Raw genomic sequence first — 57,671 nt, forward strand, 5'->3', positions numbered from 1 at the left:
GTTATTGTGAATGTTATATTGCTTCCAACATTTGGATTTGAGTTGTTTACACTCTTTGTAAGTGATAGATCAATAACTGCACCTGGGGTTGTTGATTCACAATCATAATCATCTCCTTGACCATCTCCTGGTGTTGAATCTGAATCACTCTCATTTGCTGCTGTTACTTCAGCACAGTTGTTATAGTTTCCAGATGAATTTACAGTTACTGTTATTTGAAGTGTTGCTGAAGAGCCACTATTTATTGTTCCAACACTCCACAATCCATTTGTTGGATTGTATGTTCCTTGAGATGCAATATGTGAAACATATGTATATCCAGAAGGTAATAGATCTGTTACTTGAACACCAGTTGCTTGAGATGGTCCAGAGTTATTTAAAGTTATTGTGAATGTTATATTGCTTCCAACATTTGGATTTGAGTTGTTTACACTCTTTGTAAGTGATAGATCAATAACTGGTTGTTTAATTTCAACTCTATAATCTTCCACTTCACCATTATTTTCTAAACCAGTATATGATGGAGAAGACACTGAATAGGTTGTAAATCTAAAACGCGCATATGTAAAACCAAGTGATGCATAAGAAGGAACAGCAAAAGACAAATTATTGGTACCAGCAGTAAGAGGTTGATTTGTAAAAATTCTTTCACCAGCATCTGCCCAATCTCCATCAATATTAAAATCTAACCATGCATTTAAATATCCATTTGTTGAGGCGATAACTCTTATATTTGCATTTTGGCTTGGTGTTATATAAGATAAAAAAGTAACACCATCTTCATCATCTAAATTATTATTATCATCACCTAAAGCATTAAAGTCAGGCTGACCATTATTTTCTCCATCTATTAAAGTACCAAGATATATACCTGTAAAAATTTTGTGTCTAGCACCATTATTTGATTGTAAAGTAGGATAAGTTGGGTCTGGAGAGTCTCCATAATCATATTCGTGAACAGTAACAATTGCTCTATCTTCTCCATAGTCACCATTATAATGAAAACTACTTCCACTTTTATCATAGATAAATGGACCAACATAAGTTATACCTTTACCTTTTGCAAGTAAATTCCATGTTGAGGTCATTACATAACCGCCTGTATTTGTCATCATCAAATCTGGTGTTGGTGGCACAGGAGGAGTTGTACTAACACTTATAGGCTCAACAATTGCTGGATCGTATCCAACAATGGGTATTGTAACTATATCATAAGTTGTAGATGTGTATGCTTGAACTTGCAATTGAAATATCTCTCCTATTCCTGGGTCAGAAGATGATGGTGTTATTGATATAATCTCATTTCTACTCTGAGATACTAATTTTTCAACATATAATGAACCTATAATTGGATTTGGAGTAATTGATGAGACATTATTACCAGAAACAATTATTGCATAATTTCTACTTGTCAAATGAGCACTTTTCGTTCTCTGAACTACTACAAGAAAAAATACATCTTTGGTTTGTCCTGGACTTATATCTCCTAAATTTTTTATACTTAATTCATTTGGATGAAGATTTATATATGAGTTAGATGAAGTCCATGAAAAAGTTGCTTGTACATTAGTAGCATTTTCTGAACCAGTATTTTTAATATGAATTTGGATTAAAAATTCTGCCGGACCTTCTATTTCGGGTTTGTTACTATCTAAACCAATAATATCCCAAGATCCCTTTGTTAATGTTAAGGTAGTTGCTGCTTTAACAATTTTTATATTTGAAAATGGAAAGTTTATAAAAAGGGTCAGTGAAATAATTAGCATTATAAATATGGCAAACCTTTTTTTCATAATTTTTAACCTCCAAAATTTATTTATGGGACCGGGTTTGCCATTGGCTCCATTCTGTTCAAGGCAACCATCTCATGAAAAGAATTTCATCGCCTTCCCATTCTAAAAACTATATGATTAAATATTAATAAACAATACTAATTTTGTCAATAGTTTAAAAAACTCATTGAATGAAAATTTTTACTAATTTAAAAAATAAATTTATAGTATAATATAAAAGGCCAGGGGTGCTGCCTTGTTTGGGCGGCTGAGAGGGAAAGAGTAAATCTTTCCCAACCCTTTGAACCTGAACTGGGTAATGCCAGCGGAGGAAGTGCTAAACATTTCCCCCGCTTCCCTTGGCTAAAATTTTATGAAGGGAGGCGTTATTATGCAAAACTTTTTTGAAAGATTCAATGAATTTTTTTCAAACCCCACTGTTCACACTATTATTATGATTGTAATGATTATTTTATCTGCACTTTTTTTGGGAATTGTTTTAAGAAGAAAAGAAAGATTAACATCAAGACAAATCGCTGAAATAGGCCTTGCACTTGCATTATCAACAATATTGTCTGAAATAAAAATTTCAGGATTTTGGGCTCAAGGAGGTTCTGTAACTGCTGCATCTCTTGTTCCAATTATGATTATTGCTTTTAGATATGGTGGAAAAGTTGGTTTAACAGTTGGAATTATCCATGGTTTAATTCAGTTAATAATTGGTCCTTATGTAGTTCATCCAATTCAACTTCTACTTGATTATCCTATTGCTTTTGGAATGATAGGTTTATGTGGATTTTTTAACAAAAATAAAGTTTTGGGAATTATAATTGGTCTTGTTGGTAGATTTTTTATGCATTTCATCTCAGGAATAATTTATTTCTCTCAATATGCACCAGAAGGATGGAATCCAATATATTATTCATTTGTTTATAACATTTCTTATATTGTTCCAGAAATAATAATTTCTGTAATTGTCTTTAAACTCGCTGGTGAAAGATTAGTCGAGATTTTAAAACAAACTACATAAAGATTTTCTTAATTAAATTTAAAACCTAGATTAATATATGCAATTCTTATATTATTTATATAAGGAGAAGAAAAAATTTGATCAATTTAAAAAGAGCAATAATTGTATTAAATGGAAATCTTTCAAAAGATTTAGAAGCTTACAAAAAAAGATTAAATGATAACACATTGATAATATCATGTAATGGTGGATATTTTAATTCTGTTAAATTAAATATTAAACCAGATTTAATTATAGGTGATCTTGATTCTATAAATCACATTAAATTTGAAAATAAAATAACTTTTCCAAAAGAAAAAGATAAAAGTGATTCTGAACTTGCAGTTGATTATTTAATCGAAAGAGGTTTTAAAGAAATTGAATTTTGGGGTGCAATTGGAGATAGAATTGACCACACTCTTTTCAATATCTCACTACTTGTGAAAATTTATAAGGAGGGTTGCAGAGGATTGATTTTTCACCCTCCTTTTTATATTTTCTTAATTGATAAAAGTTATAAGTTTCAGAAAAAAGAAAAGGGGATTATATCTTTTTATCCTATAACTTTTGAAATTAAAAATTTAAAGATAAAAAACTTTAAATATGAGTTAAATGGTAAAAATATAAATTTAGGAAGCTCAGAAACATTAAGTAATGAATTTATAGGAAAAGAGGGAGAAGTTTATTTTGATTATGGTCTTATTCTTGTTATAAGCGAGTCTCTATAAGTTCATCAAGTTTTTTATAACACTTAGAACAGACATTTAATTTCAATAATTTTCCATTAACAACTCTTTGAACTTTATGCAAATTAGGTTTCCAAACTCTTTTTGTTTTTCTATTTGAGTGTGAAACATTGTGTCCACTAATTGGTCCTTTTCCACAAATATCACATCTTCTTGCCATATCTATCTCCTCCTAAATAAAATTCACAGATTTCAATTATACTATAATTTTTTAAATTAGCAAAATTTTAATAAAGTTCAAGCACTTTTTTACACACTGAAAAATTTGTTTGATAGATATAAAACATATGGAAAAAATACTGGAATAAAGTAGTGACTCGATGGAATCCAAATTATTTTTGGCTTTCCTAAATTTTTCCATAGTTCTATAACAGAGTTTCTAACAATTACAAAATCAAAAATGCCATTTATAAATAGAATATCCCTTGGATTATTAAATGAAGAATATGTTAAGGGGTCAACAAGATACCATAATTTATCTGTTTTAATTAACTTTTTCTCTTTCTTTACCTGTTTAACATAGTCTAAAAATTGCTTTAGCTCTTCTTTATAACTTTTAAAATTATAACCTTTACTTTTATAATATTTTCTTGAAGAAATTCCATATAAACCTTCCCAGGTTAATCTCAATATATTTCCACCTCCCATTATTGAAACGCCCTTTTTTATTTCATCACTTATTCCCATTAATAAGTTCAATAAAATAGCACCAAGGGAAAGCCCAATTCCATAGAATTTTGAATCATTTTCAAATAATTTTAAAAAATAAATAAAATGTCTTAAATCAACAACGCTCTGCCTCATTGAAAAAAAATATTCTTCATCATCATTGCTTAAAAAAAGTTCACCACATTTTTTACCTTTAGGTGTTCTCTCTCTGTGAAAAGGTAGAGATATAAAAGATACTTTAAAACCTTGTTTTATAAAAAAATAAACACATGCATATTCAAATGCAGGATATGTTTCATGAACTGGATGAATGGCAATAATATTTATTCCATTAAAATTATTTTTAGGGTAGTAAATATAGCCATAAATAAAATTATTTTCTTCATATTTTGATTGAAGAGTACTTCTAAATTTAACTATTTTATATTTATAATTATTAAAAATTTCTTCTTTAATTTGTAAATCTTTAAAATCTTTATCAAATGAAAATAACTCATCTATATTTAAATATTCCATACTATTTTTAAATTCTATCACAAGTAAAAATTTGAGTCAGAATTTAAATATATGTAAAAAATTTTATAATAAAATAAATAGTTATTCATTTATTTCTATAATAACTGGGACATGGTCAGAGGGTTTCTCTAATTCTCTATATTCTTTTAATATATATAAATTTTTTAAATTTTTAATTATTGGTTTAGTTATTAAAATATAGTCCAATCTCATACCTTTGTTTTTTTCATAAGAATTCCATCTGTAATCCCACCATGAAAATTCTTTTTTACCTGGAAAAAGAACTCTAAAGGAATCATAAAATCCCCATGATAAAAATTCTTTAAATTTTTCTCTTTCTTCCTTTAAAAAACCAATTTCATTCTCAAGTTCTTGGGGATCATAAACATCTATATCTTCTAAAGCAACATTAAAATCACCACATAAAAATATTTTTTCATTATTTTTATGAAATCTATTAAAATATTTTTTTAATCTATCAAAAAACCTTAATTTATAAAGAAATCTTTCACTATTTTTAACACCTCCAAGTGGAACATAAGTGCTTATAAAATATTTTTCATCTATTTTTATAGCAATCAATCTTCTTTCTGTATCCTCTTCACCATCAAGAAAACCAATTCTCTCAAATTTTGGCTTTTCTCTTGAAATTATGGCAACTCCATTTTTTCCACCTTCACCAGAGAAAGAGACAAAAAGATTCTCTTTTTTAAAAATTTCAATAGGAAAATTTTCATCACTTATTTTTGTCTCTTGAAGGCAAATAATTTCAATTTGATAATTTTTAATTAAACTCAACAAATAGTTAATTCTTAATTTAATAGAATTTATATTCCATGTTGCAATTTTCATTTTAATACTCCTATATCATCTACTTCAATATCTTCAATTTTATCCTTATATTTTTTCAAAATATATGGAAGTCCTTTTTCTTTTCTTAAATTAAATAAAATTTTTTTCATACTAATTTTAAAAATTATTGGATGTCCTCTTTTATTATTAAAAGTAGGAATAAAAATTTCTTTATCAGTTTTAATTATTTTTTCAATTAAATATTTAACTGTTTCACTTTTAATATTTGAAAGGGTTGAAAAATGAAAACATATATACTGAACCTTTTCGCTTATACCTCTCATAGCAAGTTTAATTGAAGTGTATAATACATCTTGAGGATTTGGATTTACAATAACCTTTCCATTTAAAATATTCAAATTATTCATTAACCAATTTTTATCTTCTTCTTTTCCAACAATAAAAATATATTCATATATTTCTTTTTGATTAAATGAGTTTAATATTTTTAAAATTTTTTCCTTGTCAAATTTTCTTGCTGATAGAATTATAAAAGAAAACCTGGGATAATTAAAATCAAATTTCCTTGAAAAAATAACTTTTCCATTTTTGTAGATTTCTTCATTTAACAGATAAAAGTTGTCCAAAAGAAGTTTAATCTTCTTCAATTTTTAGATAGTTCTTTAAAAATTCTTTATTTTTTAGAATATTTACTGTTTCAACTAAACTTTCATAAAAATCTACATTAAGAAGAACACCAGATGGTTTACCTTTTTTAATAATAAGATATGATTTTCCTTTTTCGACTTCTTCAAGTATATCAAGAAGTTTTTCTTTTAAATTTGTTGCTAAAATAATTTCGAGCATTTTAATTTAAAAACTTTACATTAACCTCCTTCACATCCCATCTATATTTTAATTTTTCTTGTATTTCTTCTTTTATCGAATTAGCAAATTGATTTAACTCGCTCATATTTAATTCAATGGTAATTATTCCGTCTTTAATTTCAATAGATTTAACTAATCCTGAACCAATTATTTCTTTTCCTGTATTAGGATCTATAACATGTCTTAATCTCTTTCTGATTAAATTTTCATCAGTAGGTAATTTTTCTTTTTGAATTCCCATTTTCTCCTCATAATTTGTAATTGCTGCTTGAAGTGCATCAACTGCTAAAATAGAACAATGCAGTTTAACAGGTGGAAGCCCTCCTAATTCTTCTACAACTTCTTTCCAGGTTATCTTTTTTGCTTCTTCAAGTGTTTTACCTTTAACCATCTCAGTTACAATTGATGCTGTTGCTATGTTAGATGCACATCCAAAGGATTTAAATTTTATATCAATAATTTTTTGTGTTTCTTTATCAACTTTTATATAAACAGAAACCATATCACCACATGCTGGACTTCCTTCAGTTGCAAAACCATCTGGATTTTCTATCTCTCCAACATTTTTTGGATTCAAAAATAATTCTATGACTCTTTTAGAATATGGTATTGACATAATTAATTCTCCTTTTTAAGAGGACTCAAATCTCTTAAAAATTTTATTGTTTTCTTTAATTCATCAACTGTAAAATCAATTTCATCCTTTGTATTATATTTTGAAAGAGAAAATCTTATAGACCCATGTGCATCTTCATGGGTTAAACCCATTGCTAAAAGAACATGACTTGCTTCAAGAGATTTGCTAAAACATGCAGAACCAGTTATAAGAGAAACTCCAGCCATATCCATTCTTAAAACAATAGATTCTCCTTCAACATAATAAAATGTTATATTTAATATTCCAGGATGTGATCTCTCAATAGGTGTATTTATTCTAATATCTGAAATTTCATTTTTAATTCTTTCAAGAAGATATAATCTCAACTCATTTATTTTCTTTGAATCTTCATTAGCAAAAATTTCAACTGCTTTTCCAAGACCTGCAATTTGAGGAACATTTTCAGTGCCAGGTCTTATGTTAAATTCATTATATCCACCATTCATAATTGGTTCTATTTTTTCAAGATCTCTAATGTAAATTGCCCCAACTCCTTTTGGACCATGAAACTTATGCCCTGTAATTGTTAAAAAATCTATATTCATTTTTTCGAGGTCTATATCTAAGTATGGAAAACCTAAACAACTATCTACATGAAATAAAATTCCAAATTCTTTTGCTATTTTCCCAATCTCTTGAATGTGTTGAATAACTCCTGTCTCTTGATTTACATCTTGAACTGAAATAAGAATTGTGTTTTTCTTTATTAAACTTTTCAAGTTTTCTAGATCAACAAAACCATTTTTATCAACTTTTACATAAGAAACTTCAAACCCCTTTTTTTCAAGATGCTTTGTAACATTTAAAACTGAAAGATGTTCTATTGGTGATGTAATTATGTGATTTCCCTTTTCTTTTAGTTTATTGCATACACCTTTTAGAATAATATTATTTCCTTCTGTTCCTCCAGAAGTAAAAATAATTTCTCCCTCTTTTTTATTTAGTCTTTTTGAAATAAGTTCTCTAACATTTTCAATTTTCTCTTTTGCTAGAAGCCCCTCTTTATGACTAAAGATTGATGACGGTACTCCATAAATTTCTTTGTAATAATAATTAATTTCTTTTATAACTTCATCATCAACCCTTGTTGTGGTTGCATTATCAAGATATATTCTTTTCATAAAAATTAAATTCCAAGTTCTTTTCTTACTTCCTCTTTTATTCTTTCAGGTGTCCAAGGAGGATCAAATGTAAGTTCAACCTTTACACTACCAACATTTTCAATTTTTTTTAATTCTTCTTCAACCTTATTGACAAGATAACCTCCAATTGGACAACCAGCAAAAGTTAGTGTCATTAAAACATAAATATCATTATTTTCATTTATATCAAGTTTGTATATAAGTCCTAGATCCCATATATTTATAGGAATCTCAGGGTCATAAATTCCTTTTAAAACTTGAATTACTCTTTCTTTATCTATCATTCTTTCCTCCTTTTGCTTCTAAATAGTTAATGACTGCTTTTTTAAATGCTTCTATAGATAAATTTCCACAATTAAGAATATCATTAGGTAAATTACCAAAATTTTCTTTTAGAAAATTTATATCTAAATTTAAACAATCTTCAAGTTTTGAATTTATAAAATTTTCAGAAATTATACTAGCACTACTTATTGCAGAGGGACAACCTAAAATTTTATATTTTATATCTATTAATTTTCCATCTTTAATTTTTATATAAAAAATTACTTTTCCACCACTTTTTTCCTCTTCTACTTCACCAATTGAGTCTGGATTTTCTAATTCTCCCACATTTCTTGGATTTAAAAAATGATCAATAAATTTATCACTAAATATATTCATTATAATTTCCTATTTAGGAGCTAACTCTCTTAATTTTTTGATTCCTTGGGTTAAAATTTCATTAAAATATTCTATTTCTTTAGGGTAGTTAAATTTTCCAAGAGAAATTCTTATTGTATTATAAGCAAGTTCATCAGACATTCCTATTGCTTTTAATACATGAGATGGTTCTTTTTCTTTTGCGCTACAGGCAGCACCAGCAGAAACTATAATTCCATTAATAGCCAAATAAACTAATAAAGATTCTGCTTTTACACCCTCTATAGTTATACTTAGGTTATTTGGTAATCTTTTTTCAGGATGTCCATTAATATAAACTCCATCTATTTCTTTAATTCTCTTTTCAATCATATCTCTCATAAATAATACATTTTTTCTTTCTTCTTCCATCTCTTTTAAAGCAATATTAACTGCTTCTCCCATACCAATTATAGAGGGTGAATTATGAGTACCAGATCTTAAACCATCTTCTTGATGACCTCCATCCATAAAAGGTTCAATCTCTACTCCTTCTCTTATGAAAAGAGCGCCAACTCCTTTTGGTCCATAAAATTTGTGAGCAGATAAAGAAAGTAGATCAATATTCATTTTTTGAACATCAATATCAATGTGACATGCGGTTTGTACAGCATCAGTATGAAAAAGAATTCCATTTTCTTTACAAATTTTTCCAATTTTTTCAATCGGTTCAACTGTTCCAATCTCATTATTTGCATGCATTACAGAAACAAGAAGTGTATTTTTTGTTATAAATTTTTTTAAGTCATCTGGATTAACCATTCCATATTTATCAACAGGAAGAAATTTTACATCAAATCCCCATTTTTTAACTGTTTTTAGAGTTCCAATTATTGCCATATGTTCAATTGGTGTTGAAATAATTTCTCCCTTTTTATCCCAATATCTTAGACATATTCCTTTTATTGCCCAGTTATCTGATTCTGTGCCACCAGAAGTAAAATATATCTCATTTGGTTTACAATTTAAAAGTTTTGCAATATATTCTCTAGTTTTTATCATTTCTTCTTCTACATTTTTAGCAAGTGGAGAGTAATTTGAAGTCATTGGGTTCTCATATAGTTCTGAAAAATATTTACTCATCTTAAAGAGTACTCTACCATCAACTTTTGTAGTAGCGGCATTATTTAAATAAACATACATAAAAAGTTTCTCCTTTTTGAAAAAATTTATCAATTATATTATAACACTTTTAAGGATAAATTTTCTCAAGTAATCTTGGAAGAGGTATTGTCTCTCTTACATGATGTATTCCACAAATCCATGCAAGAGTCCTTTCAACACCAAGTCCAAATCCTGAATGAGGGAAGGTTCCATATTTTCTAAGTTCTAAATACCATTCATATGGTTCAAAAGGTATATTTAATTCTTTCATTCTATTTATAAGTTTTTCATAGTTATCTTCTCTTTGACCTCCACCAACTATTTCACCATAACCTTCTGGTGCTAAAAGATCAACAGAAAGGGAAAGTTCTGGATTTTCTGGGTCTTCTTTCATATAAAAAGCTTTACATTTTTTTGGATATTTATAAACCATTACTGGTTTTTCAAACTCTTCAGATATTGCTGTCTCTTCATCTCCACCAAAATCTTCTCCCCAAGGAATTGCTTTTCCTTTTCTTTTTAAAATTTCAAGAGCTTCTGTGTAAGTTACTCTTGGAAATGGAGGCTTAACTTTTTCAAGTTTTGTTGTATCTCTTTCAAGAATTTTTAACTCTTCCTTTTTTCTTTCAATCACTCTTTGAACTACATAAGATACAAAATCTTCGATTAATTTCATATTTCCTTCAAGATCTAAAAATGCAACTTCTGGTTCAACCATCCAGAACTCCATTAAATGTCTCCTTGTTTTTGATTTCTCAGCTCTAAAAGTTGGACCAAAGCAATATACTTTTCCAAATGCTGCTGCGCCTATTTCATTATAAAGTTGTCCACTTTGTGAAAGATATGCTTTTTCACCAAAATAATCTATATCAAAAAGAGTTGTTGTTCCTTCACATGCAGATGGAGTTAAAATTGGAGAATCAAAAAGAAGGAATTTGTTTTCATAAAAGAAATCTCTTATACTTTTTATAAGTTCATTTCTTATTCTTTGAATAGCCCATTGTTTTCTTGAACGAAGCCATAGATGTCTATTAGCCATTAAAAATTCAACACCATGCTCCTTTGGACCAATTGGATAATTTTCAGTAAGTTGAATTATTTCAATATCTTTAGTTAATATTTCATAACCACCTATTGCTCTTTTTTCTTCTCTAACAGTTCCTCTTAAAATAAGAGATGATTCAAGTGTCAATTTTCTTGCTTTCTCAAAAACCTCTTCTCCAACATCTCCAAGTGAAACTATACATTGAGTAAATCCTGTTCCATCTCTAATAATTAGAAAAATTATTTTCCCAGAAAATCTTGAATTATATAACCATCCTCTTATTTCAACATCTTCTCCAACATAATCTTTTAAATCTTCAATATAAACCCAATTCATAACTCCTCCATAAAATCAAAAATTATTTTTGCAACCTCACCTTTTGATAAAACAGGAAAAGCATATATCTTATTATCATTTCTTTTCATAATTAAAATTTTATTTGTTTCAACTTCAAATCCACTTTCATATGAAATTGTATTAATAATTAACATGTCTAAATTTTTTTCAAAAAATTTTTTCTTTGCATTCTCAATTAAATTTTCAGTTTCAAGAGCAAAACCTATGAGTTTTTGATTTTTTTTTCTTTTACCCATTTCTTTTAATATATCTATTGTCTCTTCTAATTCAAGATTATATGAAAAGTTTTCTTTTTTTATTTTTTCCTCATAAAACTCTTTCGGTTTGAAATCGCAAACCGCAGATGACATAATTAAATAATCACAATTATCAAAATTATTAGCTACTTCATTAAACATTTCTTCTGCTGAAATTATGTTTAAAAACTTTAATTTTGGCGGAGGTGATAAATTTACAGGTCCTGAAATTAAAGTTGTCTCTGCTCCTCTTAACACACTTTCAATTGCTAATTCAAAACCCATTTTTCCACTTGATGGATTTGAAATAAATCTTACTCTATCGATGAATTCTCTTGTTGGACCTGCTGTAATTAAAACTTTTTTTCTCTCTAATGTTTTTTTATAAAGAATGTATATAATTTCAAATAAGATTCTATCATTTTCAGGTAATCTTCCTTTACCAATGTCTCCACCTGCAAGTGCACCAACCTCTGGTTCTAATATATAAAAACCTCTTTCTTTTAAAATTTTTAAATTTTCTTGAGTAATTTCATTTTCATACATATTTGTATGCATTGAAGGAACTAAAAGAATTTTTGTTTTTGAAGAAAGTGGGAATAGTGTAATGAGATTATCGGCTATACCACTTCTTATTTTTGCAATTGTGTTTGCGGTTGCTGGTACAATAACATATAAATCTGGCCAGTTAGCAAGTGATGTATGAATTATTTTTCCTTTATCATATGTTTCAAATTGATCAATAAAAACATCGTTTTTAGTTAATATTTTAAGAGTATATGGAGTTACAAAATTAACTGCGCTTTCACTTAAAATAACTTTAACTTCACAATTTAATTTTATTAAATCTCTGATAAGATTTGGTACTTTATAAGCAGCAATTCCACCAGTAATACCTATTAAAACTTTTTTATTGTTTAGTGATCTCAACTCTTTCTTCCTCTATATCTTTTGCTGCAACTTCAATAAAAGAAACTGGAGTTTTTTGAGGTGAAGGATAAAGAGCAAAGAGTTCTTTTGCTCTTTTTATAACTCCAATTGTGAATATATATTTATTTCCTTTTGTTCTTTTAATAGCTCTGTCAAAATTAATTGCCATATGTTTTCCTCCTTTCTTTTTCAATTATATCTAAAACTTCTTTTACTGCTTTATCTATTGAATCATTAATAATAATATAATCATAATTTTTGCTTTCCTCAAGTTCTTGAATTGCAAAATTAAGTCGCTCTTGAATTTCATTTTCTGTTTCACCTCTTTTTCTCTCTATAATTCTTCTTTTTAGTTCATCAAAGTCAGGTGGTGCAATAAAAATAAAAATTGCATTCTTTTTATCAAATAATTCTCTTATTTTTCTTGCACCTTGAATTTCTATTTCAAGAATTATATCTTTATCTTGTTTTAAATTTTCCATTACAAAATCTTTACTGGTTCCATAATAGTAATTGTAGACTTTAGCCCATTCAAGGAAGAAATCTTTCTTAATCAAATTTTCAAATTTTCTTTTGCTTATAAAAAAATAATCTTTACCCTCAATTTCTCCTTTTCTTTTTGGTCTAGTAGTGTAAGAAATTGAATAAATAATTTCAGGCTTTAATTTCAAAACTTCTTTTATAATAGTTCCTTTTCCAGAACCAGATGGACCAGAAATTACAATAAGCATGATTAAATTATATATTATTTAATTAATGATTTTAAATATTCTATTGCTTTTACCATTTGAGAATCCATAAATGGATCTTCTTTATTTTCTTTATATTCAACAATTATATCAGGTTCTATTCCTTTTCCATTCAATGAATATAAACTTGGTGTAAGATATCTTTCTGTTGTAAGTTCAAGCCCATAACCACCTTTTATATTATAAATTGTTTGAATTAAACCTTTTCCATAAGTTTTTGTTCCAATGAGAGTACCTAATTTTCTATCTTTAATTGCACCTGCAAGAATCTCACTTGCTGAAGCACTATTTTCATTAACAAGAACAACCATTGGCATATCTAAACCAGTTCCATAAGTCTTAAATTCAACTCTCTCACCTTTTTTTTCTGTATAAAAAAGAGTACCCTCAGGAAGTAAATAATCTGATACTTTCTGAAGAGAAGATAAAAGGCCTCCTGGATTATCCCTAATATCAAGTATTAAACCTTTTATTTTAATTTTTTTAAATTCGGATAATGCATCTAAAACTTCTTTTGGTGTACTATCTGTAAATGTCAATATTTTAAGATAACCAATTATATTATCTAAAATTTTATAACTAACAGTCTCGGCAATTATTTTTCTTCTTTGAATTCTGAAAGAAAATGTTTCACTATCTTTTTCTACTTTAACATTTACATAAGTTCCTTCTTTCCCCCTTACCATATTTGCAACTTCATCAAGAGAGAGACCTTCTGTTGTTACTCCATCAACTTCTATTATAAAAGAACCAACAGGAAGTCCTACTTCATATGCAGGAGAGTTTTTAAAAACTTGTAAAATTTTGATTTTATTATCTCTAACTCCTATTAATACGCCTATACCAACATATTCACCAGAAATATCTTCTCTAAATTTTGAATATTCTTCTGGTGTAAAAAAATTTGAATAAGGATCATTCAATGAAGAAACTAAACCTTTACAAAGTTCAACTTCATTTTTTTCATCCACATAATTTTTAACAATAAGATCACTTACCTCATTTAATAATTCAAATTTATTAGACGATAAAGGCTTTATGGGTTTATTAAAAATTAAATAGGAAAGTGAAAATCCAAATATAAATGATCCAACAATTAAAATCAAAAATAATAAATAAATTTTTCTCATAATTCACCTCTTTTAAGGTAACCATTTTTGGGGATCAACTGGTTTACCATCAATTCTAATTTCAAAATGAAGATGTGGACCAGTTGATAACCCTGTATTACCAACATAACCAATAATATCACCTTGGCTAACATATTGATTTAATTCAACAGTGAAATATTGCATATGTGCATAAACTGTTGATACATTACCACCATGTTTTAAAAATACTACAATTCCATAAGAACCAAGCCATCCAGCGTAAATTACTATTCCATCTGCAACTGCCTTTATTGGTGTTCCTATTGGCGCATCTATATCTGCTCCTGAATGAAAGGACCATATACCATAAATTGGATGAATTCGCATACCAAATTGAGAAACAATTGGTCCTTTCACTGGCCAAATTATATTCCCAACTTCTGGTAATTTTTTAGCAAGTTCTGCTCTTCTAATAATTTCTTGAATTTTCTCTTCTTGTTCATCGATTTTCTTCTTGTAAATTTCTATTTCTTTTTTATATTCTTCTTCTTTTGTTAAAAGAGTTTTTAATAAATTATCCCTCTTTTTTTCTTCTTCTATTAAAGAAATTTTTAATGTTTCATTATTTTTTAAAAGTAATTCTAAGTTCTTTTTTTCTTTTTCTAAATTCTCCCTCTCTTTTTTTAATATTTCTTCTTTTTTTCTTAAATCCTCTAAAGACTCTCTATTTGATCTTATAAGAATATTTAAAAAATTTATCCTAGTAAAAAGTTCTCCTATCGTTTTTGATGAAAAATAGATATCAATTGGAATTTCATTTTTTATTTTATATATTAAGAAAAGTTTATCACCTATCATTTCTTTATCTTTATCTATCTCTATTTGAGTCAAAGAAATATTATTTTCTAAAATTGAAATTTTGTTTTTTGTCTCATTTATTTTTTTTTCTAAATTTGCAATTTTTAAACTGACATCTTTTATTTTTGATTCTATTTCATCAATTTCTCCGAGAATTGTATTTTTATACGAAACTGTTTCATTTAATTTCTTTTGGAAAACTTCAAGTGTTGATTTTAAATTATTTAAAATTCTTTTCTCTTTTTCTAAATCATCATCAGCAATGATTAAATTTGGTATAGTTATAAAGAAAATTAAAATTATTATAAGTAGGAGCTTCTTCATTAATAAATCTCCTTAAGATATCTTTTAATTACAAAATAAGAAACTATAATTGATATTATAATACTTAAAATATTTAAATAAATATAGGGTTTAAATCCATATTTGTTTACAAAATTTTCTACCTCAAAAAATGGAAGAATTAGATTTAAAAGTTTATTTAATTCAATATATGATTTATTTAATAATATAGAAGAAATAATACTTCCAAAAATACTTAAAATTATTCCTTCATAGTAAAATGGTCTTTTAATATATGATGGTTGAGTTCCTATTAATTTCATAATTTCAATATCTTCTTTTCTTGCATAAAGTGAAAGAGAAATAGTTGATGATAAAAAGAAAATAAAAATTCCAATGAAAATTGCAAAAACAATTAAACTTAAAAATGAAAAAGTTTTTATTGAAAATAATATTTTATCAACAAGGTCTTTCGAATAGAAAAAATCTTGTATTTCAGGAAATTTTGAAATTGCATTAATTATATTTTTAACTGAATAAACCGATTCAGGTTTAACAAAAAAAGTAGGAGGTAGAGGGTTTTTATTTAAATCTTTCAATATATTTTCATATTCAGGATACTCTTTAATTAAATTTTCAAGTGCTTCATCTGGTGAAATATATCTTATACTTTCAACACCTTTTATTAATTTTATTTCATTTTGAATTTCATTTATTCTATCTTGAGTTGTATCTTTTTTTAAATAAAATGAAATCTCAATTTTGCTCTCAACTCCCTTTTTAATTCCATTTGAATAATCAAGAAAGAAAAAAATCATTCCTATTGAATATAATGAAACTACTATTGCTAAAAAATAAATGAAAGTCAAAAAAATTGATCTTTTAATATTTATTAATGCTTCTTTTATCTCTCTAAGAAATATGAGGAAACTTTTCATGAACTTTTTTGCCATCTCTTAAATATATGACTCTTTTATTATATCTTTTAATTATTTCTTCATTATGAGTTGACATTATAATTGTTGTTCCTTTTAAATTTATTTCTATAAAAAGATCTACAATTGAAAATGAAGTTTTCCAATCAAGATTACCTGTTGGCTCATCAGCAATAATCAAATCTGGTTCATTCACAATTGCTCTCGCTATAGCAACTCTTTGTTTTTCTCCGCCTGAAAGTGTATGAGGGAATCTATTTTTTTTATCAATTAACCCCACTCCATTTAAAACTTCAATAACCTTTTTCCTTATTAAACTATTAGGTAATCCTAAAATTTCAAGTGGAAAAGATACATTTTCATAAACTGTTTTTTTTGGAAAAAGTTTATAATCTTGAAAAACTGTGCCGATTTTTCTTCTTAATTCATATATATTTTTAAAATTTTTAAGTGAATCATTTTTAAAAAATATTTCACCTCTTGTTGGTTCTATTTCCTTTCTTATTAATTTAAGTAAAGTTGTTTTACCAGCTCCTGTTGGCCCAGCTATAAAAACAAATTCACCTTTCTCAATTTCAAAACTTATATTTGATAATGCTTCTTTATCGCCATAAAACTTATATACACCTACAAATTTTAACATTTAATCGCAAAAATCAATACAAAAAGTATTTGCTGCAATTGCGCCATCACTACAAGCTGTTATTATTTGTCTCAAACTCTTTTTTCTAACATCTCCTGCTGCATAAACAAATTTTACATTAGTTCTCATTTCTTCATCTGTAATAATAAATCCATTTTCATCAAGATTTAGTTTATCTTTAAAAATTACGCTATTAGGATTCAATCCAACATATATAAAAACACCATTGACACTTAACTCTAAATTTTCATTTTTTTCTTTATTATAGACAATTACTTTTTGAATTCTTTTATCTCCTATAATTTCTTTTAATTCAGAATTAAGGATTACTTCTATTTTACTATTTTTAAAAACTCTATCTTGTAAATATTGTGCTGCACGAAATTTATCTCTCCTATGTATAAGATATAATTTATTAACAAATGTTGTAAGATATAATGCTTCGGTTAATGCAGAGTCTCCACCTCCTACTACAATAACATCTTTATTTTTATAAAAATATGCATCGCACACAGCACAATAAGATACACCTCTTCCAGTAAATTCTTTTTCACCAGGAATGCCAAGTTTCTTTGGATTTGCTCCAGTTGCTATTATTATTCCCTTTGATTCATAAATTTCATTTATGGTTTTTACTTTATTAAGCTCACCAAATTCAACATCAACAACTTCATCATTGATTATTTCAACATTGAACCTTTTTGCTTGTTCAGTTAACTTTGTTGCAAGTTCAATACCAGAAATACCCTCAGGAAAACCAGGAAAATTTTCTACTAGATCTGTAAGAGGAACCTGACCACCAGTACCCAATTTTTCAATTAACAATGTTTTAAGGCCAAATCTTTTTGCATAAATTGAAGCAGTTAGTCCTGCTGGGCCCCCACCTATAATTATCAAATCGTACATTTTAAATTATTCCTCTAACAAAACCTTTATACCTGGCAAAATTTTACCTTCTAGAAACTCAAGAAGAGCTCCACCACCAGTGGATACATGTGTCATTTTTTCAAGATAACCAAATTTATTTAAAGCAGAGATTGTATCTCCACCTCCTACAACTTTTGTTCCTTCAACTTCACTAACTGCTTTAGCAATTTCCTTTGTTCCATTTGAATATATTTCCATTTCATAAACACCAAGTGGGCCACTCCAGAAAATTGTTTTAGCATGTTTTATCTCTTCTTTAAAAATTTCAATAGTTTTTGGTCCTATATCGACTCCATACCAATCATATGGAATTTTTTCAATTGGTACTATCTCATGATCTTTTCCTTCTTTCAATTCCTCTGTTACATGGACATCAACAGGAAGTAAAAGTTTTACATTTTTCTTTGAAGCTAATTGAATTATTTCTTTTGCAGTATCTTCCATTTCTCTTTCATAAATTGAAGATCCAATATTATAACCCTCTGCTTTGAGAAAAGTAAAAGCAGAGCCACCTCCTATAAGTATTGAATTAACTTTATTAACTAAATTTTTCAAAACACCTATTTTATCTGAGACTTTTGCGCCACCAATTATTATTACATAAGGTCTTTCAGGATTTTCAATAAGTTTAGATAAAGCATTTACCTCTTTTTCCATTAAAAAACCAGCGTAAGAAGGTAACATACTGGGTAAAAGAAAAACGGAGGTATTTTCTCTATGAGAAACAGCAAAAGCATCACTAACAAAAAGATCACCAAATTCTGCGAGTTTCTCAGCAAATGATTCTACATTTTTTTCTTCTTCTGGATAAAATCTTAAATTTTCAAACATAACAACATCGCCTTCAATAAGAGAGTTAACAACTTTTATCGCTTCTTCACTATATACATCGTCAATTAATTTTACATCATAGTTTAACATTTCACTCAATTTATCTCTTACAGGTTTTAAAGATAAATCTTTTTTTCTCTCTCCTTTTGGTCTTCCAAGATGAGTAAGAATAATAATTTTTGCACCATTTTTTCTCATATAGTTTATAGTTGGAAGAGTCTCTTTTATTCTTGTATCGTCTCTTACAATGAGATCTTCAGTTAATGGGACATTATAATCAACCCTATAAAGAACCCTTTTGCCTTTTAAATCAACATTTTTAAGAGTTCTTAATCTCACTTTATACCCCCTTATCAAAAATATATTTTGTAAGATCAGCAATTCTTACTGAATATCCCCACTCATTGTCATACCATGAAAAAACTTTAACTAAATTTCCATCAATAACATCTGTTAGAGAAGCATCAACAATACCTGAATATTCACTACCTTTAAAATCAGATGAAACCACCGGATCTTCTGTATAACCAAGTATTCCATAAAGATAAGTTTCAGATGCTTCTTTCAAAACTTTGTTAACCTCTTCAGGTGTTGTGTCTTTTCTAACTAAACATGTAAAATCGGTAATTGATACTGTAGGTGTTGGAACTCTTAAAGCAATTCCATTTAATTTCCCTTTTAGTTCTGGGATAACTAATGCAACTGCTTTTGCAGCACCAGTAGTTGTTGGAATAATATTTGTTGCAGCACTTCTTGCTCTTCTTGGATCTTTTTTATGTGGTGCATCAAGTAGCATTTGATCGTTTGTATAAGAGTGTACAGTTGTCATTAGCCCTTTCTCTATAATAAAATTTTTATGTAAAACTTTAACAATTGGAGCAAGTGAATTTGTTGTACATGAAGCGTTTGAAATTATATTATGTTTTTTAGGATCATACAACTCTTCATTTACTCCTAAAACAATTGTTATATCTTCGTTTTTGCTAGGTGCAGTAATAATAACCTTTTTAGCACCAGCATTTAAGTGTAATTTTGCTTTTTCACCATCGGTGTATACACCAGTTGACTCAATGACTATGTCAATATTTAAATCTTTCCATGGAAGATTTTCAATATTTTTTTCTTTTAAAAATATAATTTCTTTGCCATCTAATATTAATTTATTATCTTTTATTTGAAAATCTTTTTCATAAACCCCATAATTCGAATCATATTTTAATAAATAAGATAACATGTCTAAATCAAATAGGTCATTCACAGCAACAATCTCAATCCCACCATATTTTTTCTTAATTGCTTTTAAAACTTGTCTACCAATTCTTCCAAAACCATTGATTGCTACTCTCATTCAATCCTCCTTTCTTTTTATTAAATATACCAGATTATTTCTAATTTTAAAATTATTTAATTTTTCTTTTATTTTTTGGAGGAATATTTAACTCTTCTCTATATTTTGCAACAGTTCTTCTTTTTATAAAAATACCTCTTTCATTTAAAATTTTTGCTATATCTCCATCTGAAAAAGGCTTCTCTTTATTTTCATTCTCTATTAAATCTTTTATCATCATTTTAATTTTTGTTCCAAAAACACCTTTTTTTAATTTTTCTTTACCAAGGAAAAATTTTAGTGGAAAAACACCTTTTGGAGTTTCAATATATTTTTCATTTAAAATTCTTGATACTGTTGAAATTGAAATATTAAGTTCATTTGCGATTTCTTTCAATGTTATATTTTCTAAATATCCATCCTTTAAGAAAAAATTTTTCTGTTTTTGAATTACAAAATTTGCAACATTTAATATCTTTTCTTCTCTCTCAGATATAAGATAAATAAGATCTTTTGCATCTTTTACTTTATTTTTAAAAAATTCTCTTTCTTCTTTTGTTAATTCAAAAATCCTTGATTTAATATTGTTATAAAGTTCTTCATTAAATTTTACTTTTGGAATTATTGAATCATTATAAATAACTTTTAGAGAGTTACCTTCTTTTTCAAGATATAGTTCTGGTAAAATATACATAATTAAACTTCTTTCAAAAATTTTGGTTGGATATATATAAACTTTTGAGAGTTTATTTAAATACTTTTCATCTAACTCTTCATTTTTTAAAAATTTATCAATAATTTCTTCCCATTTTTTAATTTCTTTTTTATCGATTAAATTATTTCTTATAAGCTGTATTAAAATACTCTCTTTTTCATTACAAGCAAGAACTCCTGGTGGATGAAGTTCGTTTTTTAGGGTATTTAAAACTTTTAAAATTTTCTCTTTACCAACTTTTAAATCTTTTTTAATATCATTAATATCAATTCTTAATAAACCTATATCATCTATGTTTCCAATTAAATATTTTGCAACTTTATTTTCAATTTCATCAAAATTAAATAAAATTAATTGATCTTCAAGATAATCTTTAAATGTTTTTTCTTCTTTTATAAAACTATCAAGATAACCCTTTGATTCTTTATCTTCTAAATCTTCAATATTAAAATCATCTGGCAACTCATCAAAATCATTATTTTCAATCTCTAAAAAGGGATTTTCTTCAAATCTATTAATTAATATTTCTCTTAACTCTATAGCAGGGTAATATAAAATATTCATTAATTGAATTAAATTTTGTCTTAAATATAAATTTTGTGATAATTTTGTAAGACTTTTTAATTCTACTCTACTCTTCATTCTTTAACCTCATAGCAATTTTAATTATTCTTCTCAATCTATGATTAACACATGATTTTGTTACTCCAAGTTTTAAAGCAAGTTCTCTTAAACTTAAATCTGGGTATTTTAATCTCAATTCGACTATCTTTTTCAAGGCAGGAGTTAAATTTTTATAATATCCTTTCTCTTTAATATAAATTATAGCATCTCTCGCTTTAATATACGCATCAACTGTTTTCTTTAAATTTTTTATTTCATAATTCACATTTTTTGTTAATTCATTTCTCATGTCTTTTATAAGAGAATTTTCAAAAATAGAGAAAAAAGATTGAGAAGCACCAATAAATAATAAAAATTCTTTTATATCATCTTTATTTTGTAAATACAAAATTTTATAACTATTTTTATCTCTCTCTTTAAAATTGAAATGATTTACTTTTGCAATTTCAAAAAATTCATAATATGAAGATTCTTTATTAAACCTTATTTCAAGATAATAACCCTTTTTAGGATCTCTAATAGCGCCAGATCCAAGAAAAGAACCTCTTAAAAAGCTTTTTATAGAACCTTCTCCTTTTGGCTTGAAATGAACTTTTAAATCTTTTTCATCTATTAAACCTGATCTTATTAAATCATCTAGTTTAACATTATAAGAAATTTCAATAAAATTTCTTCCTTTTAATTTGAATAACTTTATTTCTCTTTTTCCTGTAAAAATTTTGTTTGAATCTGAAATTACTCTTCTTGATATTTCAGGAGATGGAATAACAAAAATGACACCACTTTTTTCTCTACTAATGAATATATTCCCACAAGTAAGTAAAAAACCTTGAATTTCAGCTAAAATTTCATTATATTCTCTTGGTTTTGTTCTTAATATATCTCTTTTAACATTATTTGTATATAAATCTAAATTTTCCATTTCAATATCTTATTTAATGTTTCATATATTTTATGAGGGTTATGTCGCAAATATCCAGTTTCAACCGTTACAAAATCATCTTTAATTATTTTCAAATTTAACTTTTTCAATTTATCTTCATCAACAATTACCGGATAAGAATTATACTCTTTATATTTATTAAGGTAATAATCGCTTATCTTACCAATGTTCACAATTATATAATCAAAAATTTTCTCTTTTGTATATTCATAAATTTTTTCAACATGCATTGATGCTGTAAAATTGTCAGTTTCACCACTCTCTGTCATTAAATTTAAAATATAAATTTTTTTCGCTTTTGAATTTTTAATTGCTTCAACAATATGGTTAAAAAGAAGAGGTGGAATAATTGATGTGAATAAACTTCCAGGTCCTATGACAATTAAATCTGCGTTTTGTATTTCATTTATAGCTTCATAAGTAGGTTTTGCATAAAATGGTTCGAATGAAATATTTTTTATTTTGCCCCTTTTTTTTCTAATATTTGTTTCACCATAAATTATATCTCCATCTTCAAACTCCCCTTTAAGAGTTAATATACATTCAGATACAGGTATAACTTTTCCATATAAATTTAGAGCCTCTTCTAATTTTTTGATTCCATAAAGTAAACTATCTTTTAATTTTATAGAACCAGCAATAAGTAAATTACCTATTGAGTGTCCTTGTAATGTGTCGCCTTCTTTGAATCTATATTGGAATAAATCTTTTAAAAATTCTTCACTTTCTGATAAAGAAACAATACAATTTCTAATATCTCCAGGTGGTGGAATTCCTAATTCTTCTCTTAATCTTCCAGAACTGCCACCATCATCTGTAACAGTAACTATTGCTATTGGATAAAATGGATATTCTTTTAAGCCTCTTAAAATTGTTGACATTCCGGTTCCCCCACCTATTGTTACTACTTTTTTCAATTTTTTCTTAAATCTATATTTATGAACTATATTTACAACTTCATTTCTCTTCTCCTTAAGTAATGCTGTAAAAAGAGAATTTAAAAGTCTTTGAAAACCAAATACTATAAAAAATATACCGACAAAAAAATAAAGAAGTGCAATTAATTTTACAAGCCAATTTGGAAATGTAAAATTACCTTTCATGAAAACTATAATAAAATCAATGATTAATCTTTTTATTGCACCAAGAGTTGTAAAATCAATAATTACCATTAAACCAAGTGCGAGTAGGGTTAAACCAAGAATCATTAAAAGTATCCACCTTTTAACATTCATTCCTGGATAAAACCACTTTAAAAAACTTTTAATTTTCTCTTTCATTCTTTTCTAATATCCCTATGAAAAATTGTTGATTTATATCCATAATTTTCTAATATTCTTTTAACTTCCTCTCCAATAACAACAGACCTATGTTTTCCACCTGTACAACCAAATGAAATTATAAGTGATGTTTTACCTTCTTTTATATATTCTGGAATTAAAAAAAGAATTAAATCTTTAAATTTAGATATAAATCCCTTTGTTATCTCATGAGAAAGAACAAAATTTTTAACCTCATCATCAAGACCAGATGTATTTTTTAACTTATCTAAATAAAACGGATTTGGTAAAAATCTTACATCAAAAATTAAATCTGAATCTATTGGAATTCCATATTTATAACCAAAGGTTATTATTGTTATTGACATAATTGATTCTTTAATTTCTTTTAATGTATCTATCAGTTTTACTTTTAAATCTGATAGTGTCATATCTGTTGTATCTATTATTACATCACTTAAATTTTTTATAATACTTAATTTTTCTTTTTCAATTTTTATAGAAGAGAGTAAACCTTCTTCAGAATGTAGTGGATGTTTTCTTCTTGTTTCTTTATATCTTTTTATAAGTGTATCAAGATCAGCATCAAGAAATATTATAAAAGGATTCACTCCATCCTTTTTTAATTTTTCAAGAATAATTGGGAAACTTTTTTCAAATTCACTCTCTCTTATATCAAGTGTTATAGAAACTCTTTTTATTTGTGTTGCTCCTTTTTTAAACATTTCAATACATTTTTCAATCAAATTTAATGGTAAATTCTCTATACAAAAATATCCAATATCTTCTAAAAACTCAGATGCTTTAGTTTTACCTGCTCCAGATATCCCTGTTATTATAACAAAATCTTTTGTTTTATTCATCAAATAAATTTTATCATTAAAAAATTTATATTATAATATTATAGATTAATTGAAAAGAGGTGAAGTTATGAAAAAAAGTATTCTTTTTATTTTGACTTTATTGATTTTAATTTCGACAACTTTAATATCTTGCACAAACACAAACACTCCAGAAGGAACTCTTATACGATACTTTAAACTTATTATGAGAGAGAATTATGAAGATGCGTATAAACTTTTATCTGGTGATATGTTAAAAGAAAAGGGGACTCTTGAAGATTTTAAAAATTCTTTTGAATTAATGAAAAAAAATAATAGAAAAATTACAAGAGTAAGAATTGAAGATGTTGTTTTGTCTACAGATAAAAAAAGAGCAAGAGTTCATTTTGTTTTAACAATAAATGAAAGTGGTCAAGATGTTGAATATAGGGGTGCTTACATATTAATTTTATATGATGATGGTTGGAAAATTGAGGGTTCTATATTTTAGATTATAGGGATAACAAGAATGAAAAAGGTAATAATAAAAGTGAAAGATAAAAAAGGGTTTTGTTCTGCAAATCATAATATAGGTGATAATTGGGAAATAAAGGATAATATTTTTGTTCCAGAAGGATTATGTATGCATGCTTTTTATGTACTATATCCATGGATACAAGTTCTAAGAATGGAAGGTAAGATTCCATGGTCAACTGATAATGAAATTGAAGTTCCATGTATTGATAGTGAAAATCTTGTAATTTTTTCATTAAAAGGAGAAGAAATTGAGAAGTGATATTGAGATAAATAGAGAATGTAAACCTAAATTTATTGAAGAGATAGCAGAAGTAATAGGTTTAGAAAAAAATGACTTGATAAAATATGGAGATTATATTGCAAAAATAAAACTCTCTGTTTTAGAAAAAATTAAAGATAAAAAAGATGGTAAATATATTTTAGTAACTGGAATTAATCCAACACCTCTTGGTGAAGGAAAAACAACTACAACTATTGGTTTAGGACAAGCATTTAAAAAACTTGGAAAAATTGGTTTAATAACAATTAGACAACCTTCATTAGGTCCTGTATTTGGAATAAAAGGCGGAGCACATGGTGGAGGTTATTCTCAAGTTTATCCAATGGTTGAATTTAATACACATTTTACAGGTGACAATTATGCAGTTTATACAGCACATAATTTGCTTGTATCATTTTTATACAATTCTATTTATCATAAAAATCCATTAAATATAGATTTAAACACAATAAATATAAAAAGGGTGTTAGATATATCAGATAGAAGTTTAAGAAAAATAATTGGAGGAGTTTCTGAAAATTTTGTTCTTCATGAAAGTGGTTTCGAGATAACATCAGCATCTGAAATAATGGCAATTCTTGCTCTTTCGAAAAATTTAAAAGACCTAAGAGAGAGATTGGGAAAAATAGTTGTTGGTTTCACATATGACAAAAAACCAGTTTTTAGCGAAGATTTAAAAGTTGCAGGAAGTTTAGCTCTTTTAACAAAAGATGCTTTAATGCCAAATTTAATTCAAACAATTGAAAATTCACCAGTTTTTGTTCACACAGGACCTTTTGGAAACATTGCACATGGAAATTCATCTATTATAGGAGACATAATTGGCATTAAAATTTCTGATTATTTAATAACTGAAGCAGGATTTGGAACAGATCTTGGAGCAGAAAAATTTTTCAATATAAAATGTAGATATTCTAATCTTAAACCAAATTTAGCAGTTCTTGTTGCAACATTAAGAGCAATAAAAATGCATGGTTCAAATATAAAAGTGACTCCTGGAAAACAACTTCCTAAAGAAATTTTAGAAAAAAATATTGATTATTTAATAAATGGAGCAGAAAATTTAAAAAAACATATTGAGAACTTAAAACTCCATGGAGTAAAAGTTATTGTAAATCTAAATTATTTTGAAAATGATGATTTAGAAGAAATAGAGATTTTAAAAAATATATCAATTGAAAATGGAGCTGATGATTTTGTTATATCAGAAGTGTATCAAAAGGGAGGAGAAGGGGGATTAGATTTAGGTAAATCAATAATAAAATTAACTGAAAATTGTGAATCAGATTTTAAATTTTTGTACGATCTTGATTTATCAATTGAAGAGAAAATAAAAATCATATCTACAAAAATTTATGGAGCAAAAGATGTAACTTTTTCAGCTGAAGCAAAGAAAAAAATAGAACTTTTTGAAAATTTAGGCTTTTCAAAATTACCAATTTGTATGGCAAAGACACATTTATCTCTATCTTCTGATCCTAATTTAAAGGGTAGACCTAAAGATTTTATAATTCCAATAATTGATTTGAAAATTTCAAATGGAGCTGGTTTTATAGTTGCATATACTCAAGAAATTAGCACAATGCCATCTCTTCCCTCAGATCCAATTGGAAAATATATTGATTTAGATGAAAATGGTAATGTATATGGTTTAAAATAAATGGGAGAAATAATAAAAATTGATGATTTAAAATTTAAATTAACAAAAGAGATAAAAAAAGATTTACATAATATTAATTTAAAAGATAAATATATTTCTTTTTTAATTTTTACAAAAAGACCTGATGCTCTTATTTTTTTAAAAGAATTAAACGATTTGTTTGATAATTTCTCTTTAAAATATAAAAATTTTCTTTTTTATGATTTGAATGAAAAAGAAATTATAAATGAGATTGAAAAACTAAATAGAGATAAAAATTCTATTGGCATTTTACCAATTAGACCTTTAAAAGAAAATGTTGATGAGTTTAAAATTTTATCATTAATTAACCCCTATAAAGATGTAGATTGTTTAACATTTATTAATCTTGGAAAACTTTTTTCATTTAAACCTTTATATATACCTTCAGTTGTTCTTGCTTCATTTGAAATATTAAAAGATTTTGTAATAAAAAAATTTAAAGATATAAATTATTTAACAGGTAAACTTACTGTTATTGTTGGAAGAAGTATTGGCGTAGGAAGGCCTCTTTATATTTATTTACTTATGAATAATCTTGTTCCAATAAATTTACATTCAAAAGTTAAAAATTTAAAAGATTTTTTAAATCTAGGAGAAATTATTTTTTCTTGTGCTGGTGTTCCAGAATTTATAAAAGGAGATATGATAAAAGAAAACTCAATAATAATCGATATTGGTATAAACAAAAGAGAAGATGGGAAAATTGTTGGAGATGTAGATTTTAATTCTGTAATTGATAAATGTCTTGGAATAACACCAGTGCCAAAAGGTGTTTCTGAAATAACTAATCTTTTTCTTCTTAAAAATTATTTAAAAAGTTTTGAGTTTATCTAAATTTTTTTACATTTATCTTTTTACAATATTTCTCAATAGGGCAAATCGGACATTTTGGGGAGATTGGTTTACATATGATTTTTCCAAAATTAACAAGATAATCATTTAATTCAATCCAATATTTTTCTGGAACTATTTTTTTTAATTCCATCTCGGTTTCTTCTGGTCTTTTTGTTTTAACTATTCCTAATCTATTAACAATTCTGTGAACATGAGTATCAACTGCAATACCAGATTTTTTATAACCTTTTGTTAAAACAATATTTGCTGTTTTTCTTCCAACTTGTGGCAATTTTAAGAGTTCATCTAAAGTATCTGGAACTAAACCATTATAATTATCAATTAAAATTTTTGAAAGTTCTTTTAATCTCTTTGCTTTTACTCTATAAAACCCTGAAGGGTAAATTATTTTTTCTAATTCATTAATTTCAATTTTATATAAATCATATGGATTTTTAACTTTTTTGAATAATTTCTCTGTTATTTTATCTGTCGTCTCATCTTTTGTTCTTTGAGAAATAATACATGCTATAAGTACCTTAAAAGGATCTTCTTTCTCCGAAACTCTATCCATTAAAGTTTTATTGTTTAAATTATAAAACTCTCTTAACTTTATTATTATTTTTTCTATAATCACTCTCTTTTATATGGTTTTAATAGAGATGAAGGAGCTAATGCATTTCTTGCAACAAGGACAAGAACAACGATAGTTAAAACATAAGGCATCATTAAGAAAAATTGATATGGTATATTAAAACCAATTGCTTGTAATCTTAATTGTAATGCATCTATTCCTCCAAACAATAATGCACCAAGTAAAACTCTTTTTGGATCCCAATTTGCAAAAATTGTAAGAGCAATTGATACCCAACCTCTACCACCAACTATTCCATATAAAAACATGTTAAAGTATGCAAGTGTAAAAAATGAACCTGCAAGACCCATTAATGCACCAGCAATTATTAAAGCAATATACCTTGTTCTATAAACATTTATTCCTAAAGCATCTGCTGCTTCAGGGTTTTCTCCAACAGATCTTAAAGAGAGTCCAAAATTAGTTTTATATAAAATAAATGAAAAAATTGGGACAAGAATTAAAGCTATATAAGTTAAAATATACTGGTCAAACAATATTGGTCCTAAAAATGGAATTTTTGATAGAACTGGAATAGTTAGAGTTGAAAAAGTATTAATTGTCGGAGGAATTGTAGGAGCACCAATAATTTGTCTATATGTAAATAATGATAAACCTGTTGCAAAAAGAGTTATACCTAATCCACTTACATGTTGTGAAACACCTAATGTAACAGAGAAGAAAGCCATAAGTATTCCAAATAAAATTCCTACTAAAACTGCTGTTAAAACACCAAGCCACAAATTATTTGTAAAATAAACTGTTAAGTATGCTACTAAAGAAGCATAAAGCATTATACCTTCAATTCCTAAATTTAAAACACCACTTCTTTCGCAAATAACTTCGCCTAAAGTTGCTAAAATTAAAGGTGTTGCCATTCTTATGGTTGCTGATAGTAATCCAATAAAAAAACCTATAGTTAAAATATCTTTCATTCAACCCTCCTTATTTCATATTCATAAAAAATAAGCATTGCAAGTAAAACAAGAAGTGTAATACCTTGAATAACATCAGCCATAAACATTGTTACTCCTGTTGCTCTGCTCATATATTGTGCTCCTGTTATTATTATTGCAAAGAAAAAAGCAGAAAGTAAAACTCCAAAAGGATTTAAACCACCTAACATAGCAACAACTATCCCTGTATAACCATAGCCAGGGGAGATGTTTTCAGTTAATCGATAATGTAAACCTGCAACTTCACCTACACCAGCAAGACCAGCAATTCCTCCACTTATAATTGATGTTATTAATATTGTTTTTTTAATATCAATACCAAGAAAATTACTTGCTTTTGGATTTGCACCAGTTGCTCTAATACTAAAACCAAGTTTTGTATATCTAATCAATATAAATACAGCAATTACAGATAAAATTGAAATAATTAAACCAAAATGAACTCTTGATCTTTCAATTAATTTTGGGAATATTGCATTATCTGAAATTCTTATAGATTGAGGCCACATTGTTTCGGGATCTCTCCAAGGTCCTTCAAGAAGTGCTGTAACAAAATAAATCATAATATAATTCAATAAAAGAGTTGTAACTACATCATCAGCTTTTAAATAAGTNTTCAAAAAACCAGGTAAGAGAGCCCACAAACCGCCTGCAATGAAACCGATTAATAATAAAAGTGGTATATACAAAAGTTTAGGTAAATTTAAATAACTTATTCCAATGTAAGTTGCGGCTAAAGCACCTGCGTAAAATTGACCTTCTGCACCAATATTCCAAAATTTCCCTGTAAAAGCTAAAGCAACTGCAATACCAGTTAGAATTAATGGAATTGCTTTAACAATGGTTTCTAATAAACCAAGTCTTGTTCCAAGAGCCCCATAAAATATACTATAAATTGCAGATATTGGATTTTTCCCAGCAAATAAAATTATAATTGATGAAAATATAAATGAAACTCCAATTGCTATAAAGGGTAATAATATTCTAAATGCAGGCGACATTTTCTCTCTTTTAACTAATCTATATTTATGTAATGGCATGAAGTTCCTCCTTTTTTGTTCCTGTCATCATCAAACCAATTTCTTCTCTAGTAAGTTCTCCTCTTAAAACTTCTCCCATAATTTCTCCATTATATATAACTAAAATTCTGTCTGAGAGATTCAAAATTTCATCTAAATCTTCAGAAATAAGTAATATACCAGCACCTTTTTCTCTTAATTCAATTAGTTGTTTATGAATAAATTCAGTTGCACCAACATCAAGCCCTCTTGTTGGTTGAGATGCAAGAACAAAATCTGGATTCATAGAAAGAATTCTTGCTAGTATACATTTCTGTAAATTGCCACCTGATAATTTTTTAGTTGTTACAATTTGATTTGGTGTTCTTATATCAAATTTTTTTATTAAATTGTCACAATAATAAAAAATTTCTTTATAATTCAAAAATACTCCTTTGGAAAAAGGATTTTTATCAAAATATTCGATTATTAAATTTTCAAACACTGGAAGATCAAGAACTAAACCCATTTCCATTCTATCTTCTGGAATTCGACCCATTCCTCTATTGATTCTTTCTTTTGGTGTTAGATAAGTTATATCATACCCTTTATAAAAAATTTTCCCTTCAATTGGAAATCTAACTCCACTTATTACTTCTTCTAGCTCTTTTTGCCCATTACCAGAAACACCCGCAAGACCAACTATTTCGCCTCTCTTTATTTCAAAATTTAAATTTTTAAGAGCAATATGACCTCTATCACTTAATACTTTTAAATTTTCAATTTTTAAAACTATATCTTTATAACCTGTATAAGATAATTCGAAAATATCAAAAACTTCTTTTCCAACCATAAGAGATGCAAGTTCTCTTTTGTTTGTATTTTTTGGGTCTCTTTCTCCTGCAACTTTACCATTCCTTAAAATAACTATCCTATCACTAATTTCAAGAACTTCATCAAGTTTATGAGATATAAAAATAATTGTTTTATTTTCATTTTTTAAAATCTTTAAAGTCTTGAAAAGTTCTTTAACTTCTTGTGGTGTTAATACTGCTGTTGGTTCATCAAGTATTAAAATATCAATATTTCTAAATAAAACTTTTAAAATTTCTACTTTTTGTTTTTCTCCTACAGAAAGTTCACTAATTTTTGCATCTGGATCTACAAAAAGTTCATATTTTTTCATATATTCTAAAACTTTTTCTTTTGCTTTTTTAATGTCTAACTTAAAACCATTTGAATCTAGTCCTAAGATTATATTTTCAGTTACTGTAAATGGATTTACAAGTGTAAAGTGTTGATGAACCATACCAATTCCTTGATTAATTGCATCTTTTGGAGAAGAAATTTCTACCTTTTTACCTTTGATAAAAATTTCCCCAGAATCTTTTCTATATAACCCATAGAGAATTTTCATTAAAGTTGTTTTTCCAGCCCCATTTTCTCCAAGTAAAGCAACAATTTCTCCTTTTTTTGCATAAAAAGTTATTCCATCATTTGCATTAACTCCTGGAAATCTTTTTTTGATATCCTTCATTAAAATAATTTCTTCCATAACACCACCTTATACATGAATATTATTAAAAAAAGGGGGCAGATCTGCCCCCTTATTGAAAAAAACTATTAAAAATTAATCAGATTTAGGAACTCCTTCGTTCACATCAACTCTAAACATACCAGATAATATTTCTTGTTTTTTCTTTTCAACCAAATCTTTTATCTCTTGTGGAAGTTTGGTTTCCCAATTATGATATGGAGCAAGTTTTGCACCACCTTTAGCCATCATTGAGAAATCTTTAAGATCAATTGCTTGAAATGCACCTTTCTTAACTTGATTTATTACATATTCAACTGTTGGATACATATCCCAAACAGGCCCGGTTATTACTAAATCTGGTGCAAGTTCCCATTGATCCAACAAACTACCAAAACATGGAACTTTTCTCTCCTTGCATGCATCAATAACTCCATATCTTTCAGCAAACATAACATCAGCACCTGCTTCAATTTGTGCAATTGCAGCTTCTTTTGCTTTTGGTGGATCAAACCAACTACCAATAAATGTTACTTTAACTTTAACTTTTGGATTTACCTCTTTTGCGCCTTGTATAAAAGCGTTAACAATTCTATTTACTTCTGGAACAGGATATCCACCAACAACACCAATTACATTTGATTTTGTGAGTTTACCGGCAATTAAACCACAAAGATATGCAGGTTCATGAATCCAGTTATCAAAAACTGCAAAGTTTGGATTCATTGGACCACCACCTGAACCAAAAGCAAAAGCAATATTTGGATAATCTTTTGCAACTCTTCTTGCTGGCTCTTCATTTCCAAAAGCATCACCCATCATAATGTCAGGCTTTTTTGTATCTGCCAATTCTCTTAAAACTCTTTCAAAATCAGTATAACCAACACTTTCAACCCATTCATATTCTATACCTAATGTATCTTTTGCTTTTAGTAATGCTTGATGGATTACATTTGGCCATGGTTCTTCAAGTGGTGTAGCATAAACACCAATAACTTTGATTTTCTTCTCTTGTGTTGGCTTCTCTTCTTTTTTAGCGCATGCTGAAAAAATAAGTAAAACAATTAAAACTAAAACCCCAAATAAAATAAATTTTTTACTCATAAAAACCTCCTTTTATTAAATTGGGTATTTATAATCAGTTTAGCATTTAAAATTCAAATTTGTCAAGTATTTTAAAACTTAAATTTTTTGACATAAGTATTATTTTTGTTTTAAAATATAAAAAATAAAAAAATAGGAGGTTTGTATGTATTTATCAAAAAAATTAATTATCTTTTTAGTTTTATTAGTTATTACAATTTCTTTTTCATTTATTTCATGTAAAAAAACTGAGGAAAAACCTGCTGGTCCAACAAGAATATTTATTGGTATTGCAACAGGTGGGACAGGAGGTACTTATTTTCCTGTAGGAGGTGCAATTGCATCTATTATTTCAAATTTTGCAGATTATGAAACACCACAAGGCAAAGTAGATATTGTTGCAACTGCTCAAACATCAGGGGCTTCAGTCGCAAATGTAAATATGATAACTAATAAAGAAATTGAAACAGGTTTTGCACAAAATAATGTTGTTTATTGGGCATACACAGGAACTGAAGCGTTTAAAGATAAAACACCAATGAAAAATCTGAGAGTAATAATGTCACTCTATCCAGAAACAATTCAAATAGTTGCTTTGAAAAAATCAGGAATTAAAACTGTTTTAGATCTTAAAGGTAAAAAGGTAGCGGTTGGGGATAAAGGGAGCGGAACAGAAATTGATGCTAGAACAATTTTATCTTTACATGGAATTACATATGATGATATAGAGGAACAATTTATGTCATTTTCAGAGGCAGCAGATGCTTTAAAAGATGAAAGAATAGATGCATTATTTACAACCGCAGGAATTCCAACAGCAAGTATAGTAGAACTCTCAACTACAAAAGAGATAACAATAGTTGAAATAACTAATGATAAGATAAATGAATTAATCCAAAAGGTACCATATTATTCTAAATTCATAATTCCAAAAGATACATATAAAGGAATGGATAAGGATGTTCAAACTGTAACATGTCTTGCTCAATGGGTTTGTGATGAAACACTTAATGCTGATGTAGTATATCATATTGTAAAAGCAGTTTTAGATCATAAGGCAGACCTAGAAAAAGTACATGCAAAAGGAAAAGATATTTCTCCTGAAAATGCTATTAAAGGAGTTGCAATTCCATTCCACCCTGGAGCAGAGAAGTACTTTAAAGAACTTGGATTGATTAAATAAATGATTTATTTTTGGGGTGGTGTTTAAGCCACCCCAAATTTTGAATGTATAAAAAAGTTTTTATATTTATATCTTTAATATTAATTTTTCTACTAAATATAACTTATATTTTTTCTGAAAATTCATATATTTTAACTTTTAATGATTACAAATCTAACAAAATTATATTTTCTTTTAGAATAAAAGATGAGGATAAATTTATAATAACTTATAAACATTCTGTTGCCTTGACACCTATTTATGAATTTTACAAAATTCAAAAGGGGAAAATAGTTTTGTATGAATTTCATTTTTATGATCAATGCGCAGGTCTTCCGACAGAACCTATTGGTAAAGAGATATTAATAAATGAAAATGGAATATTTAAATTAAAAAATATGGAGAGAATTTTCGAAAATATAATTTATGGAATTTATGAAAAAGGAGATTTTAAATTAATTTTTAAAAATAATATTATTAACTTATCAGAAAAACTTGGAAGTAGATTTATAATAATTAAAATTAGGAGGAATTGATGTCTGAATTGAGCCAAGAAGAAATTTTAAAGGGCAAAGAAATTCTTGAAAAATATGAAATTAGCGGTAAAAGAAGAACATTAAAAGGTTTTGAACTATATTTTGTAAAATTAATTGCTATTGCATTTTCAGTTTTTCAATTTTATACTATAGGTTTTAAGTTTTTCCCCCCTCAAATTCAAAGACCACTTCATGTTGGATTTGCATTTTTATTAATTTTTTTATTAATACCACCAACTTTAAAAAGTAAAAAAGATAAGATACCTATTTATGATTGGATAATTGCAATAATTGTTATAATTGTGTTTCTATATCCAATTGTTTTTTATGAACAATTAATTTATAGAGCCGGACTTCCAACTACAATAGATATAATAATAGGATTAATAGCAGTTATTTTAATTCTTGAGGGAACAAGAAGAGTTGTTGGATTGCCATTAATGATTATTGCATTACTTTTTGTTCTTTATGCAATTTTTGGAAAATCAATTCCAGGCATTTTTGCTCATAGAGGTTTTACAATAACAAGAGTTGTTGATCATCTTTTTTATACTCTTGATGGAATTTTTGGAATTCCAGTTTCTGTTTCAACAAAATTTGTATATGCATTTATTTTATTTGGTGCACTTGCTGAAAGAACTGGTGTTTCAGAACTTATTGTTAATATTGCAAGAGCAATTGCAGGTAGAGCTCCTGGAGGTCCTGCAAAAATTTCTGTTATAACAAGTGCAGCATTAGGAACTGTAAGTGGAAGTTCAGTAGCAAATGTTGTTACAGACGGTGTATTTAATATACCTCTCATGAAAAAAACAGGATATAAAGATTATTTTGCTGGTGCTGTTGAAGCAGCAGCATCAACAGGTGGACAAATAATGCCCCCAGTTATGGGTGCAGCAGCATTTATTATGGCAGAATTTATCGGAGTTCCCTATGTTAGAATAATTTTTGCAGCAATTGTTCCTGCTATTTTGTATTTTATGGGTGTTTATTTCTCTCTTCACTTTGAAGCTAAAAGATTGGGTTTAAGAGGATTAAGAAAAGAGGAAATCCCAAATTTAATATATGAATTAACTTATAAAGGTTATATATTGACACCTTTTGTGGTTCTTGTCTATAAACTTATGGCAGGTTTTACTGTAATGGAGGCTGCTTTTGTTTCAATTATTTCTGTAATTCTTACGAGTTTTTTAGGAGAAATGGCAAAAACAGTTACTCAAGATTTTGATGAAAAAAATAAAATATTCTTCCTTTATATTTCTATATATGTTCCTCTTTTATTTTTCTTTATATTTTTCTTTTTAAATACAATAAAAATTATCCCTTTAGCATTTTTTACATCCTTACTATCTATTATTTTTTGTTATCTTGTGTTTAGATTTAAATCTGTTGTTATTTATGAAAACAAAAATAAAGTATTTTTAAATAGAATTTTAAATGTTATTAAAAATACTTTCTTTTTGACTGTTGAAGGTTTTGAAGAAGGTGCATATACATCTCTTGCAGTAGTTGCTGCATGTGCATCAGCAGGTTATATTGCAGGTATGTCAACATTAACAGGTCTTGCTTTAAGATTTGCAACAGCTGTTGTCTCTTTGGCAACAAGTGTAAAAAATTTCTTAAATTCAATTTTTTCAACTTTTTTACCATTTTTAAAAATTACTAGTCCTATGCCATTTACTTTAATTTTTACAGTTATAGCATGTTTAATTCTTGGAATGGGAATTCCTACAACTGGAAATTATATTATTATGGCAATTATAACTGCACCAGCACTTTTTCCATTTTTATCAAAATATGATTCAACAACAAGAATGCTAATCGCACATATGTTTGTATTTTATTATGGTATTCTTGCTGATGTCACACCACCTGTAGCACTTGCTGCATATGCAGGAGCTGGAATTGCTGGTTCAAATCCATTTAAAACTGGTTTTACTGCATTTAAATTAGCACTTGCTGGTTTTCTTGTCCCGTTTGTTTTTGTATATAATCCAATTTTGTTAGGCGTTAATTTTGTTTGGAGTGAAGCAATTATTGCATATACAACTGCAATAATTGGTGTTATATTTCTAGGAGCCTCTTCTATTGGATATTTTGTTAATAAACTAAACTTTTTAGAGAGAACACTTTTATTTATTTCATCAGTTTTATTAATTGTCCCTGGTCTAAAAACTGATTTAATTGGAATAGGACTTGGTGTTTTAGTTTATATAGTTCAAAAATTAAAAATAAAAAAAGTGGAGGTTAAAAATGATTAAATTTATTTCTTTTGGCCTTGGTACAATTGGGCTTGAAATATTAAAAGTTTTATTAAATAAGAAAAATTATAAATTAGTTGGAGCAGTTGATATAAGAGAAGAACTTTTAAATAAAGATGTTGGAGAATTAATTGGTAATGAAAAAATAAATGTAATTGTTAAAAATAACATTGAAGAATTTGATAATTGTGATATAGTAGTTCATTCTACTGGTTCAAGAATTTCGCAAACTTTTGAACAATTTAAATATTTATTAAATAAAGGATATAATGTGATTTCAACTTGCGAAGAACTATTTTATCCATATTATTTCCATAAAAACGAAGCAGAAGAGTTAGATAGAATTGCTAAAGAGAATGGTACAAGGATTCTTGGTACTGGAATCAATCCTGGATTTATTTTAGACACTCTTGTAACTTTTACAACAACCCTTTCTATTGAAATAGAAAAAATTTCTGCTGAAAGAGTTCTTGATGCAAGTAAAAGAAGAAAACAATTACAATTAAAAGTTGGATCAGGTTTAACAGTCGAAGAATTTAATAGATTAAAAAATGAAAATAAAATTGGACATGTGGGACTTCTTGAATCATTATTTTTTGTTTTTGATTCACTTAATTTAGAAGTTCAAGATTTTAAAGAAGTATTAGAACCACTAATTGCAGAAGAAGATATAAAAACAGAATATTTGGAGGTTAAAAAAGGTCTTGTAAGAGGTCAATATCAAAAAGTAAGCGGAATATCTAAAGATGGGAAAATTATTGAATTAACTTTAATTATGGCATTAAATGAAAAAGAAAGTTATGATAAGGTCAAAATTTATGGAAAACCAGATATTGAATTAATAATAAAAAATGGTATACAAGGAGATTTAGGTACAGCAGCAGTTGTTAGCAACTATATACCAATTTTATTAAAAAAAGAACCTGGCTTTTATACTACTAAAGATTTAAATTTACCCCACTTTAATAACTAATAACTTTGAATTAATTCATTTAAATCTTTAACTAAATTTTTAAACTCTAATCTTATTAGACCAAGTTTAGCATCATTATTTAAAATACCAATTACAGCCATTCCTTGAGTAAGATTATAAATCACAATATACCCATTTTTACCTTTTGCAAATATTTCCTCAAATTCACCCTTATTAAAATCTTCAATAGCTCTTTCTCCTAACATTATTAACGATGCAGAAAGTGCTGCTAATTTTTCTTCATCTTCAGTGGTTAAGGTTGAAGAAATTGGTAAACCATCTTTACTTACAACAATAATTGATTCAATAGTTTTGTCTTTTTCTTTTAAATTCATTAATTTTTCTTTAATTAAATTAACATCTTGTATCATTACTCCCTCCTTTAAAGTTTAATTAATTTTATCAAATTATATATATTTTTTAAATTCCTCTCTTAATTCTTTATATAGTGGAAATCTTTCACACAAATCTTTAACTTCTTTTTTTACTTCATTTAAAACTTCTTCATTATTCGGATTTTTAAGAACTTTTGCTATCAATTTTCCAACAATTTCCATCTCTTCTTCTCCCATTCCTCTTGTTGTTAAAGCAGGTGTTCCTAAACGAATACCACTTGCAATAAATGGTTTTTCTGGATCAAATGGAATTGTGTTTTTATTTACGGTTATATTCACTGTACCAAGAATTCTTTCAGCATCTTTTCCAGTTATCTTAAATGGTCTTAAATCAACTAACATTAGATGAGTATCTGTTCCATCTGATACAAGTCTAGCACCTTCATTTTTTAATGTCTCCGCTAATTTTTTAGCATTTATAACAATTCTTTCTTGATATTTTTTAAATTCATCACTCATTGCTTCTTTAAAACAAACAGCTTTTGCTGCAATAACATGCATAAGTGGTCCACCTTGAATTCCTGGAAATACATTTTTATCAAGGTCTTTTTTATAAATCTCTTTTGTTAAAATAAAGGCACCTCTTGGACCCCTTAATGTTTTATGTGTTGTTGAAGTTACAAAATCTGCATATTGTACTGGAGATGGATGAAAACCAGTTGCAACTAAACCTGCAATATGAGCAATATCAGCCATTAAATAAGCGTTAACTTCATTTGCTATTTCTCTAAATTTTTCAAAATCAATTTTTCTTGGATATGCAGAATAACCTGTAACAATAAGCTTAGGTCTCTCTTTCAAAGCAAGTTCTCTTACCATATCAAAATCTATTGTTTCATCATCTTTTTTTACTCCATAATAGATAACTTTAAAAAATCTTCCTGAAAAAGAAACTGGACTTCCATGTGAAAGATGACCTCCGTGTGAAAGTTCCATAGATAAAATTGTGTCACCAGGATTTAATACAGTAAAATAAACAGCCATATTTGCTTGAGTTCCAGAATGAGGTTGAACATTTGCATGCTCAGCCTTAAAAAGTTCTTTTGCTCTATTGATTGCTAATTCTTCTGCGACATCAACAAATTCACAACCTCCATAATATCTTTTTCCTGGATATCCTTCTGCATATTTATTAGTTAAAGGAGAACCAAGTGCAGAGAGCACTCCATAACTTACAAAATTTTCTGATGCTATAAGTTCAAGATTTGAATGTTCCCTTTCTATTTCTTTGTAAATTGCCTCAAAAATTTCAGGATCAATTCTTTTTAAATATTCAACCATTTTATCCTCCTAAAATTGATAACTCTTTATAATTTTACAATATAAATGTTAAAATTAAAAAGATGAGAAGAAGATTAATAGATTTAATCAATGAAATAGATTATCCATTTACTTCTGCAATTGTAAATAATAGAAGAGTTGGTTTTTTAGATGAGATAGAGGAAAATTCTTCTTTTAAGTTGTTGGACATACAGGATATGGAAGGAATGAGAACATATGAGAGAACAATAACTTTTTTAGTCTCTTATCTTTTTAATACACTATACAATCTTACAGTTCAAATAAAATATTCATACGGAGATGGAATTTTTGGAGAAATTATTGAAAATAAAAATATAAAAAATCTTATTTTAAATATAAAAAATGAATTAATAAAAATTATAAATAACGATTATTATTTAAAAAAACAAGATTTAAGAAAAGAAGACGCCATAAAACTTCTTTCAAATTCAAAAGGAAATTTTGAACCAAAACTTTTTAAATATCTTTCGAAGGATATTATTACTGTCTATTCAATTAATAATTATTATTCATATTTTTTAGGACCTCTTCTTCCAAGAACTGGAATGATTAAAGTTTTTGACATTAAACCATATAGGAATGGATTTTTAATACTTTTACCAGATAAAAAGGATAAATATAAAGTAGGAGATATTGATAAAAGAGAGAAACTTTTTAACACTTTTGAAGAATCACAAAATTGGATAAATACATTAGGAATAAGATTTGTTGGTGATTTAAATGAAAAGATAATTAAAAATGAAATTTTAGATTTAATTTTAATTCAAGAAGTACTTCATGAAAAGAAAATAAAAGAAATAGGAGATCTTATTTTTGATAGAAAAAGTAAAATAATTTTAATTGCTGGACCATCTTCTTCTGGAAAAACAACATTTACAAAAAAATTATCAATCTATTTAAGAGTTATAGGTTTAAAACCAATAATTTTATCAACAGACGATTATTTTCTTGACAGAGATAAAACCCCATTAAATGAATGTGGAGAGCCTGATTACGAAACTATTGAAGCAATAGATTATAAATTTTTACAAAAAAATATTAATGAAATTTTAAGTGGCAAAAAAATTCAATCTCCAAAATTTAATTTTACTATTGGTAAAAGAGTTAAAGGGCAAGAGATTGAACCACAAGATAATATGGTTATTTTAATAGAAGGTCTTCATTCATTAAACCCTATTTTAACAGATGAGATTGATGATAAATTAAAATTTAAAATTTATATTTCAGCATTAACTCAAATAAATTTCGATAATTTGAATAGAATTCCAACCAGAGACTTAAGATTAATTAGAAGAATAGTAAGAGATGCTGTGTTTAGGAAAATTTCTCCAAAAGAGACAATTAAAAATTGGAAAAATGTAACTCAGGGTGAAGAGAAGTATATTTTCCCATATCAAGAAAGTGTTGATATAATGTTTAACTCATCACTTTTCTATGAACTTCCAATTTTAAAATATTATGCTGAAAGACATCTTTTAGGAATTGATGAAAGAGATGATGAATATGTTAAAGCAAATATTCTATTAAATTTTTTAGCTCACTTTGTTCCTTTACAACCAATTGATGTGCCTAAAACTTCAATTTTAAGAGAATTTATTGGTGAAGGTTCTTTTAAATATTAACCTTTTAACTCACCCTCTCTTAATAACTTTTCAAAATAACTTTTTGCAAATCTATGAGCCTCATCTCTTATTTTTTGAAATAAATGAAGAACATCACTATTTTTAGGAAGTATTATCTCATTCTCAAAATCCTCAAAATAGATAATTTCATTTTCTTTGGCAATTGAAATGAATTTATATTTTAAATTCAATTCTCTTTTTATTTTAACTGCAACATTTAATTGACCCCTTCCCCCATCTATTAAAATTAAATCTGGCTCCCAAGAAAATTTTTTATCTCCAACATGCGAAAATCTTCTTAGAAATACTTCTTTAAGCATTCCATAATCATCAGGACCTTTTGTAAATTTTATTTTAAATTTTCTATAATACTCCTTTTTAGGTAAACCATTATGAAAAACAACAAGTGAACCAACAGCATATTGACCCATAATATTTGAAATGTCATAACCTTCAATATATTCTGGAATTTTCTTTAAACCAAATAGATCTTTTATTTTGTTAAGTGTTTTCTCTTTTATTGGATATAAAATTTTATTTAAATGTTCTATTGCATTTTCTTTTGCTAATTCAATTACACTTTTTTCAAATTCACTTTTTGCTAATCTTATATTTATTTCTTTATTTGCCTTTTCTTTTAAAAATTTTTTAATTTCATCTTTTTTAGAAAGATTATAATTTGTAATTATTAAATCTGGTATTTCGACTTTTCTTGAATAATAAAGAGAAATAAAAGTAGAAATAATTTCTTTAGGATCGCTATCACCTATCATTTCATAAGGTTTCTCAAAAACAACTCTACCATTCCTTATTTCAAGATATTCTATTAAAATATTTTCATTTTCTTTTAAAAGATATATAGTATCAAATGATATGTTTTCATTTGTTAGAACTCTTTGTGAATAAAAAACTTTATCAATTGCCTTTATTGTATCTCTTATTGTTGCTGCTTTTTCAAATTGAAGTTTCTTTACATAACTATCCATTTGTGAGATAAGGGAGTCTTTTAATTTCTTATAATCACTTTTTATAAATAAAATAAAATCTTTAACAGATTTTTGATAATCTTCTTTAGTAATATTTCCAATACATGGACCACTACATTCACCAATATCGAAATAGATACATTTCTTTTTTGGAAGTTTTTTCACACATTTTCTTAATTTAAAAATTTTTCTTCCTAATGAAGCAACTCTTCTTAATGATTTAACATCAACAAAGGGACCAAAGTATAATGCATTATCATTCTTTAACCCCCTTTTTATTTCAATATAAGGAAAATCATCCATAACAATTTTTAAATATGGATAGGATTTATCATCTTTCAATCTAATGTTATATTTAGGTTTATGCTTTTTTATTAAATTTGCTTCTAAAAGAAGGGCTTCAGAGGGTGACGATGTGATGATATAATCAAAATAACAAATTGATTCTCTTAAAATTTTATCTTTTGGAAAAACTATATTTTTTGTGTCAAGATAACTTCTTAATCTTTCTTTAAGAGAAGTTGCTTTTCCAACATAAATTACTTCATTTTTTTCATTATAAAAAATATAAACTCCTGAACCTTCAGGAACTTTTATAAGATCTTCTGGCCATTTCATATTCTCAATATTCATTGTATTATAAAATAGATGAAAAGAGTAATTTATATTGGTGGACCAACTGGAGTAGGGAAAAGTGAAGTTGGTATAAAACTTGCTAAAAAAATCAATGGAGAAATTTTATCATGTGATGCTTTTCAAATATATAAATTTATGGATATAGGTACGAACAAAATTAAAAAAGAAGAAATGGAAGGAGTACCACATCACATGATTGACATAATTAATCCAAATGAAGAATTTTCTAGTGCTCTTTATAAAGAAATTGGATTAAAAAAAATAGATGAAATAATAAACAGGAAAAAATTACCAATAATTGTTGGTGGGACTGGTTTATATTTAAGAACTCTTTTATATTTTGAACCACCAGAAAAAAATGAAAGTATTAGAAATTTTTTGTTAGAAAGAGTTGAAAAAGAGGGTTTACAATCTCTTTATGATGAATTACAAATAGTTGATCCTGATTATGCTAATAAAATTTCAAAGAATGATAAGAAAAGAATTGTTAGAGCACTTGAAGTTTATTATATTTATAAAAAACCATTTTCATCATTTCAAAACAAAATAGAAAGATTCGAAAGTCTTAAATTTGCTTTAATAATGGATAGAAAACTTCTTTATGAAAGAATTGAAAGAAGAGTTGAAAAAATGTTTAAAAGTGGTTTAATTGATGAGGTTAAATATATTGAAGAAAATTTCGGATTTTCAAAAACCTCAATTAAAGCTATTGGATATCAAGAAATTTTAAAATATCTAAAAGGTGAAATTACTCTTGATAATTGTAAAAAAGAGATCATAAAAAAAACAAAAGAATATGCAAGAAAACAAATAATTTGGTTAAAAAAAGAAAAAGATATAATTTTTATTAATATTCAGGATAAAGATATTGAAAGAGTTGTAAAAGATATTTTAGAAATTGTGAGGAATAAATGGATGAATTAATAAGAGAAGTTGAAAATGAAATTCAAGATAAGATAAAAGAATATGAAAAATTAAAAGAAAAAAACTTTATTAAAGTAATTGATGCATTTAGAGAATTTAAAGTTAGAGAAAGTGATTTTTGCGATTCATCTGGTTATGGATTTGGAGATACTGGAAGAGACAAACTCGAATTAATATTTTCTAAAATATTTGAAACTGAAGACTCTTTAGTAAGATCTCAAATATCATCTGGTTCTCATGCAATTTCAATTGTTCTATTTTCAATTTTAAAACCTGGTGATGAATTACTTTCGATAACAGGAGAACCATATGATACTATACAAAGAATTATTGGAATTAAAGAATCCCCTCTTTCATTAAAAGATATTAATGTTGAATATAAAGAAGTAGATTTAATTAATAAACCTATAAATCTAAAAAAGTTTATATCTAAAAAAACAAAAGTAATTTTTATTCAAAAATCAATGGGTTATAGTGGAAAAAGAAAAACATTAAAAAATGAGGAGATAAAAAATTATGTTAGAGAAATAAGAGAAATTAAAGAAGATGTAATAATTTTTGTTGATAATTGTTATGGTGAGTTCGTAGAAGAAAAGGAACCAACTGCATTTGGTGTTGATTTAATAGCAGGTTCAATGACAAAAAACCCAGGAGGAGGTATAACTCCATTCGGTGGTTATATTGCAGGAAGGAAAAACCTAATTGAAAAATGCGCATCTTTAATTTCGTCTCCTGGCATAGGAAAACATGGAGGAGCCCAAATAGGTTTCAAAAAGTTAGCATTTATGGGTTTATATTTTGCCCCTCATGTTGTAGGTGAAGCACTTAAAGGAATAACTTTTGTTTCGAGTTTACTATCAAAACTTAATTTTGATATATTCCCAAAATGGAATGAAAAAAGAGGAGATACACTTCTTGGAATAAAGTTTAAAAATAGAGAAAATTTAATTAAGTTTGCTCAGTTGGTTCAAAAATTTTCACCTATAGATTCAGATGTTTATCTAGAGCCAATCAAAGAAGATTTTTTTAATCATGAAGTAATAATGGCAGCAGGAACATTTACACAGGGTTCTTCAATTGAATTTTCTTTTGATGCCCCAATTAAAGAACCATATATAGGTTATTTACAGGGTGGACTTTTTTATGAACAGATAAAGTATAGTATAATTAAAGTAGTTGAAACTTTTTTAAAATAGAAGGAATTTATTATGCAAATTTTTTTAATTAGTTTGATATTTTTATTAATTTTTTTAATAGTTTATTTTGTATTGAAATATAATATCTCAAAAAAAATTTATTTTTATGAAAATAAAATTGAGAATATATATAAATTATCAGAATTAACAATAAGTGAAAACAATTTAGATTTACTTTTTTTAAAAATTTCTAATTATATTTATAAAGTTTTGGGTTTTAAAAACATTTTTATCTATTTGTTTGATGAAGAAACAAATGAATTGGTCTTAAAAGGAACATATAATTCAAGAATGAATGAAATTAACAAAAAAAGGATAAAACTTGGAGAAGGAATTTTGTCCAAAGTTTTTGAAACAAAAAATTGGTTATATGTAGATGATGTTGGTAAAGAAAAAAATTATATAAAAGTAGTTGAAGGCATGAAATCAGAATTTGTTTACCCTTTAAAAATTAAAGGTAATATTATAGGTGTTTTAGGAATTGAAAGTGATAAAAGTTTAGATAAAACTGAGATAGATTTATTAATAACAATTGGAAATATATTAAATATATCAATTGAAAGAATTTATTCAATTAATGAAATTGAAGAAAAATTAAAATCTATAAACACTATAAATCAAATATCAAATTATTTTCTTTCTTCTTTAAATACTATGGATGTTTTGAATAAAATTGTCTATATTTTAGTAAATAATTTTGGATATGAAAAAGTGGGGTTAGTAATAAAAGTTGATAATAAATTAAAAGAAATAATAAATTATGGATTCAATATAAAAAATTTCGAAATAGATATAAATTCTCCAAAAGGAATAGTAACTAAAGCATTTAGGGAAAAAAGGACAATACTTGTTAATGATGTAACAAAAGATCCTGATTATATTGAAGATTTAGATACTAAATCAGAACTGGCAACTCCAATTTTTTACGAGAATGAACCTATTGGTATTATTAATATCGAATCAAAAAAATTAAATAGATTCTCTGAAAGTGATGTTTTACTTATAGAAACATTATCAAACACTATTGGAGTTGCATTAATGAATGCAAAACTCTATGAAGAAACGAAAAAACTAAGTTTAATAGATGAATTAACAGGATTAGGAAATTTGAGGTTTTTAAAAGAAACTGTTGATAAAGAATTTGAAAAAGCTAAAAGGTATAATCTTTCTCTTTCAATTATTTTTTTTGATCTTGATAATTTCAAAAAAATCAATGATACAAAAGGACATCAAGTTGGAAGTTTAATTTTAGTTAATGTTGCAAGAATTATACAGAGAATAATTAGAAAATCAGATTATGCATTTAGATATGGTGGTGATGAATTTGTTATAGTATTACCTTTAACAGACAAAGAGGGTTCTAAAAAAATTGCCGAAAGATTAAAAGAGGAGATTAATGTAAATGAAATAGAAGGAATAAAAATAACAGCAAGTATTGGAATATCAACTTATCCTGAGGATGCTTCTAATCCATTTGAACTTCTTGAAAAAGCAGATAAATATGCTTATCTCTCAAAATCACTCGGAGGTGATAGAGTTTATTATTGATTTAAAATATTTATTACCTCATTTAAACTTTTATCACAAAATTCTATAATTTCATCTTTAATTTTTTCACATTCAAAATTAACTTTATTAACAAAATTTTCATCTTTGATAGATTTAATATTTATTTTTACATTCAAATAAGAAGATAAAACTCCGCTTTTTAAACATAAAATAGCAACTCCAATATCAGATATTGCATTTCTATTTCCTTCTTTTAATAAGATTTCAATATATGATAATAAACTATTAGCAAGTTTCATACTTTTAAATGGAATTTCTGTTGCCCTTTTTAACGCATCTTGAATTTTTTCCCTTCTTATCTTCTTTTCTTCTTCTGTTTCTTTAGGTAGCTTATAAGCATTCATTACAAAATTAAATGATTCTTCATCTTCAAATGATAATTTTAAAAATTCATCTCTCAATTTAATTAAATTTTCAATATGATTGTCTAAACCTTTTGATAAACCACAAACCATTGATAATAAACTTGCTGAAAAAGAAAGCATAATATCACCAACACTACCACCTCCTGGTGTGGGTGATGCTGATGATAAAGATTCGATATACTCTTTTAAAGTTCTATTCTCCATAATTACCTCCTCTTTTAAAAAATTATATCTAAATTAAATATTATGATAAAATATCTTTAGACAATTTTTAGGAGGTGTTTATGCCTGGACCTATTATTGACCATGAAAAATGTAATGGTGATGAAGAGTGCTACAATGTCTGCCCTGCAGATCCAAATGTATTTGAAATTAGAGGAGAAGGTTCAGATAAAAAATCATATGTTGTACATCCAGAAGCTTGTATTGAATGTGGACTATGTGTTGACGCGTGTCCTACTGGCGCAATAACATTGGAGTAAATTATTTTTTAGAGGGGATGACTCCCCTCAAAATAGGATGGGTGGCCGAGTGGTTGAAGGCACCGCACTTGAAATGCGGTAGGTGGGTAAACCCTGCCTCGCGGGTTCGAATCCCGCCCCATCCGCCAAATATTTTAATATGCCTGCAAATTTACCGCCTCAATTCTATGACTTAGAAAAAGAATATAGAGAAAAGAAAACAATTCAAGAAAAAATTGAAGTTCTTAAAAAAATGTATGCAATTATGCCCAAACACAAGGGGACAGATAAATTGCAAGCAGAAATTAAAGCTAAAATTTCTAAATTAAAAGAAGAATTAGAATTTCAAAAGAAAAATAAAGGTAAAAGAAGCTCTTTTTATATAGAAAGAGAAGGTGCAGGTCAAGTAACTCTTGTTGGACCACCTAATTCAGGAAAATCAACACTTTTTTATCTCCTTTCATCTGTACCATCAGAAATTGGAGATTATCCATTTACAACTAAAACTCCTGTTGTTGGAATGGTGCCTTATGAAGATATTAAAATTCAATTTATAGATCTTCCTCCTGTTAATGAAGATTGTGATTATATTATTTTTGATATTATAAGAAATTCTGACTTAATTTTAATAGTTCTATCGTTTGAAATGAATATAAATTATGAGTTAGATAAAATATTAAAAATTCTTGAGGATAAGGGTATAAAGCTTCTAGGAGAAGGTTTAAGTGAAGATTATCTTTTTGGACCATTAAATAAAAGAGGTTTAATTTTTATAAATAAATGTGATTTAATATCAAAAGAGGAAATAGATAACAAAATAAAAAATATTAATACTCTTATTCCAATTGTATATGGTTCATCAGAATCAATAATAAATATTGAAGAACTTATTAAAAAAATTTTTGAGGGATTAAATATAATAAGAGTTTACACTAAAGAGCCAGGTAAGCCTCCTGATATGACAGATCCATTAATTTTAAAAAAAGGAGCAACAGTTTTAGATGCTGCATATAAATTGCATAAAGAAATTGCTAAAAATTTAAAATATGCAAGATTGTGGGGTTCAAGTAGATTTGAAGGACAACAAGTTAATAGAGATTATATTTTACAAGATAAAGATATAGTTGAATTTCACACAAAGTGAAAAAATTTAAAATTATTTTTTTTCTAATCTTACTTTTAATAATAATCTACATTTTTTTAACTACTGATATTCAAACTTTTTTAAAAATTTATTATATTCAATTGTTAACAATATTGTTCATATACATTATTTTGAATATTGTATTAAAGAGAGGAAGATATTTAATTCTTATATTGTTTTTATCTACTATAATTTTTTATTTTTTTATCTATCCTAATTACATTGAGAAAAGAGTTTTATATTCTGAAATTTTTAAAGAAGAAAGTGATGTTAAGTTAATAAATATAGATTTAAAAATTGAAAATGGAAATTTAAAAATATTAGGTGAAAAAATAAATAAAGATTTTATATTTGATTATTCATCTTATAAAAAGGTTTATCTATTTAAAAAAGTTTTAAATAAAAATATAAATTATTTACTAATTCAAAATAGTATTATAAAAAAAGATTTATATGATTCAAATGAATATAATTTAATTGTTAATAATGATAAAAATCTTTATTTAACTATTCAAGGAAAGTCTATTTTTTATGATCTTGATTTTTCAGATATTCTTTTAAATAGATTAAATATTAAATCTAATTCTTCATTTTTAGAATTAAAATTACCTCAAAATGCAAATAATTTATTTTTAAATTTAAATCTGAAACCATCTTTTATAAAAATAGGGCTAAGAAAAAATTTTTATATAGAAATAAAATTAAATGTTAAAAATACAAAATTTAATCTTAAAGATTTGGGATTTAAAATAAAAAATAAGAATGAATATTACTTTAATGGGGGAGAAAATAAAGTTTATATTGAAATAAATTCATATTCTTCTTTTTTAGAATTTTATTTTTTAGATTAAAATAAGATTATATGTATTATATAGGAGGTATTAATGTTTAATGTTATATTAACTGGATTAACCTCTTTTTTAACAGATATAAGTACTGAAATGTTTTATCCACTAATTTCACTTTATATTGTTGCTCTTGGTGGAGGACCAGAAATTATAGGATTGATTGAAGGAATTGCAGAAAGTTTAGCAAGTTTACTTAAAGTTTTCTCTGGAAATATATCAGACATGATTAAAAAAAGAAAAATACTTGCAATTTTTGGTTATTCATTTTCGGTTATAGGAAAAATTTTTATGTATTTTGCTAGTGGATGGGGAGGGGTTTTTACTGGAAGAGTTATTGATAGAATAGGAAAAGGAATAAGAACTGCCCCAAGAGATGCTCTTATTGCTGAATCAGTAAATGAAAAAAGAGGTAGAGCATTTGGAATTCACAGAACAATGGACACACTTGGTGCTTTTCTCGGTGTTCTTATTTCATTATATCTGATAAATAGATTTGAATTATTATCAATTGAGACGAATAAAAATACAATATCAAATTATTTACCTATATTTAAATATATTATTTTAATAAGTATAATACCTGGGGTTTTAGGTGTATTGTTTTTATTTTTTGTTAAAGAAACTGCAACCGGTTTGCCTTTAGGTAAGAAAATTATATTAAATTTAAAAATTATTCCAAAGAAATTAAGGGGTTTTCTTCTAGTTACTCTTATTTTTACATTTGGAAATTCATCAAATCAATTTTTACTATTAAAAGCTAAAAATATAGGTTTCTCTATTATATCAGTTTTAACACTTTATCTTGTATATAATTTAACATATGCACTATTTTCATATCCACTTGGAAGATTATCTGATAGAATTGGTAGAAAATGGATAATAGTTTTAGGATATTTAATCTATGGGATTGTTTATATTTCCTATGCTTTTGCAAAAACTTCATTATCTCTTTATACTCTTTTTGCAATTTATGGACTATATATGGCATTTACAGAAGGTGTTGAAAAAGCTCTTATTTCAGATTTGTCACCACCAGAATTCAAAGGAAGTTTAATTGGATTGCATGCGACTCTTGTTGGAATTGGTTTATTTCCCGCTTCTTTAATAGGAGGATTACTTTGGCAATACATATCACCCCAAGCAACTTTTATATTTGGTGGAATTATGGGAATTTTTGCTTCAGTTGGAATGATATTGGTTATATAATTAAATCATGAGAAAGATAAAATTTTTAAAATGTATCCTCTGTGGAAATGAATATAAAGAAACAGAAGTCAAGTATACATGTCCAAAATGTGGAAAAGATGGTATTCTTTTTGTTGAACTTGATTATGAAAATATTGATTTTAAAAAGGAAAAACTTAAAGATAGGCCAAATAATATATTAAGATATCATGAACTATTACCAATTAATAATATTGAAAATACTCCACCTTTAAATGTTGGTATGACACCCCTTTATAAATCAAAAAGATTAAATGAATTTCTTGGTTTGACAAATTTATATATAAAAGATGATGGCAGAAACCCTACAGCTTCATTCAAAGATAGAGCATCTTTTATTGTTGTTATAAAAGCAATTGAACTTGGATATGATTCTATAACAACCGCTTCAACTGGAAATGCAGCTTCTTCAGTTGCTGGAATTGCAGCAAGTGTCGGCATTAAAACATATATATTTGTTCCAGAAACTGCACCAAGAGCAAAAATCGCTCAACTTCTTGCATTTGGAGCAAAAGTTTTTGCAGTTAAAGGTAGTTATGATGACTGTTTTGATTTATGTATAAAAGCCAGTGAAGAGTTTGGTTGGTACAATAGAAATACTGCTTATAATCCTTATACAATTGAAGGAAAGAAGAGTGTTTCTTTTGAATTATGGGAACAATTAGGTTTTGAAGTTCCAGATAAAATTTTTGTATCGGTTGGCGATGGTGTTATATATAGTGGTGTCTATAAAGGTTTTTATGATTTATATAAATTTAAATTGATAGATAAAATACCTCAAGTAATAGGTGTTCAAGCTGAAGGAGCATCTCCTATAGTTAAAGCATATATTGAAAATAAAGAGAAAGTAGAACCTATAAATAACCCAAAAACAGTTGCTGATTCAATATGTGTTGGTTATCCAAGAAATGGAAACATGGCTCTAAAATTAGCAAAAGAATATAATGGGATTTTTATTTCTGTTAAAGATGAAGAAATTTTGAATGCAATACCTCTTTTAGGAAAATTAACAGGAATATTTGGAGAGCCAGCTGGAGTCACTTCACTTGCAGGATTAATTAAGATGAAAAATGAAAACAAAATAAATGAACATGAAAAAATTGTTGTAATTATTTCAGGTAATGGATTAAAAGATATTGAGTCAGCAATAAAAAGTACAGGTGAACCTAATTATATCAATCTTGATATAAAAGAAATAAGAAAAATTATTTTATAAAATTTATAAAATAATATTTATTTAAAGGAGGTAAAAGAGATGGAGGAAACTTTTTGGGAAAAAATTAAAAAAGGTTTAAAGGTTGGTGCAGAAAAAACTAAGGAGTTAGCAGAAATTGCAAATCTTAAAGGTACTATTTTAATTCTAGAAAGTAAAAAGGGTGGGAAACTTAAAGAACTTGGAACAAAAGTTTATGATCTATTTAAACAAGGTAAAACAAAAGATGAAATTTTCGAATCAATTCAAACAATTTTTGATGAGATAAAGAAATTAGAAAACGAGATAAAGGAAAAAGAAGAAGAAATAGAAAAAATAAAATCTCAAAAGGGCATACAAGAGGAGGAGGTTAAAAAAATAGAAGAAGAGGTTAAAAAAGAGGTAAAAGAGGAAGAAAACAAACAATGATGAATGATGCAATAAAAAATTTTATTGAACTTTGTAAAATTCCTTCACCTTCTGGTAAAGAGGAAAAAGTAAGAGAAAAAATTATTGAACTTTATAAAGATCTAGGAGGTTGGAAAATAGATGATATAGGTAATATGTATTTAAAAGTTGGAAAAGGTAATAAAGCACTTCTATTAAATGCTCATATTGATACTGTACCAGTTGATAGTGATAATATTAATGTTATTTTGGAAAATGGGATAATTAAAACAGATGGAAAAACAATTTTAGGTGCTGATGATAAATCTGGTGTAATAGCAATTCTTGAAGGAGTTAAAAGAAAAAAAGATAATATTAAAGGAATTATTGATGTTGTCTTAACTGTTGAAGAAGAAACAGGTCTTAAAGGAGCCAAAGGTATAAATTTATCTTATATTGAAGCAAAAGAAGGTTATGTTTTTGATATGCATAATCCACCAGGAGAAATTGTTAGTGAATCACCATATCATAATACTTTTAAATTTTTTATTTATGGAAAAGCAGCACATGCTGGTGCAGAACCAGAAAAAGGAATAAATGCAATATTACTTGCATCTAAGGCTATAAATAGAATTAAGTTAGGAAAAATAGATAATGAAACAACTGCTAATATAGGAATAATAAAGGGTGGCAATGCAACAAATGTGATTCCAGATTATGTTGAAGTTCACGGTGAAGCAAGAAGTAGAGATGAAGAAAAATTGTTAAATTTAACAGATGAAATAATAAATATTTTTATTGAAGAGATCGAAAAAGGAGGAGGGAAATTAGATTATTATCTTAATAGAGAATATAATGGATATAAGTTTTCAGAAAACGATAAATTAATTGTCTTAATAAAAAAAGTTTTTGAGTCACTTAACATAAAACCAATAGTTAGACCAACTATGGGTGGTTCTGATTCAAATATATTTCATGAAAAAGGAATAGAAACAGTTGTTCTTTCATGTGGAATGATGAATGTTCACACAAAAGAAGAATATATAAAAATAGAAGATCTTCAAAAAAGCATTGATGTAGTAGAAAAGATTATAGATTTTTATTTTGAAGAATAATGGAAAAGAAGTTAAGCGAAAATCTAGTTTTTGATGGAAAACTAATAAAAGTTATTGAGAGAAAAGTTATCGTTAATGAAAATAAAGAAACTTATAGAGAAATAGTTATTCACCCTGGTGCAGTTGGAATTATTCCAATAACCAATGATAAAAACCTAATATTAGTTAAGCAGTATAGGTCACCTTTTGAAAAGGAACTTCTTGAAATTCCTGCAGGTAAATTAAAAAAAGGTGAAGACCCCCTAGTTTGTGCTCAAAGAGAACTTATGGAAGAAACAGGTTTTACTGGAGAGTTTAAAAAGATTGGAACTTTTTCCACCTCACCAGGCTTTACAAATGAAATAATTCATATTTTTTTATGCAAAAATGCATATTTTATATCTGATGAATTTAAACATGAAGGAGAAATTGAAAAGGTTGTTAAACTAACAATTGAAGAAGCATATAATCTTCTTTTAAAAGGAGATATAGAAGATCTTAAAACAGCTTTTTCAATATCATACATATATGAAAACTATAAATATATTTGAAACATTCTTCTCCTATCTTGAGTTTGAAAAAGAATTTTCTAAAAACACAATTGAATCTTATAAAAATGATCTAAATGATTTTAAAGAATTTCTTGATTTAATCAACAAAACACCTCAAGATATAGATAAAAAAGATTCTTTTAATTATTTAATCTTTTTATCTAAAAAGAAATTAAAGCCTTCATCCTTGAGAAGAAAAATATCTGCGTTAAGATCTTTTTATAGGTTTTTAATTAAAGAAGAGTTAATAGAAAAGGATCCCACGGTTGATTTAACATTTCCAAAAAACGAGAAAAGACTCCCACAAATTTTAACAGTTGAAGAAATTGATAAATTAATTGATGTGATAGATAACAAAACATTGAAAGGCAAAAGAGATAGAGCAATAGTTGAGCTATTATATAGTTCTGGCTTAAGAGTATCAGAGATAATCAATTTGAAAATTAAAGATTTAGATTTTGATAGTAATTATCTAAAGTGTTTTGGAAAAGGCAGTAAAGAAAGAATAGTACCTTTTGGAGATATTGCAAAAGCATATATAACAGATTATCTTAAAGAAAGAGAAAGATTAAATATTAATAGTGAATTTTTGTTCGTAAATAAAAAAGGTGAAAAATTGTTAAGACAATATATAAACAATTTTTTGAGAATATACTCAAAAAAGGCAAAACTTAAGAAAAAAGTTCATCCTCATATGTTGAGACACTCATTTGCAACTCATCTTCTTGAAAGAGGAGCTGATTTAAGAAGTGTTCAAGAACTTTTAGGACATGTTGATATCTCAACTACTCAAATTTATACACATTTAACAAAAGAATATTTAAGAGAAATATATTTAAATACACATCCTTTATGGAGGAAAAATGACAAAAAGAGTGATACTGGTGATTCTTGATGGAGTTGGAATTGGTGGAGCAAAAGATGCAAAAAAGTATGGAGATGAAAATAGCAATACATTACTTAATGTGATTGAAAAAACTGGAATTAAACTCCCAAATTTAACTAATTTAGGTATTTTAAATTTACTTTATAATATGAATATTGAAACATTAGGAAGTTATGGAATTTTAGAAGAAGAATCACCTGGAAAAGATACAACAACAGGACATTGGGAACTAATGGGTGTTAAACTTGAGAAGCCATTTCCTGTTTATCCAGATGGATTTCCTGAAGAAATAATTAAAGAATTTGAAAAAAGAATAGGAAGAAAGGTTTTATGGAATAAACCAGCATCTGGTACTGAAATTATAAAAAAATTAGGAGAAGAGCATATCAAAACAGGTTATCCTATTGTTTATACCTCTGCAGATTCAGTATTTCAAATTGCTGCACATGTTGATGTTATACCATTAAGTGAATTGTATAAAATGTGTGAAATTGCAAGAGAAATTTTAAAAGGAGAACATGCTGTTGCCAGAGTAATTGCAAGACCATTCTCAGGAGAAATAGGAAAATTTTATAGAACTCCTGATAGAAAAGATTATTCCCTTGAACCTCCAATTGATACACTCCTTGATATTTTAATAAAAAATGGGTTTAAAACTCTTGGTATTGGAAAAGTATATGATATTTTTGCAAAAAGAGGTTTTACAGAAATAATTCATATTGAAAATAATACAGAAAATATGGCAATTTTATTAAAAAAAACAATAGAAGAAGTTAATTTTTCTTTAATTTTTACAAATCTTGTTGATTTTGACATGAATTATGGACACAGAAGAGATTTATGGGGTTTTGCAAATGCTCTTTTAGAATTTGATGGTTTTCTTGGAAATTACTTAAAATGGCTTAAAGATGAGGATATTTTAATAATAACTGCAGATCATGGAAATGACCCAACTTTTTTAAAACATACAGATCATACGAGAGAAAATGTTCCAATAATTTTTTATGGAAAAGATATTAAAAAAAATAACTTTATAGGTATACACAAATTTTCAGATCTAGGTGCTACAATAGGTGAAATTTTCGGTGTAAAAACTCATTATGGTAAATCTTTTTTGGAAAGAATTATGGTATAATAGATAATGCGGGGGCGAAAGGAGTTCGACATGGAATGGAGGTTTAAACCGGCAGGTGGGTTTGAGAGAACCCTAAAACTCTCAAAAGATTTAAAATGCCAACACAAATTATGCTTTTGCAGTAGCATAAGGTCTGCTGCCAGTTTGGGAGATTCTGGTCTCCTTGGTCTCTCAAACTGTGGCTAAAAGGAGACTCGCCTTTATCCTCATCCTCAGGGATAAAGGTTAAAAAAGATGAGGATACGCTTCTCTCTTCTATGCCTGTTTAGAGGAGAGAAGAAGAGAAAGAAATAACAGGCTAAACCTGTAGAAGGTTTAAACTGATATTCCATGGACGCGGGTTCAATTCCCGCCGCCTCCACCAAATTTGATGGATATAAATAATTTAAGCAAATTTATCAAATATCTAGAAATATCTTCCTTTTTTCATGATATTGGTAAAATTTCTTCTCATTTTTTATTATCAAAAGACAAAGATTTAAATATAAAAGATCAACATGCAATACTCATTCTTGAGGATAAACTTCCTGATAATGTTAATAAATTTTTAAAAGAGCCTTTATATAAAAAATTTCCTAATTTTAAAGATCTTTTAGAAGAATTATCTCCGATAAATCTTATTTGTTCTCATCATGGTTGCCAAAGATGTAAGTATTCTAACGGATGTAAAAAGTTTGAAAAAAATTTTTTTGTAAAAATTCTTCAAGTATCTGATAGACTTGATTCCTCAAATCCACCTAATAGTGGAAAACAACCATTTTATTCAGTTTATATTTCAGATTTCTTTGCAAATTACAAGAAATTAGATTTCGAAAAAATAGATCAATTAAGAATTAGATTTTTAAATTTTCTTGATTTATATATCTCAAATTTTAATAGAGATAAAATTTATAAAATTTCAAAAATATTTATGGAAAATGCTTTATCAGAAACAAGAAGAGGGGCAAATGATATAAATTTATATACCCATTCAAAAGCAACTTCATCTATTTTTAAAACAATTCTTTTTGACTGTTTTTATTTTGGAATTGAACCTCCAATATCTATTTTTGATGTTGAATTTAAATTTTTAAAAACAAAGGCAGGATTTAAAAATTTAATTGAGGATGAACTTTCTTTTGGAAATCTAATTTTTGAATTTGAAGATTATGAATTTTACATAGTTGGAAAAGGAGTCGATAAATTGTTTTTAAAAATTAATGGAATTGAAGGAATCTTTGTTAATGATATTAATATTGAAAAAAGCAAAAGAAAATACTTTTATCCTTTAAATCCTGAAAAAATATTAAAAACAATATTTGTAAAAATTCCAGAAGACATAGATTTAAATTTTGATGAAATAGTTAAAGGAACTCTTGAAATTGTGAATTATGGAAGATATAGCGAATATAAAGATTTAAAAGAGAAAATTAAAGGGGTTAAAAAACATATAAGAAACCTTAAAAAAGGCAACAAAATTAAGGAAATAGAATATAAAATAAAAGAGTTGAAAAAACTTGATGCAAGGTTTAAATATTTAAAAAAATTAGAAAATAAAAATTTTAACCTTAACAATATAGAAAAATTTTTAATGAAAACACTTGCACCTATTAGACCTCCCTCTGTGTCAAAATTTTCTCAATATATTCTTGGTTTAATGAAAAATAAGAAATTAAATGTTAATGAACTTGCATTTGAAGTCTTTTTAAAAAAACCATTAACAATGTCAAGATTAATT

60 protein-coding genes, 1 tRNA gene, 1 other RNA gene and 1 riboswitch (1 of these 63 cut by a window edge) are annotated in these 57,671 nt (G+C 26.7%); of the genes, 27 read left to right on the top strand and 35 right to left on the bottom strand.

The window, feature by feature from the left end; all coding sequences use genetic code 11:
* Positions 1 to 1,793 (bottom strand): DUF11 domain-containing protein (locus tag N3D74_00125; GenBank protein MCX8094590.1); only part of this gene is annotated, 1,793 nt, incomplete at its 3' end.
* A 213-nt stretch (positions 1,794 to 2,006) separates the two neighbouring features.
* Positions 2,007 to 2,123: riboswitch (TPP riboswitch) on the top strand.
* Positions 2,124 to 2,163: 40 nt separating this feature from the next.
* On the opposite strand from N3D74_00125, the gene thiT reads away from it, so the two are divergent.
* Positions 2,164 to 2,802 carry an energy-coupled thiamine transporter ThiT gene (gene thiT, locus N3D74_00130; protein ID MCX8094591.1) on the top strand — a complete coding sequence of 213 codons (639 nt, stop codon included), beginning with the start codon at positions 2,164 to 2,166 and terminating at the stop codon, positions 2,800 to 2,802.
* A 77-nt stretch (positions 2,803 to 2,879) separates the two neighbouring features.
* Positions 2,880 to 3,509 carry a thiamine diphosphokinase gene (locus tag N3D74_00135; protein ID MCX8094592.1) on the top strand — a complete coding sequence of 210 codons (630 nt, stop codon included), beginning with the start codon at positions 2,880 to 2,882 and terminating at the stop codon, positions 3,507 to 3,509.
* Here the strand turns inward: N3D74_00135 and rpmB are convergent.
* The 25 genes from rpmB to rapZ all read right to left on the bottom strand — a co-directional run bounded on the left by rpmB (position 3,490) and on the right by rapZ (position 24,613).
* Positions 3,490 to 3,687 (bottom strand): 50S ribosomal protein L28, encoded by a 198-nt coding sequence (gene rpmB / locus N3D74_00140; GenBank protein MCX8094593.1) that lies wholly within the window; start codon positions 3,685 to 3,687, stop codon positions 3,490 to 3,492. The two genes, N3D74_00135 and rpmB, sit on opposite strands and share 20 nt — an antisense overlap.
* 89 nt (positions 3,688 to 3,776) lie before the next feature.
* A complete protein-coding gene (locus N3D74_00145) occupies positions 3,777 to 4,712 on the bottom strand; it encodes a hypothetical protein (GenBank protein ID MCX8094594.1) in 936 nt (311 codons plus the stop codon).
* An 81-nt stretch (positions 4,713 to 4,793) separates the two neighbouring features.
* Positions 4,794 to 5,564 carry an exodeoxyribonuclease III gene (gene xth / locus N3D74_00150; protein MCX8094595.1) on the bottom strand — a complete coding sequence of 257 codons (771 nt, stop codon included), beginning with the start codon at positions 5,562 to 5,564 and terminating at the stop codon, positions 4,794 to 4,796.
* A complete protein-coding gene (locus N3D74_00155; GenBank protein MCX8094596.1) occupies positions 5,561 to 6,172 on the bottom strand; it encodes an NTP transferase domain-containing protein in 612 nt (203 codons plus the stop codon). The genes xth and N3D74_00155 overlap by 4 nt, the downstream gene beginning before the upstream one ends.
* The gene (locus N3D74_00160) at positions 6,159 to 6,371 is read right to left on the bottom strand and encodes a type II toxin-antitoxin system prevent-host-death family antitoxin (GenBank protein ID MCX8094597.1); all 213 of its coding nucleotides are present in this window, start codon (positions 6,369 to 6,371) and stop codon (positions 6,159 to 6,161) included. Before N3D74_00160 ends, N3D74_00155 begins: the two co-directional genes overlap by 14 nt.
* 1 nt (position 6,372) lies before the next feature.
* A complete protein-coding gene (locus N3D74_00165) occupies positions 6,373 to 7,008 on the bottom strand; it encodes an iron-sulfur cluster assembly scaffold protein (protein ID MCX8094598.1) in 636 nt (211 codons plus the stop codon).
* A gap of 2 nt (positions 7,009 to 7,010) precedes the next feature.
* Positions 7,011 to 8,171, bottom strand: coding sequence for a cysteine desulfurase (locus N3D74_00170; protein ID MCX8094599.1), 1,161 nt, complete (start codon positions 8,169 to 8,171; stop codon positions 7,011 to 7,013).
* Between the two features lie 5 nt (positions 8,172 to 8,176).
* Positions 8,177 to 8,476 (bottom strand): iron-sulfur cluster assembly protein, encoded by a 300-nt coding sequence (locus tag N3D74_00175; protein MCX8094600.1) that lies wholly within the window; start codon positions 8,474 to 8,476, stop codon positions 8,177 to 8,179.
* Positions 8,466 to 8,855 carry an iron-sulfur cluster assembly scaffold protein gene (locus N3D74_00180; protein MCX8094601.1) on the bottom strand — a complete coding sequence of 130 codons (390 nt, stop codon included), beginning with the start codon at positions 8,853 to 8,855 and terminating at the stop codon, positions 8,466 to 8,468. The genes N3D74_00175 and N3D74_00180 overlap by 11 nt, the downstream gene beginning before the upstream one ends.
* Positions 8,856 to 8,864: 9 nt before the next feature.
* Positions 8,865 to 10,016: a cysteine desulfurase gene (locus N3D74_00185; GenBank protein ID MCX8094602.1), complete on the bottom strand. Its 1,152-nt coding sequence runs from the start codon at positions 10,014 to 10,016 to the stop codon at positions 8,865 to 8,867.
* Between the two features lie 49 nt (positions 10,017 to 10,065).
* Positions 10,066 to 11,358: an asparagine--tRNA ligase gene (asnS, locus tag N3D74_00190; GenBank protein ID MCX8094603.1), complete on the bottom strand. Its 1,293-nt coding sequence runs from the start codon at positions 11,356 to 11,358 to the stop codon at positions 10,066 to 10,068.
* Entirely contained in the window at positions 11,355 to 12,545 is a 1,191-nt protein-coding gene (gene coaBC / locus N3D74_00195) for a bifunctional phosphopantothenoylcysteine decarboxylase/phosphopantothenate--cysteine ligase CoaBC (GenBank protein ID MCX8094604.1), read from the bottom strand. The genes asnS and coaBC overlap by 4 nt, the downstream gene beginning before the upstream one ends.
* Complete coding sequence (locus tag N3D74_00200) at positions 12,526 to 12,714, bottom strand: hypothetical protein (protein ID MCX8094605.1); 189 nt, start codon at positions 12,712 to 12,714, stop codon at positions 12,526 to 12,528. The genes coaBC and N3D74_00200 overlap by 20 nt, the downstream gene beginning before the upstream one ends.
* Positions 12,704 to 13,276, bottom strand: a complete 573-nt coding sequence (gene gmk / locus N3D74_00205; protein ID MCX8094606.1) for a guanylate kinase — start codon at positions 13,274 to 13,276, stop codon at positions 12,704 to 12,706. The genes N3D74_00200 and gmk overlap by 11 nt, the downstream gene beginning before the upstream one ends.
* Before the next feature lie 14 nt (positions 13,277 to 13,290).
* Positions 13,291 to 14,424 carry a S41 family peptidase gene (locus tag N3D74_00210; protein ID MCX8094607.1) on the bottom strand — a complete coding sequence of 378 codons (1,134 nt, stop codon included), beginning with the start codon at positions 14,422 to 14,424 and terminating at the stop codon, positions 13,291 to 13,293.
* Between the two features lie 12 nt (positions 14,425 to 14,436).
* Complete coding sequence (locus N3D74_00215; protein MCX8094608.1) at positions 14,437 to 15,567, bottom strand: peptidoglycan DD-metalloendopeptidase family protein; 1,131 nt, start codon at positions 15,565 to 15,567, stop codon at positions 14,437 to 14,439.
* Positions 15,567 to 16,463, bottom strand: a complete 897-nt coding sequence (locus N3D74_00220; protein MCX8094609.1) for a permease-like cell division protein FtsX — start codon at positions 16,461 to 16,463, stop codon at positions 15,567 to 15,569. The genes N3D74_00215 and N3D74_00220 overlap by 1 nt, the downstream gene beginning before the upstream one ends.
* The gene (locus tag N3D74_00225; protein ID MCX8094610.1) at positions 16,438 to 17,103 is read right to left on the bottom strand and encodes an ATP-binding cassette domain-containing protein; all 666 of its coding nucleotides are present in this window, start codon (positions 17,101 to 17,103) and stop codon (positions 16,438 to 16,440) included. The genes N3D74_00220 and N3D74_00225 overlap by 26 nt, the downstream gene beginning before the upstream one ends.
* On the bottom strand, positions 17,104 to 18,009 hold the full coding sequence (gene trxB / locus N3D74_00230) for a thioredoxin-disulfide reductase (GenBank protein ID MCX8094611.1): 906 nt from the start codon (positions 18,007 to 18,009) through the stop codon (positions 17,104 to 17,106).
* A 6-nt stretch (positions 18,010 to 18,015) separates the two neighbouring features.
* A complete protein-coding gene (locus tag N3D74_00235; protein MCX8094612.1) occupies positions 18,016 to 19,200 on the bottom strand; it encodes a phosphoglycerate kinase in 1,185 nt (394 codons plus the stop codon).
* A gap of 1 nt (position 19,201) precedes the next feature.
* The gene (gene gap / locus N3D74_00240; protein MCX8094613.1) at positions 19,202 to 20,209 is read right to left on the bottom strand and encodes a type I glyceraldehyde-3-phosphate dehydrogenase; all 1,008 of its coding nucleotides are present in this window, start codon (positions 20,207 to 20,209) and stop codon (positions 19,202 to 19,204) included.
* A 52-nt stretch (positions 20,210 to 20,261) separates the two neighbouring features.
* Positions 20,262 to 21,545, bottom strand: coding sequence for an RNA polymerase factor sigma-54 (gene rpoN / locus N3D74_00245; protein ID MCX8094614.1), 1,284 nt, complete (start codon positions 21,543 to 21,545; stop codon positions 20,262 to 20,264).
* A complete protein-coding gene (gene whiA / locus N3D74_00250; protein MCX8094615.1) occupies positions 21,535 to 22,449 on the bottom strand; it encodes a DNA-binding protein WhiA in 915 nt (304 codons plus the stop codon). Before whiA ends, rpoN begins: the two co-directional genes overlap by 11 nt.
* Positions 22,437 to 23,750 carry a YvcK family protein gene (locus tag N3D74_00255; GenBank protein MCX8094616.1) on the bottom strand — a complete coding sequence of 438 codons (1,314 nt, stop codon included), beginning with the start codon at positions 23,748 to 23,750 and terminating at the stop codon, positions 22,437 to 22,439. Before N3D74_00255 ends, whiA begins: the two co-directional genes overlap by 13 nt.
* The gene (gene rapZ / locus N3D74_00260) at positions 23,747 to 24,613 is read right to left on the bottom strand and encodes an RNase adapter RapZ (protein ID MCX8094617.1); all 867 of its coding nucleotides are present in this window, start codon (positions 24,611 to 24,613) and stop codon (positions 23,747 to 23,749) included. Before rapZ ends, N3D74_00255 begins: the two co-directional genes overlap by 4 nt.
* Before the next feature lie 67 nt (positions 24,614 to 24,680).
* Between rapZ and N3D74_00265 the strand changes: the two genes are divergently transcribed.
* From N3D74_00265 to N3D74_00280, 4 genes are read left to right on the top strand one after another with little or no spacing between them, the layout of a single operon-like run.
* The gene (locus N3D74_00265) at positions 24,681 to 25,082 is read left to right on the top strand and encodes a DUF4878 domain-containing protein (protein ID MCX8094618.1); all 402 of its coding nucleotides are present in this window, start codon (positions 24,681 to 24,683) and stop codon (positions 25,080 to 25,082) included.
* An 18-nt stretch (positions 25,083 to 25,100) separates the two neighbouring features.
* Positions 25,101 to 25,367 carry a TIGR04076 family protein gene (locus N3D74_00270; GenBank protein ID MCX8094619.1) on the top strand — a complete coding sequence of 89 codons (267 nt, stop codon included), beginning with the start codon at positions 25,101 to 25,103 and terminating at the stop codon, positions 25,365 to 25,367.
* Entirely contained in the window at positions 25,357 to 27,048 is a 1,692-nt protein-coding gene (locus N3D74_00275; GenBank protein ID MCX8094620.1) for a formate--tetrahydrofolate ligase, read from the top strand. Before N3D74_00270 ends, N3D74_00275 begins: the two co-directional genes overlap by 11 nt.
* Positions 27,049 to 27,903, top strand: a complete 855-nt coding sequence (locus tag N3D74_00280) for a bifunctional 5,10-methylenetetrahydrofolate dehydrogenase/5,10-methenyltetrahydrofolate cyclohydrolase (protein MCX8094621.1) — start codon at positions 27,049 to 27,051, stop codon at positions 27,901 to 27,903.
* Here the strand turns inward: N3D74_00280 and N3D74_00285 are convergent.
* From N3D74_00285 to N3D74_00305, 5 genes are all read right to left on the bottom strand, one after another.
* The gene (locus tag N3D74_00285) at positions 27,896 to 28,540 is read right to left on the bottom strand and encodes an endonuclease III (GenBank protein ID MCX8094622.1); all 645 of its coding nucleotides are present in this window, start codon (positions 28,538 to 28,540) and stop codon (positions 27,896 to 27,898) included. The two genes, N3D74_00280 and N3D74_00285, sit on opposite strands and share 8 nt — an antisense overlap.
* Positions 28,537 to 29,472, bottom strand: coding sequence for an ABC transporter permease (locus N3D74_00290; GenBank protein ID MCX8094623.1), 936 nt, complete (start codon positions 29,470 to 29,472; stop codon positions 28,537 to 28,539). Before N3D74_00290 ends, N3D74_00285 begins: the two co-directional genes overlap by 4 nt.
* Positions 29,469 to 30,533 (bottom strand): ABC transporter permease, encoded by a 1,065-nt coding sequence (locus N3D74_00295; protein ID MCX8094624.1) that lies wholly within the window; start codon positions 30,531 to 30,533, stop codon positions 29,469 to 29,471. The genes N3D74_00290 and N3D74_00295 overlap by 4 nt, the downstream gene beginning before the upstream one ends.
* Positions 30,520 to 32,046, bottom strand: a complete 1,527-nt coding sequence (locus N3D74_00300) for an ABC transporter ATP-binding protein (protein MCX8094625.1) — start codon at positions 32,044 to 32,046, stop codon at positions 30,520 to 30,522. Before N3D74_00300 ends, N3D74_00295 begins: the two co-directional genes overlap by 14 nt.
* 75 nt (positions 32,047 to 32,121) lie before the next feature.
* On the bottom strand, positions 32,122 to 33,129 hold the full coding sequence (locus N3D74_00305; GenBank protein MCX8094626.1) for a BMP family protein: 1,008 nt from the start codon (positions 33,127 to 33,129) through the stop codon (positions 32,122 to 32,124).
* A 145-nt stretch (positions 33,130 to 33,274) separates the two neighbouring features.
* Between N3D74_00305 and N3D74_00310 the strand changes: the two genes are divergently transcribed.
* Genes N3D74_00310 through N3D74_00325 form a run of 4 tightly spaced genes read left to right on the top strand, consistent with a single transcriptional unit; the run spans position 33,275 to position 38,037 of the window.
* Positions 33,275 to 34,291 carry a TAXI family TRAP transporter solute-binding subunit gene (locus N3D74_00310; protein MCX8094627.1) on the top strand — a complete coding sequence of 339 codons (1,017 nt, stop codon included), beginning with the start codon at positions 33,275 to 33,277 and terminating at the stop codon, positions 34,289 to 34,291.
* A gap of 44 nt (positions 34,292 to 34,335) precedes the next feature.
* On the top strand, positions 34,336 to 34,806 hold the full coding sequence (locus N3D74_00315) for a DUF1850 domain-containing protein (GenBank protein ID MCX8094628.1): 471 nt from the start codon (positions 34,336 to 34,338) through the stop codon (positions 34,804 to 34,806).
* Positions 34,806 to 37,064 (top strand): TRAP transporter permease, encoded by a 2,259-nt coding sequence (locus tag N3D74_00320; protein ID MCX8094629.1) that lies wholly within the window; start codon positions 34,806 to 34,808, stop codon positions 37,062 to 37,064. Before N3D74_00315 ends, N3D74_00320 begins: the two co-directional genes overlap by 1 nt.
* Entirely contained in the window at positions 37,057 to 38,037 is a 981-nt protein-coding gene (locus N3D74_00325; GenBank protein ID MCX8094630.1) for a hypothetical protein, read from the top strand. The genes N3D74_00320 and N3D74_00325 overlap by 8 nt, the downstream gene beginning before the upstream one ends.
* Here N3D74_00325 and N3D74_00330 read toward each other — a convergent pair.
* Together N3D74_00330 and N3D74_00335 are read right to left on the bottom strand one after the other, a co-directional pair.
* Positions 38,034 to 38,408, bottom strand: a complete 375-nt coding sequence (locus tag N3D74_00330; GenBank protein MCX8094631.1) for a roadblock/LC7 domain-containing protein — start codon at positions 38,406 to 38,408, stop codon at positions 38,034 to 38,036. The genes N3D74_00325 and N3D74_00330 overlap by 4 nt on opposite strands.
* A 36-nt stretch (positions 38,409 to 38,444) precedes the next feature.
* Positions 38,445 to 39,713 (bottom strand): serine hydroxymethyltransferase, encoded by a 1,269-nt coding sequence (locus N3D74_00335; protein MCX8094632.1) that lies wholly within the window; start codon positions 39,711 to 39,713, stop codon positions 38,445 to 38,447.
* A gap of 62 nt (positions 39,714 to 39,775) precedes the next feature.
* Here N3D74_00335 and N3D74_00340 point away from each other — a divergent pair, with 62 nt between their 5' ends.
* Positions 39,776 to 41,356, top strand: a complete 1,581-nt coding sequence (locus N3D74_00340; GenBank protein MCX8094633.1) for a nucleoside kinase — start codon at positions 39,776 to 39,778, stop codon at positions 41,354 to 41,356.
* Here the strand turns inward: N3D74_00340 and uvrC are convergent.
* On the bottom strand, positions 41,353 to 42,960 hold the full coding sequence (uvrC, locus tag N3D74_00345) for an excinuclease ABC subunit UvrC (protein ID MCX8094634.1): 1,608 nt from the start codon (positions 42,958 to 42,960) through the stop codon (positions 41,353 to 41,355). The genes N3D74_00340 and uvrC overlap by 4 nt on opposite strands.
* 30 nt (positions 42,961 to 42,990) lie before the next feature.
* Here uvrC and miaA point away from each other — a divergent pair, with 30 nt between their 5' ends.
* Genes miaA through N3D74_00360 form a run of 3 tightly spaced genes read left to right on the top strand, consistent with a single transcriptional unit; the run spans position 42,991 to position 46,646 of the window.
* On the top strand, positions 42,991 to 43,902 hold the full coding sequence (gene miaA / locus N3D74_00350) for a tRNA (adenosine(37)-N6)-dimethylallyltransferase MiaA (protein ID MCX8094635.1): 912 nt from the start codon (positions 42,991 to 42,993) through the stop codon (positions 43,900 to 43,902).
* The gene (locus tag N3D74_00355) at positions 43,890 to 45,098 is read left to right on the top strand and encodes a methionine gamma-lyase family protein (GenBank protein ID MCX8094636.1); all 1,209 of its coding nucleotides are present in this window, start codon (positions 43,890 to 43,892) and stop codon (positions 45,096 to 45,098) included. Before miaA ends, N3D74_00355 begins: the two co-directional genes overlap by 13 nt.
* A gap of 12 nt (positions 45,099 to 45,110) precedes the next feature.
* A complete protein-coding gene (locus N3D74_00360) occupies positions 45,111 to 46,646 on the top strand; it encodes a diguanylate cyclase (GenBank protein MCX8094637.1) in 1,536 nt (511 codons plus the stop codon).
* Here N3D74_00360 and N3D74_00365 read toward each other — a convergent pair.
* Entirely contained in the window at positions 46,640 to 47,236 is a 597-nt protein-coding gene (locus N3D74_00365) for a cyclodeaminase/cyclohydrolase family protein (GenBank protein ID MCX8094638.1), read from the bottom strand. The two genes, N3D74_00360 and N3D74_00365, sit on opposite strands and share 7 nt — an antisense overlap.
* A gap of 80 nt (positions 47,237 to 47,316) precedes the next feature.
* On the opposite strand from N3D74_00365, the gene N3D74_00370 reads away from it, so the two are divergent.
* The 13 genes from N3D74_00370 to N3D74_00430 all read left to right on the top strand — a co-directional run.
* Positions 47,317 to 47,514 (top strand): ferredoxin family protein, encoded by a 198-nt coding sequence (locus N3D74_00370; GenBank protein ID MCX8094639.1) that lies wholly within the window; start codon positions 47,317 to 47,319, stop codon positions 47,512 to 47,514.
* Between the two features lie 35 nt (positions 47,515 to 47,549).
* Positions 47,550 to 47,642, top strand: a tRNA-Ser gene (locus N3D74_00375).
* Between the two features lie 11 nt (positions 47,643 to 47,653).
* Positions 47,654 to 48,637: a TGS domain-containing protein gene (locus N3D74_00380; GenBank protein ID MCX8094640.1), complete on the top strand. Its 984-nt coding sequence runs from the start codon at positions 47,654 to 47,656 to the stop codon at positions 48,635 to 48,637.
* Positions 48,634 to 49,488: a hypothetical protein gene (locus N3D74_00385; GenBank protein ID MCX8094641.1), complete on the top strand. Its 855-nt coding sequence runs from the start codon at positions 48,634 to 48,636 to the stop codon at positions 49,486 to 49,488. The genes N3D74_00380 and N3D74_00385 overlap by 4 nt, the downstream gene beginning before the upstream one ends.
* 33 nt (positions 49,489 to 49,521) lie before the next feature.
* A complete protein-coding gene (locus N3D74_00390) occupies positions 49,522 to 50,691 on the top strand; it encodes an MFS transporter (protein ID MCX8094642.1) in 1,170 nt (389 codons plus the stop codon).
* A gap of 7 nt (positions 50,692 to 50,698) precedes the next feature.
* Complete coding sequence (gene thrC / locus N3D74_00395; GenBank protein ID MCX8094643.1) at positions 50,699 to 51,925, top strand: threonine synthase; 1,227 nt, start codon at positions 50,699 to 50,701, stop codon at positions 51,923 to 51,925.
* Between the two features lie 39 nt (positions 51,926 to 51,964).
* The gene (locus tag N3D74_00400) at positions 51,965 to 52,330 is read left to right on the top strand and encodes a hypothetical protein (protein ID MCX8094644.1); all 366 of its coding nucleotides are present in this window, start codon (positions 51,965 to 51,967) and stop codon (positions 52,328 to 52,330) included.
* Positions 52,330 to 53,403, top strand: coding sequence for a M20/M25/M40 family metallo-hydrolase (locus tag N3D74_00405; GenBank protein MCX8094645.1), 1,074 nt, complete (start codon positions 52,330 to 52,332; stop codon positions 53,401 to 53,403). The genes N3D74_00400 and N3D74_00405 overlap by 1 nt, the downstream gene beginning before the upstream one ends.
* On the top strand, positions 53,403 to 53,933 hold the full coding sequence (locus tag N3D74_00410) for an NUDIX hydrolase (GenBank protein MCX8094646.1): 531 nt from the start codon (positions 53,403 to 53,405) through the stop codon (positions 53,931 to 53,933). Before N3D74_00405 ends, N3D74_00410 begins: the two co-directional genes overlap by 1 nt.
* Positions 53,911 to 54,828 (top strand): site-specific tyrosine recombinase XerD, encoded by a 918-nt coding sequence (gene xerD, locus N3D74_00415; GenBank protein ID MCX8094647.1) that lies wholly within the window; start codon positions 53,911 to 53,913, stop codon positions 54,826 to 54,828. The genes N3D74_00410 and xerD overlap by 23 nt, the downstream gene beginning before the upstream one ends.
* A complete protein-coding gene (locus tag N3D74_00420) occupies positions 54,797 to 55,954 on the top strand; it encodes a phosphopentomutase (protein ID MCX8094648.1) in 1,158 nt (385 codons plus the stop codon). Before xerD ends, N3D74_00420 begins: the two co-directional genes overlap by 32 nt.
* A gap of 10 nt (positions 55,955 to 55,964) precedes the next feature.
* Positions 55,965 to 56,318, top strand: a transfer-messenger RNA (tmRNA) gene (gene ssrA / locus N3D74_00425).
* A 6-nt stretch (positions 56,319 to 56,324) separates the two neighbouring features.
* Positions 56,325 to 57,671, top strand: partial view of a hypothetical protein gene (locus N3D74_00430; protein ID MCX8094649.1) — the 5' portion only. The gene runs 333 nt beyond the window's last position; the window shows 1,347 of its 1,680 coding nt (coding positions 1–1,347); its start codon is at positions 56,325 to 56,327; its stop codon lies off the right edge, out of view.

The sequence above is a fragment of the Caldisericia bacterium genome (assembly GCA_026414995.1).
Lineage (GTDB): Bacteria > Caldisericota > Caldisericia > B22-G15 > B22-G15 > JAAYUH01.

What these genes read in the sequence shown, in the direction of transcription:
- thiT (MCX8094591.1), top strand. Translation starts at nt 2,164, where the DNA reads ATGCAAAACTTTTTTGAAAGATTCAATGAATTTTTTTCAAACCCCACT.
- N3D74_00410 (MCX8094646.1), top strand. Translation starts at nt 53,403, where the DNA reads ATGGAAAAGAAGTTAAGCGAAAATCTAGTTTTTGATGGAAAACTAATA.
- gap (MCX8094613.1), bottom strand. Translation starts at nt 20,209, where the DNA reads ATGAGAGTAGCAATCAATGGTTTTGGAAGAATTGGTAGACAAGTTTTA.
- N3D74_00370 (MCX8094639.1), top strand. Translation starts at nt 47,317, where the DNA reads ATGCCTGGACCTATTATTGACCATGAAAAATGTAATGGTGATGAAGAG.
- N3D74_00185 (MCX8094602.1), bottom strand. Translation starts at nt 10,016, where the DNA reads ATGTATGTTTATTTAAATAATGCCGCTACTACAAAAGTTGATGGTAGA.
- N3D74_00420 (MCX8094648.1), top strand. Translation starts at nt 54,797, where the DNA reads ATGACAAAAAGAGTGATACTGGTGATTCTTGATGGAGTTGGAATTGGT.
- N3D74_00330 (MCX8094631.1), bottom strand. Translation starts at nt 38,408, where the DNA reads ATGATACAAGATGTTAATTTAATTAAAGAAAAATTAATGAATTTAAAA.
- N3D74_00165 (MCX8094598.1), bottom strand. Translation starts at nt 7,008, where the DNA reads ATGTCAATACCATATTCTAAAAGAGTCATAGAATTATTTTTGAATCCA.
- whiA (MCX8094615.1), bottom strand. Translation starts at nt 22,449, where the DNA reads ATGGAAAATTTAGATTTATATACAAATAATGTTAAAAGAGATATATTA.
- N3D74_00210 (MCX8094607.1), bottom strand. Translation starts at nt 14,424, where the DNA reads ATGAGAAAAATTTATTTATTATTTTTGATTTTAATTGTTGGATCATTT.
- N3D74_00315 (MCX8094628.1), top strand. Translation starts at nt 34,336, where the DNA reads ATGTATAAAAAAGTTTTTATATTTATATCTTTAATATTAATTTTTCTA.
- N3D74_00290 (MCX8094623.1), bottom strand. Translation starts at nt 29,472, where the DNA reads ATGAAAGATATTTTAACTATAGGTTTTTTTATTGGATTACTATCAGCA.
- N3D74_00220 (MCX8094609.1), bottom strand. Translation starts at nt 16,463, where the DNA reads ATGAAAAGTTTCCTCATATTTCTTAGAGAGATAAAAGAAGCATTAATA.
- asnS (MCX8094603.1), bottom strand. Translation starts at nt 11,358, where the DNA reads ATGAATTGGGTTTATATTGAAGATTTAAAAGATTATGTTGGAGAAGAT.
- N3D74_00160 (MCX8094597.1), bottom strand. Translation starts at nt 6,371, where the DNA reads ATGCTCGAAATTATTTTAGCAACAAATTTAAAAGAAAAACTTCTTGAT.
- N3D74_00320 (MCX8094629.1), top strand. Translation starts at nt 34,806, where the DNA reads ATGTCTGAATTGAGCCAAGAAGAAATTTTAAAGGGCAAAGAAATTCTT.
- rpmB (MCX8094593.1), bottom strand. Translation starts at nt 3,687, where the DNA reads ATGGCAAGAAGATGTGATATTTGTGGAAAAGGACCAATTAGTGGACAC.
- N3D74_00270 (MCX8094619.1), top strand. Translation starts at nt 25,101, where the DNA reads ATGAAAAAGGTAATAATAAAAGTGAAAGATAAAAAAGGGTTTTGTTCT.
- gmk (MCX8094606.1), bottom strand. Translation starts at nt 13,276, where the DNA reads ATGCTTATTGTAATTTCTGGTCCATCTGGTTCTGGAAAAGGAACTATT.
- xerD (MCX8094647.1), top strand. Translation starts at nt 53,911, where the DNA reads ATGAAAACTATAAATATATTTGAAACATTCTTCTCCTATCTTGAGTTT.
- N3D74_00175 (MCX8094600.1), bottom strand. Translation starts at nt 8,476, where the DNA reads ATGATAGATAAAGAAAGAGTAATTCAAGTTTTAAAAGGAATTTATGAC.
- N3D74_00255 (MCX8094616.1), bottom strand. Translation starts at nt 23,750, where the DNA reads ATGAAAGAGAAAATTAAAAGTTTTTTAAAGTGGTTTTATCCAGGAATG.
- N3D74_00170 (MCX8094599.1), bottom strand. Translation starts at nt 8,171, where the DNA reads ATGAAAAGAATATATCTTGATAATGCAACCACAACAAGGGTTGATGAT.
- N3D74_00380 (MCX8094640.1), top strand. Translation starts at nt 47,654, where the DNA reads ATGCCTGCAAATTTACCGCCTCAATTCTATGACTTAGAAAAAGAATAT.
- miaA (MCX8094635.1), top strand. Translation starts at nt 42,991, where the DNA reads ATGAAAAGAGTAATTTATATTGGTGGACCAACTGGAGTAGGGAAAAGT.
- N3D74_00180 (MCX8094601.1), bottom strand. Translation starts at nt 8,855, where the DNA reads ATGAATATATTTAGTGATAAATTTATTGATCATTTTTTAAATCCAAGA.
- N3D74_00355 (MCX8094636.1), top strand. Translation starts at nt 43,890, where the DNA reads ATGGATGAATTAATAAGAGAAGTTGAAAATGAAATTCAAGATAAGATA.
- rpoN (MCX8094614.1), bottom strand. Translation starts at nt 21,545, where the DNA reads ATGAAGAGTAGAGTAGAATTAAAAAGTCTTACAAAATTATCACAAAAT.
- N3D74_00265 (MCX8094618.1), top strand. Translation starts at nt 24,681, where the DNA reads ATGAAAAAAAGTATTCTTTTTATTTTGACTTTATTGATTTTAATTTCG.
- N3D74_00400 (MCX8094644.1), top strand. Translation starts at nt 51,965, where the DNA reads ATGGAGGAAACTTTTTGGGAAAAAATTAAAAAAGGTTTAAAGGTTGGT.
- thrC (MCX8094643.1), top strand. Translation starts at nt 50,699, where the DNA reads ATGAGAAAGATAAAATTTTTAAAATGTATCCTCTGTGGAAATGAATAT.
- N3D74_00310 (MCX8094627.1), top strand. Translation starts at nt 33,275, where the DNA reads ATGTATTTATCAAAAAAATTAATTATCTTTTTAGTTTTATTAGTTATT.
- N3D74_00225 (MCX8094610.1), bottom strand. Translation starts at nt 17,103, where the DNA reads ATGTTAAAATTTGTAGGTGTATATAAGTTTTATGGCGATAAAGAAGCA.
- N3D74_00145 (MCX8094594.1), bottom strand. Translation starts at nt 4,712, where the DNA reads ATGGAATATTTAAATATAGATGAGTTATTTTCATTTGATAAAGATTTT.
- N3D74_00405 (MCX8094645.1), top strand. Translation starts at nt 52,330, where the DNA reads ATGAATGATGCAATAAAAAATTTTATTGAACTTTGTAAAATTCCTTCA.
- N3D74_00365 (MCX8094638.1), bottom strand. Translation starts at nt 47,236, where the DNA reads ATGGAGAATAGAACTTTAAAAGAGTATATCGAATCTTTATCATCAGCA.
- N3D74_00305 (MCX8094626.1), bottom strand. Translation starts at nt 33,129, where the DNA reads ATGAGTAAAAAATTTATTTTATTTGGGGTTTTAGTTTTAATTGTTTTA.
- uvrC (MCX8094634.1), bottom strand. Translation starts at nt 42,960, where the DNA reads ATGAAATGGCCAGAAGATCTTATAAAAGTTCCTGAAGGTTCAGGAGTT.
- N3D74_00300 (MCX8094625.1), bottom strand. Translation starts at nt 32,046, where the DNA reads ATGGAAGAAATTATTTTAATGAAGGATATCAAAAAAAGATTTCCAGGA.
- N3D74_00335 (MCX8094632.1), bottom strand. Translation starts at nt 39,713, where the DNA reads ATGGTTGAATATTTAAAAAGAATTGATCCTGAAATTTTTGAGGCAATT.
- N3D74_00360 (MCX8094637.1), top strand. Translation starts at nt 45,111, where the DNA reads ATGCAAATTTTTTTAATTAGTTTGATATTTTTATTAATTTTTTTAATA.
- N3D74_00200 (MCX8094605.1), bottom strand. Translation starts at nt 12,714, where the DNA reads ATGGCAATTAATTTTGACAGAGCTATTAAAAGAACAAAAGGAAATAAA.
- xth (MCX8094595.1), bottom strand. Translation starts at nt 5,564, where the DNA reads ATGAAAATTGCAACATGGAATATAAATTCTATTAAATTAAGAATTAAC.
- N3D74_00215 (MCX8094608.1), bottom strand. Translation starts at nt 15,567, where the DNA reads ATGAAGAAGCTCCTACTTATAATAATTTTAATTTTCTTTATAACTATA.
- N3D74_00280 (MCX8094621.1), top strand. Translation starts at nt 27,049, where the DNA reads ATGGGAGAAATAATAAAAATTGATGATTTAAAATTTAAATTAACAAAA.
- rapZ (MCX8094617.1), bottom strand. Translation starts at nt 24,613, where the DNA reads ATGAATAAAACAAAAGATTTTGTTATAATAACAGGGATATCTGGAGCA.
- N3D74_00390 (MCX8094642.1), top strand. Translation starts at nt 49,522, where the DNA reads ATGTTTAATGTTATATTAACTGGATTAACCTCTTTTTTAACAGATATA.
- N3D74_00325 (MCX8094630.1), top strand. Translation starts at nt 37,057, where the DNA reads ATGATTAAATTTATTTCTTTTGGCCTTGGTACAATTGGGCTTGAAATA.
- N3D74_00340 (MCX8094633.1), top strand. Translation starts at nt 39,776, where the DNA reads ATGAGAAGAAGATTAATAGATTTAATCAATGAAATAGATTATCCATTT.
- trxB (MCX8094611.1), bottom strand. Translation starts at nt 18,009, where the DNA reads ATGTACGATTTGATAATTATAGGTGGGGGCCCAGCAGGACTAACTGCT.